Annotated in this window: 62 protein-coding genes, 1 tRNA gene and 1 pseudogene (1 of these 64 running past the window's edge); 40 read left to right on the top strand and 24 right to left on the bottom strand. The window is 59.4% G+C overall.

The window, feature by feature from the left end; genetic code table 11:
• The 21 genes from ACP7BZ_RS22325 to ACP7BZ_RS22225 all read left to right on the top strand — a co-directional run.
• Nucleotides 1-555 carry the 3' portion of a HEPN domain-containing protein gene (locus tag ACP7BZ_RS22325; RefSeq protein WP_426117297.1) on the top strand. 60 nt of this gene lie to the left of the window's left edge, so only the last 555 of its 615 coding nucleotides appear in the window; its start codon lies beyond the left edge, outside the window; its stop codon occupies nt 553-555.
• Nucleotides 556-1,180: 625 nt separating this feature from the next.
• Nucleotides 1,181-1,405, top strand: a complete 225-nt coding sequence (locus ACP7BZ_RS22320) for a hypothetical protein (RefSeq protein WP_426117295.1) — start codon at nt 1,181-1,183, stop codon at nt 1,403-1,405.
• 385 nt (nt 1,406-1,790) lie between these two features.
• Entirely contained in the window at nt 1,791-3,239 is a 1,449-nt protein-coding gene (locus ACP7BZ_RS22315) for an integrase arm-type DNA-binding domain-containing protein (RefSeq protein WP_426117293.1), read from the top strand.
• A 111-nt stretch (nt 3,240-3,350) separates the two neighbouring features.
• Nucleotides 3,351-4,544 carry a hypothetical protein gene (locus tag ACP7BZ_RS22310; protein ID WP_426117291.1) on the top strand — a complete coding sequence of 398 codons (1,194 nt, stop codon included), beginning with the start codon at nt 3,351-3,353 and terminating at the stop codon, nt 4,542-4,544.
• Nucleotides 4,545-4,683: 139 nt separating this feature from the next.
• On the top strand, nt 4,684-4,914 hold the full coding sequence (locus ACP7BZ_RS22305) for a hypothetical protein (protein WP_426117289.1): 231 nt from the start codon (nt 4,684-4,686) through the stop codon (nt 4,912-4,914).
• A complete protein-coding gene (locus ACP7BZ_RS22300; RefSeq protein ID WP_426117287.1) occupies nt 4,907-5,347 on the top strand; it encodes a hypothetical protein in 441 nt (146 codons plus the stop codon). The genes ACP7BZ_RS22305 and ACP7BZ_RS22300 overlap by 8 nt, the downstream gene beginning before the upstream one ends.
• Entirely contained in the window at nt 5,344-5,652 is a 309-nt protein-coding gene (locus ACP7BZ_RS22295; protein WP_426117282.1) for a hypothetical protein, read from the top strand. Before ACP7BZ_RS22300 ends, ACP7BZ_RS22295 begins: the two co-directional genes overlap by 4 nt.
• A 3-nt stretch (nt 5,653-5,655) precedes the next feature.
• Complete coding sequence (locus ACP7BZ_RS22290; protein ID WP_426117280.1) at nt 5,656-7,305, top strand: DEAD/DEAH box helicase; 1,650 nt, start codon at nt 5,656-5,658, stop codon at nt 7,303-7,305.
• Nucleotides 7,292-8,218: a DUF7146 domain-containing protein gene (locus ACP7BZ_RS22285; protein WP_426117278.1), complete on the top strand. Its 927-nt coding sequence runs from the start codon at nt 7,292-7,294 to the stop codon at nt 8,216-8,218. The genes ACP7BZ_RS22290 and ACP7BZ_RS22285 overlap by 14 nt, the downstream gene beginning before the upstream one ends.
• Entirely contained in the window at nt 8,205-8,444 is a 240-nt protein-coding gene (locus tag ACP7BZ_RS22280; protein ID WP_426117276.1) for a hypothetical protein, read from the top strand. The genes ACP7BZ_RS22285 and ACP7BZ_RS22280 overlap by 14 nt, the downstream gene beginning before the upstream one ends.
• The gene (locus tag ACP7BZ_RS22275) at nt 8,441-8,791 is read left to right on the top strand and encodes a hypothetical protein (protein ID WP_426117274.1); all 351 of its coding nucleotides are present in this window, start codon (nt 8,441-8,443) and stop codon (nt 8,789-8,791) included. Before ACP7BZ_RS22280 ends, ACP7BZ_RS22275 begins: the two co-directional genes overlap by 4 nt.
• Nucleotides 8,781-9,266, top strand: a complete 486-nt coding sequence (locus ACP7BZ_RS22270; RefSeq protein WP_426117272.1) for a helix-turn-helix domain-containing protein — start codon at nt 8,781-8,783, stop codon at nt 9,264-9,266. Before ACP7BZ_RS22275 ends, ACP7BZ_RS22270 begins: the two co-directional genes overlap by 11 nt.
• Entirely contained in the window at nt 9,263-9,832 is a 570-nt protein-coding gene (locus ACP7BZ_RS22265) for an aspartyl/asparaginyl beta-hydroxylase domain-containing protein (RefSeq protein WP_426117270.1), read from the top strand. Before ACP7BZ_RS22270 ends, ACP7BZ_RS22265 begins: the two co-directional genes overlap by 4 nt.
• The gene (locus ACP7BZ_RS22260; protein ID WP_426117268.1) at nt 9,829-10,284 is read left to right on the top strand and encodes a hypothetical protein; all 456 of its coding nucleotides are present in this window, start codon (nt 9,829-9,831) and stop codon (nt 10,282-10,284) included. Before ACP7BZ_RS22265 ends, ACP7BZ_RS22260 begins: the two co-directional genes overlap by 4 nt.
• 1 nt (nt 10,285) lies before the next feature.
• A complete protein-coding gene (locus ACP7BZ_RS22255; protein ID WP_426117266.1) occupies nt 10,286-11,119 on the top strand; it encodes a hypothetical protein in 834 nt (277 codons plus the stop codon).
• A 2-nt stretch (nt 11,120-11,121) separates the two neighbouring features.
• The gene (locus ACP7BZ_RS22250; protein ID WP_426117264.1) at nt 11,122-12,546 is read left to right on the top strand and encodes a hypothetical protein; all 1,425 of its coding nucleotides are present in this window, start codon (nt 11,122-11,124) and stop codon (nt 12,544-12,546) included.
• Nucleotides 12,546-14,639, top strand: a complete 2,094-nt coding sequence (locus tag ACP7BZ_RS22245) for a hypothetical protein (RefSeq protein ID WP_426117262.1) — start codon at nt 12,546-12,548, stop codon at nt 14,637-14,639. Before ACP7BZ_RS22250 ends, ACP7BZ_RS22245 begins: the two co-directional genes overlap by 1 nt.
• 289 nt (nt 14,640-14,928) lie before the next feature.
• Complete coding sequence (locus tag ACP7BZ_RS22240; protein WP_426117260.1) at nt 14,929-15,348, top strand: DUF5681 domain-containing protein; 420 nt, start codon at nt 14,929-14,931, stop codon at nt 15,346-15,348.
• A 162-nt stretch (nt 15,349-15,510) separates the two neighbouring features.
• Nucleotides 15,511-15,729, top strand: a complete 219-nt coding sequence (locus ACP7BZ_RS22235; protein WP_426117258.1) for a hypothetical protein — start codon at nt 15,511-15,513, stop codon at nt 15,727-15,729.
• A 443-nt stretch (nt 15,730-16,172) separates the two neighbouring features.
• Nucleotides 16,173-16,487, top strand: coding sequence for a hypothetical protein (locus tag ACP7BZ_RS22230; protein WP_426117256.1), 315 nt, complete (start codon nt 16,173-16,175; stop codon nt 16,485-16,487).
• Nucleotides 16,487-16,813, top strand: coding sequence for a hypothetical protein (locus ACP7BZ_RS22225; protein ID WP_426117255.1), 327 nt, complete (start codon nt 16,487-16,489; stop codon nt 16,811-16,813). The genes ACP7BZ_RS22230 and ACP7BZ_RS22225 overlap by 1 nt, the downstream gene beginning before the upstream one ends.
• A gap of 35 nt (nt 16,814-16,848) precedes the next feature.
• Here the strand turns inward: ACP7BZ_RS22225 and ACP7BZ_RS22220 are convergent, their stop codons facing one another.
• On the bottom strand, nt 16,849-17,457 hold the full coding sequence (locus tag ACP7BZ_RS22220) for a recombinase family protein (protein WP_426117253.1): 609 nt from the start codon (nt 17,455-17,457) through the stop codon (nt 16,849-16,851).
• 205 nt (nt 17,458-17,662) lie between these two features.
• Between ACP7BZ_RS22220 and ACP7BZ_RS22215 the strand changes: the two genes are divergently transcribed.
• Nucleotides 17,663-18,076: a hypothetical protein gene (locus ACP7BZ_RS22215; protein WP_426117251.1), complete on the top strand. Its 414-nt coding sequence runs from the start codon at nt 17,663-17,665 to the stop codon at nt 18,074-18,076.
• Between the two features lie 265 nt (nt 18,077-18,341).
• On the opposite strand, the gene ACP7BZ_RS22210 is transcribed toward ACP7BZ_RS22215, so the two are convergent.
• Nucleotides 18,342-18,698, bottom strand: a complete 357-nt coding sequence (locus tag ACP7BZ_RS22210) for a hypothetical protein (RefSeq protein WP_426117249.1) — start codon at nt 18,696-18,698, stop codon at nt 18,342-18,344.
• A 90-nt stretch (nt 18,699-18,788) separates the two neighbouring features.
• Here ACP7BZ_RS22210 and istA point away from each other — a divergent pair, with 90 nt between their 5' ends.
• Together istA and istB are read left to right on the top strand one after the other, a co-directional pair.
• On the top strand, nt 18,789-20,312 hold the full coding sequence (istA, locus tag ACP7BZ_RS22205; RefSeq protein ID WP_426117247.1) for an IS21 family transposase: 1,524 nt from the start codon (nt 18,789-18,791) through the stop codon (nt 20,310-20,312).
• Nucleotides 20,313-20,323: 11 nt separating this feature from the next.
• Nucleotides 20,324-21,091, top strand: a complete 768-nt coding sequence (gene istB / locus ACP7BZ_RS22200; RefSeq protein WP_426117245.1) for an IS21-like element helper ATPase IstB — start codon at nt 20,324-20,326, stop codon at nt 21,089-21,091.
• A 70-nt stretch (nt 21,092-21,161) separates the two neighbouring features.
• On the opposite strand, the gene ACP7BZ_RS22195 is transcribed toward istB, so the two are convergent.
• From ACP7BZ_RS22195 to ACP7BZ_RS22185, 3 genes are read right to left on the bottom strand one after another with little or no spacing between them, the layout of a single operon-like run.
• Entirely contained in the window at nt 21,162-21,614 is a 453-nt protein-coding gene (locus tag ACP7BZ_RS22195; RefSeq protein ID WP_426117243.1) for a hypothetical protein, read from the bottom strand.
• On the bottom strand, nt 21,599-22,333 hold the full coding sequence (locus tag ACP7BZ_RS22190) for a hypothetical protein (protein WP_426117241.1): 735 nt from the start codon (nt 22,331-22,333) through the stop codon (nt 21,599-21,601). The genes ACP7BZ_RS22195 and ACP7BZ_RS22190 overlap by 16 nt, the downstream gene beginning before the upstream one ends.
• On the bottom strand, nt 22,330-22,620 hold the full coding sequence (locus ACP7BZ_RS22185) for an Arc family DNA-binding protein (protein ID WP_426117239.1): 291 nt from the start codon (nt 22,618-22,620) through the stop codon (nt 22,330-22,332). Before ACP7BZ_RS22185 ends, ACP7BZ_RS22190 begins: the two co-directional genes overlap by 4 nt.
• A 74-nt stretch (nt 22,621-22,694) precedes the next feature.
• Between ACP7BZ_RS22185 and ACP7BZ_RS22180 the strand changes: the two genes are divergently transcribed.
• The 5 genes from ACP7BZ_RS22180 to ACP7BZ_RS22160 all read left to right on the top strand — a co-directional run bounded on the left by ACP7BZ_RS22180 (nt 22,695) and on the right by ACP7BZ_RS22160 (nt 25,535).
• On the top strand, nt 22,695-22,886 hold the full coding sequence (locus ACP7BZ_RS22180; RefSeq protein ID WP_426117237.1) for a hypothetical protein: 192 nt from the start codon (nt 22,695-22,697) through the stop codon (nt 22,884-22,886).
• 197 nt (nt 22,887-23,083) lie between these two features.
• Complete coding sequence (locus ACP7BZ_RS22175; RefSeq protein WP_426117235.1) at nt 23,084-23,380, top strand: hypothetical protein; 297 nt, start codon at nt 23,084-23,086, stop codon at nt 23,378-23,380.
• A complete protein-coding gene (locus ACP7BZ_RS22170; RefSeq protein ID WP_426117233.1) occupies nt 23,377-23,745 on the top strand; it encodes a hypothetical protein in 369 nt (122 codons plus the stop codon). Before ACP7BZ_RS22175 ends, ACP7BZ_RS22170 begins: the two co-directional genes overlap by 4 nt.
• 378 nt (nt 23,746-24,123) lie before the next feature.
• The gene (locus ACP7BZ_RS22165) at nt 24,124-24,432 is read left to right on the top strand and encodes a hypothetical protein (RefSeq protein ID WP_426117231.1); all 309 of its coding nucleotides are present in this window, start codon (nt 24,124-24,126) and stop codon (nt 24,430-24,432) included.
• On the top strand, nt 24,429-25,535 hold the full coding sequence (locus ACP7BZ_RS22160; protein ID WP_426117229.1) for an AAA family ATPase: 1,107 nt from the start codon (nt 24,429-24,431) through the stop codon (nt 25,533-25,535). The genes ACP7BZ_RS22165 and ACP7BZ_RS22160 overlap by 4 nt, the downstream gene beginning before the upstream one ends.
• Nucleotides 25,536-25,809: 274 nt before the next feature.
• On the opposite strand, the gene ACP7BZ_RS22155 is transcribed toward ACP7BZ_RS22160, so the two are convergent.
• The 4 genes from ACP7BZ_RS22155 to ACP7BZ_RS22140 all read right to left on the bottom strand — a co-directional run bounded on the left by ACP7BZ_RS22155 (nt 25,810) and on the right by ACP7BZ_RS22140 (nt 28,954).
• Nucleotides 25,810-26,055, bottom strand: a complete 246-nt coding sequence (locus tag ACP7BZ_RS22155) for a hypothetical protein (protein WP_426117227.1) — start codon at nt 26,053-26,055, stop codon at nt 25,810-25,812.
• Nucleotides 26,056-26,499: 444 nt separating this feature from the next.
• Nucleotides 26,500-26,898, bottom strand: a complete 399-nt coding sequence (locus tag ACP7BZ_RS22150; RefSeq protein WP_426117225.1) for a hypothetical protein — start codon at nt 26,896-26,898, stop codon at nt 26,500-26,502.
• Entirely contained in the window at nt 26,895-27,671 is a 777-nt protein-coding gene (locus ACP7BZ_RS22145; RefSeq protein WP_426117223.1) for a hypothetical protein, read from the bottom strand. Before ACP7BZ_RS22145 ends, ACP7BZ_RS22150 begins: the two co-directional genes overlap by 4 nt.
• Before the next feature lie 251 nt (nt 27,672-27,922).
• On the bottom strand, nt 27,923-28,954 hold the full coding sequence (locus tag ACP7BZ_RS22140) for a YncE family protein (protein WP_426117221.1): 1,032 nt from the start codon (nt 28,952-28,954) through the stop codon (nt 27,923-27,925).
• 67 nt (nt 28,955-29,021) lie between these two features.
• Here ACP7BZ_RS22140 and ACP7BZ_RS22135 point away from each other — a divergent pair.
• Nucleotides 29,022-29,432, top strand: a pseudogene (locus ACP7BZ_RS22135) (IS66 family transposase); the annotation flags it as partial.
• A gap of 1,457 nt (nt 29,433-30,889) precedes the next feature.
• Here the strand turns inward: ACP7BZ_RS22135 and ACP7BZ_RS22130 are convergent.
• The 6 genes from ACP7BZ_RS22130 to ACP7BZ_RS22105 all read right to left on the bottom strand — a co-directional run bounded on the left by ACP7BZ_RS22130 (nt 30,890) and on the right by ACP7BZ_RS22105 (nt 35,956).
• Entirely contained in the window at nt 30,890-32,851 is a 1,962-nt protein-coding gene (locus tag ACP7BZ_RS22130) for a hypothetical protein (RefSeq protein WP_426117219.1), read from the bottom strand.
• Between the two features lie 283 nt (nt 32,852-33,134).
• Nucleotides 33,135-33,359, bottom strand: coding sequence for a hypothetical protein (locus tag ACP7BZ_RS22125; RefSeq protein ID WP_426117217.1), 225 nt, complete (start codon nt 33,357-33,359; stop codon nt 33,135-33,137).
• 466 nt (nt 33,360-33,825) lie between these two features.
• Nucleotides 33,826-34,311 carry a hypothetical protein gene (locus tag ACP7BZ_RS22120; RefSeq protein WP_426117215.1) on the bottom strand — a complete coding sequence of 162 codons (486 nt, stop codon included), beginning with the start codon at nt 34,309-34,311 and terminating at the stop codon, nt 33,826-33,828.
• The gene (locus ACP7BZ_RS22115; protein WP_426117213.1) at nt 34,295-34,606 is read right to left on the bottom strand and encodes an STAS-like domain-containing protein; all 312 of its coding nucleotides are present in this window, start codon (nt 34,604-34,606) and stop codon (nt 34,295-34,297) included. Before ACP7BZ_RS22115 ends, ACP7BZ_RS22120 begins: the two co-directional genes overlap by 17 nt.
• Nucleotides 34,603-35,400 (bottom strand): hypothetical protein, encoded by a 798-nt coding sequence (locus ACP7BZ_RS22110; protein WP_426117211.1) that lies wholly within the window; start codon nt 35,398-35,400, stop codon nt 34,603-34,605. Before ACP7BZ_RS22110 ends, ACP7BZ_RS22115 begins: the two co-directional genes overlap by 4 nt.
• A gap of 480 nt (nt 35,401-35,880) precedes the next feature.
• Nucleotides 35,881-35,956, bottom strand: a tRNA-Phe gene (locus ACP7BZ_RS22105).
• 117 nt (nt 35,957-36,073) lie between these two features.
• Here ACP7BZ_RS22105 and ACP7BZ_RS22100 point away from each other — a divergent pair.
• From ACP7BZ_RS22100 to ACP7BZ_RS22075, 6 genes are all read left to right on the top strand, one after another.
• Nucleotides 36,074-37,294: an FAD-dependent monooxygenase gene (locus tag ACP7BZ_RS22100; protein WP_426117209.1), complete on the top strand. Its 1,221-nt coding sequence runs from the start codon at nt 36,074-36,076 to the stop codon at nt 37,292-37,294.
• Between the two features lie 43 nt (nt 37,295-37,337).
• The gene (locus ACP7BZ_RS22095; RefSeq protein ID WP_426117207.1) at nt 37,338-38,078 is read left to right on the top strand and encodes a DsbC family protein; all 741 of its coding nucleotides are present in this window, start codon (nt 37,338-37,340) and stop codon (nt 38,076-38,078) included.
• A gap of 177 nt (nt 38,079-38,255) precedes the next feature.
• Nucleotides 38,256-38,714, top strand: a complete 459-nt coding sequence (locus ACP7BZ_RS22090) for a (2Fe-2S)-binding protein (RefSeq protein ID WP_426117206.1) — start codon at nt 38,256-38,258, stop codon at nt 38,712-38,714.
• A gap of 11 nt (nt 38,715-38,725) precedes the next feature.
• Nucleotides 38,726-40,960: a molybdopterin cofactor-binding domain-containing protein gene (locus ACP7BZ_RS22085; RefSeq protein ID WP_426117204.1), complete on the top strand. Its 2,235-nt coding sequence runs from the start codon at nt 38,726-38,728 to the stop codon at nt 40,958-40,960.
• Nucleotides 40,961-41,554 (top strand): nucleotidyltransferase family protein, encoded by a 594-nt coding sequence (locus ACP7BZ_RS22080; RefSeq protein WP_426117202.1) that lies wholly within the window; start codon nt 40,961-40,963, stop codon nt 41,552-41,554.
• 85 nt (nt 41,555-41,639) lie between these two features.
• A complete protein-coding gene (locus tag ACP7BZ_RS22075) occupies nt 41,640-43,466 on the top strand; it encodes a M61 family metallopeptidase (protein ID WP_426117200.1) in 1,827 nt (608 codons plus the stop codon).
• Nucleotides 43,467-43,536: 70 nt separating this feature from the next.
• Here ACP7BZ_RS22075 and ACP7BZ_RS22070 read toward each other — a convergent pair whose 3' ends face one another.
• From ACP7BZ_RS22070 to rpe, 8 genes are all read right to left on the bottom strand, one after another.
• Nucleotides 43,537-44,073 (bottom strand): energy transducer TonB family protein, encoded by a 537-nt coding sequence (locus ACP7BZ_RS22070; RefSeq protein WP_426117198.1) that lies wholly within the window; start codon nt 44,071-44,073, stop codon nt 43,537-43,539.
• A 2-nt stretch (nt 44,074-44,075) separates the two neighbouring features.
• Nucleotides 44,076-44,876: an indole-3-glycerol phosphate synthase TrpC gene (trpC, locus tag ACP7BZ_RS22065; protein WP_426117196.1), complete on the bottom strand. Its 801-nt coding sequence runs from the start codon at nt 44,874-44,876 to the stop codon at nt 44,076-44,078.
• Between the two features lie 9 nt (nt 44,877-44,885).
• The gene (locus ACP7BZ_RS22060) at nt 44,886-45,527 is read right to left on the bottom strand and encodes a LysE family translocator (RefSeq protein ID WP_426117194.1); all 642 of its coding nucleotides are present in this window, start codon (nt 45,525-45,527) and stop codon (nt 44,886-44,888) included.
• A gap of 15 nt (nt 45,528-45,542) precedes the next feature.
• Nucleotides 45,543-46,577 (bottom strand): anthranilate phosphoribosyltransferase, encoded by a 1,035-nt coding sequence (trpD, locus tag ACP7BZ_RS22055; protein WP_426117192.1) that lies wholly within the window; start codon nt 46,575-46,577, stop codon nt 45,543-45,545.
• A gap of 11 nt (nt 46,578-46,588) precedes the next feature.
• Complete coding sequence (locus ACP7BZ_RS22050) at nt 46,589-47,155, bottom strand: anthranilate synthase component II (protein WP_426117190.1); 567 nt, start codon at nt 47,153-47,155, stop codon at nt 46,589-46,591.
• Nucleotides 47,156-47,157: 2 nt separating this feature from the next.
• On the bottom strand, nt 47,158-48,654 hold the full coding sequence (trpE, locus tag ACP7BZ_RS22045) for an anthranilate synthase component I (protein WP_426117188.1): 1,497 nt from the start codon (nt 48,652-48,654) through the stop codon (nt 47,158-47,160).
• A gap of 198 nt (nt 48,655-48,852) precedes the next feature.
• Nucleotides 48,853-49,551 (bottom strand): phosphoglycolate phosphatase, encoded by a 699-nt coding sequence (locus ACP7BZ_RS22040; protein ID WP_426117186.1) that lies wholly within the window; start codon nt 49,549-49,551, stop codon nt 48,853-48,855.
• Nucleotides 49,551-50,222 (bottom strand): ribulose-phosphate 3-epimerase, encoded by a 672-nt coding sequence (gene rpe / locus ACP7BZ_RS22035; RefSeq protein ID WP_426117184.1) that lies wholly within the window; start codon nt 50,220-50,222, stop codon nt 49,551-49,553. The genes ACP7BZ_RS22040 and rpe overlap by 1 nt, the downstream gene beginning before the upstream one ends.
• A 159-nt stretch (nt 50,223-50,381) precedes the next feature.
• Between rpe and apaG the strand changes: the two genes are divergently transcribed.
• Nucleotides 50,382-50,756: a Co2+/Mg2+ efflux protein ApaG gene (gene apaG, locus ACP7BZ_RS22030; protein WP_426117182.1), complete on the top strand. Its 375-nt coding sequence runs from the start codon at nt 50,382-50,384 to the stop codon at nt 50,754-50,756.
• A gap of 15 nt (nt 50,757-50,771) precedes the next feature.
• On the opposite strand, the gene ACP7BZ_RS22025 is transcribed toward apaG, so the two are convergent.
• Nucleotides 50,772-50,900, bottom strand: coding sequence for a hypothetical protein (locus ACP7BZ_RS22025; protein ID WP_426117180.1), 129 nt, complete (start codon nt 50,898-50,900; stop codon nt 50,772-50,774).
• An 11-nt stretch (nt 50,901-50,911) separates the two neighbouring features.
• Here ACP7BZ_RS22025 and mltA point away from each other — a divergent pair, with 11 nt between their 5' ends.
• The 3 genes from mltA to ACP7BZ_RS22010 are packed head-to-tail and all read left to right on the top strand — an operon-like array spanning nt 50,912 to nt 54,524.
• Nucleotides 50,912-52,135, top strand: a complete 1,224-nt coding sequence (gene mltA / locus ACP7BZ_RS22020) for a murein transglycosylase A (RefSeq protein WP_426117178.1) — start codon at nt 50,912-50,914, stop codon at nt 52,133-52,135.
• 23 nt (nt 52,136-52,158) lie between these two features.
• The gene (locus tag ACP7BZ_RS22015; protein ID WP_426117176.1) at nt 52,159-52,935 is read left to right on the top strand and encodes an enoyl-CoA hydratase; all 777 of its coding nucleotides are present in this window, start codon (nt 52,159-52,161) and stop codon (nt 52,933-52,935) included.
• Nucleotides 52,935-54,524, top strand: coding sequence for a phospholipase D family protein (locus ACP7BZ_RS22010; protein ID WP_426117174.1), 1,590 nt, complete (start codon nt 52,935-52,937; stop codon nt 54,522-54,524). Before ACP7BZ_RS22015 ends, ACP7BZ_RS22010 begins: the two co-directional genes overlap by 1 nt.
• Nucleotides 54,525-54,851: the final 327 nt, after the last annotated feature.

The following is a 54,851-nucleotide window of genomic DNA, read 5'->3' as shown; positions in this document are numbered from 1 at the left end:
GTTGCGCAAACCGAGCGCGAAGTGATTGGAACCGAGCTCGTTAATTCAATTATTACAAGTAATGTAAATTTCTTTGCGAAATCTTTTTTGATTTCCGCTTGTGCTCACTTGGAAATGTGCATTAAGGATATCGTCTTTGAGGTGGCGAAAGACATCGATTCTAGATTGTCGTCAGTCTCGGTCCCATCCTCTATTGTCGAATGGCGATACAATCAAAAAAAGAAAGGCGAACAAGCTATTTATAAAAATAATTTCTGTTCCATTGGGATGACGAAAAAAGAAATCGATGACTTGGTCTCCGGAAACGTATTCAAGACAAAAGAGGCTCTGGCGATAGTGGGCGTTGAGTTGGGGGTAGATAAGGCAAAATGGGAGACGTGGAAAGAATTAATACAAAATATTGTTACTCGAAGAAATAACATCGTGCATCATAATGATGATGCGTCAGATTTATCGCTTGGTGATATAAGGAAATATATTAAGTCTATATTAAGCTATATCGATTATATAATCTTTGCGTGTAATTCTCAAAACGCCAGCAGTGCTGTAGATTAGATTATTTGTTTAAATTGGACTCATATATGTTCATTGCCTGATCGGGATTCTTAAATTGGCGCCAATTTGATCGAGTGCTGATCAAGGTTTCAGAGGTGCATCTGCTTTTTCAGCGCAGGATCGTGATTTCTTTGCTAACACCGTCAGATTAGTGAAACTTATTGCGCTGGATAACCCCTTCCTAGTGAAGTGTAATAGCTCCGCCGCTTGCGTGAGCCAGCCATGTTGTTGCATTTGGTGCTGGATTGGCTCAACCATGATCTTGCCATCACCGCGCCGGCCGAGACGATCGCGAAAAACCAAATAGCCTTAGCGTCTAGAATACTGCTGTTCTCGGCCAGCTCGAGAAACTAATGTAGCGACACTGGTAATGTAATTGACAATCCAGCGTGTCTGGCCAATTTGTGGATTCTCTGTCGTGCTAGGGCTTTGGACATCAAATACGTTGCGCAGTACGATCTTTCCATTAGTGCGCGTAGTGGACTCGACGCCGCTCCGTTGTTCCGATGTGATCGTCCAGCGCTTCGACCACCACTTGTCATTTAAGATTGCAAAGTGATCAGTTTTCCAGGTCTGTCGCGTTGCATGCTCTTGTTTGGCAATCAAGCTGATCTGGGACTTCATCATGTCCACCTTCGGCTACCCGGATGGCCGAAATTTCACCGAGTCGCAGAATGGCCGGTCAGGTTTGAACGGTGCCCCTAACTCGGTATGTGGCGGCGCAACCATTCCAAAACGGGATGCGAATCTTACCTCGGGACGTTTTTTTCACGCTCGTTGCGATCTTGGTCGCCACCGCTGGGCACTTTTCAAGCACAACCAAAAGCCCGCAAACCCGCATGAATCCTAGAAGTTGCCTCGCGCGCGCTCGCGAGACCATCAGAGAATATGGCCAACAGAGAGGCCAGGATACGGGCGAAAACTGCATGCAAGGGGAGGGTACGCCCGCGAGGCCAGGCCCGCACACCGCGTCACCACCGGGGAGATGGGACGAAAAAAAACCAACCGAGAACGGTTGGTCTTTGTATTCTTGGTGGCCCGGGGCGGAATCGAACCACCGACACAAGGATTTTTAATCCTCGCAAATGCGCGAAATTCGGCGTTGATCCATATTCATTCAGATTGAGGAAGTCAATGGAATCAAAGACTTGAAAATAAGTACACATGTATTTGTATTGATGCGGGTTGCTTGATATACTCCCAATCAGCTTACATGGCGGTTACATGGCATTGACTTGATTGGATTTGGTGTGCCAAGAGTAAAACTCACAGCTGGACGGATCGCTGACTTTCAATGCGAAACGGGCAAGTCGCAGTCCTTCCTTTGGGACGCTGTCGAGCCCGGTCTTGGTCTGCGCGTGACTTCGACCGGTAGCAAGGCCTACATTTTTCAGTCGAAGCTTGCGGGCAAGACCATCCGCACGACGATTGGCGACCCGCGCACATGGTCATTGGAATCGGCGCGGGATAATGCCGGGCGTCCGATCGGCAAGGGCGCCCGCGAAGAGGCAAACCGCCTACAACACCTCATCAATGAAGGTCGTGACCCACGGATCGTACGGGCAGACGGGCTGGCCGCCGAGCAGGAGGCGCGCGACCATCAAGAAGCCGAGCGAACGGCGGAAAAGGTTCGCCAGGTTCGGGAGTCAGTGACTGTCGGCGAACTGTGGCCTATCTATGTTGCGGATCGGACGCTGGACTGGTCCGAACTGCACTTGCGCGATCATGAGCGCATGATTCAAGAAGGCGGCGCGGCCCGGGCCCGCAGCAAGAAGAAAATCGAAGCTGGCCCGCTTGCCGAGCTGGCGGACTGCCGCCTGGGTGACCTCACCGTCGAGCGGATCGACAAGTGGGCAAAGGGAGAGGCAATCCGGCGCCCGACAAGTGCGCGGCTTGCTCTGCGCCTCTTGCGCGCGTTCCTGCACTGGTGCGGCCGGCACAAAGATTACGCGGGCATCTGCGACGCCTCCATCACGAAGAGCAAGCGCGCGAAGCAGGCACTAGGCAAGTCGAAGCCGAAAAAGTACGATCTCCTCCAGCGGGAACAGTTGTCGGCATGGTTTGCCGAAGTGTTAAAAATTCGGAGCCCGGTCGTATCGACCTACCTGCAGGTGCTTTTGCTGATTGGCGCGCGCCGGGAGGAGCTGGCCGCCCTGCAGTTCGCCGACGTTGATTTCACTTGGAAAAGCATCAAGTTGCACGACAAAGTCGAGGATGACCGGCTCATCCCATTGACGCCTTATGTCGAGCGCTTGCTTCTCAATCTGAAGCGGCTGAACGAGACGCCACCCACCAAACGCGTTCAGCGTCGCCAGGCGGCGGCAGGGATAGTCTGGGAGCCGTCGCCATGGGTCTTTAGCAGCCCGAAAGCCGCGTCTGGCCGTTTAACCGAGCCGAGCATCGCGCACCGCAAGGCGTGTGAGGCAGCGGGGATTAAGCTCTCGCTGCATGGATTACGCCGGAGCTTTGCCACCCTCAGCCTGTGGACGCTGGCACCTGGTGGGGTAGCGGCGCAAATACAGGGCCACGCCGCCCAAGGTGTACGCGAGGAGAATTACATCTTCCGTTCGCTCGACCTGCTGCGAATGGGGCATGAAATGATCGAAAGCTACATCCTTGAGCAGGCCGGCATCACCGGCGCTGCGGTGCCAACAGGGCTGCGCCTAGTCGCCGCGACCGCCTGACGAAAGCACAAAGTTTAAAGCGCCAGTCTAGTTTTAGCGGACGAAAAGCCGGACACCTTCACCGGCCTGACTGGCGCCCCAACAAAAATGAAGGCGCTTGAAGGAGCGCGCATGAACTCGAAATTTCCAGGCCCCTGTGACGTTAAAAAGTGGGGGAGAACAGAATTATGGGACATTTTTGAGGCCGCACATGTCCTTGTCGATATCGAGCCCAGCACTGATCCTGACCCGTATTTTGAGCTGAAGGCAGACGAGTTATATAAGCAACTTGCGATGTCGATCGCGATGGGATACCCACAGATTGCCCAACAAATCGGCGAACGTCATCTCTTCCTGCCCTTACAAATGGTCGACTGGGCGCTGAAAAAGGGACATCCGGTTTCCGGGGCCCTTCAAGCCGAGATATACAGGACGGCGCGCGAAAATATTGATCGGCTCACCGCTGAGAAGGCTCTACGTGCGGCATTGCCATCTCCTTCCGCTCACAACGGTGAACCAACAACTGCGGATGTCGATAAATTATCCGACGATCAATGGGCCGACCCAGCGTACATGTCGTCGTATAAGCGGGCATGGAAGCTCTATGATGAGCTAGCCGAATGGAGCGTTATGAAACACGGCGGCGATCCATTTCGAGCTATCGCAATCAAGAAGCGGATAAACTCGATCAATGACGAGCTTGCGCGGTTGAATTGTCCGAGCGCTAACGCCTCGACGCAGGCAGACCTGCAACCACTGCGCCCCGCACCGCTGCCATTAACCTTGGAAGACGCGCTGCGCCAAAATGAAGAGCAAAAAAAACAAGCTAAGAAACTGGCTGCGGAAATGGCTCCAGAGATGGAAAAACGCCGTTCGCTCCAAGTTAGGCTAGATTCATTGCCGCAGGACGAGCGCCGCCGTGTGCTTGATGCTGCCGGGATGGGCCATGCGTCCGCCGTTCCTGCTCCAATTGAGCCTTTGCATGGCTCAGGCTCTTACGCACATACGAGGCATGAATTGCCGTTGGTGGTGCCACAGGCCGGTGAGCAGGTGCTGGCGTCAAAAGCGGCGCCTTTCGATAAAAATAGGTCCGGTGACAGGGCTGCGGCGGCGGCAAAAAGACAAAATGCGGATGTGACGCGCGAACGAGGCGCGAGACGGCGAATCATCGAAAATTGGGACGCTATCGAGCTTGAATATTGGCCAAAAATTGACGCACGAATTGTCCTTCGTGTCCTGGCCCGGGATAAGGGAGAGGATCAGCCGGAACTTAAGACGGTACAAAACCATCTTTCAAGCTTAAGAACAGAAGGATTGATTCCCTGATTTCTTCCCGGGAAATTCCCGGGAGTTTCCTACTTTCCCGCAGCTGACTTCTAGGGACATTCCGTACATAAAGTTCGTATCGCCAGCGCTTCACTGCGAATCAATCGCAGTGGCGCTATCTCTACGGAGGCGATACGAAATGCAAGTTACTTCGAACATCCCACCAGCACTTGCCGCAATCTCGGCAGGTCGCGACCATATCAATACGTCTGAATTTGCCCGTGCCACTGATCGCGCCGGCCAGACAATCCGCAAGAATTATTGCTACACCGGCCACTGCTTTGGTATTCGGCCGATCAAATTCGGAAACCGGCTGTTGTGGCCCGTTGCGCAAATCGCCGCCTTGTTGAGCGGAGGCGCAAGTGCCTAATATCAAAAAACAAAACGCCCCGGAGGGCGTCTGTGTCGATCAGGCTGGCGGGCTGGGATCGGTTGGTAAAACAAAAATATTCGACTGCGGCATGCAGAGTATCACGGCGGTCTGCCGAGAGCTAGCGGCAAATGGTGTAGGCCTCCAGAATGCAGCAGGCAGCACTCAACTTGATACCTTGCCCCGCGCGCTCCAATACCGCGGCGCACGTGGACTCAATACATACGAAGGCACTGCAGCAGGCTATTTGCGCCTGGCGACCCGAGTCAAAGAGCTTAAAGAAAGCTGGGACATCTACGCAGTGAAGGAGGATGTCGTCGGTCCTGATGGACTGCTGCACAAGGGCGTCGCCCGCTACGTTCTGCTGGGCCGTCGCCAAGATATCAACAAGCTGCCTGCCGCCCAAGCCCAACTTTCGTTGGGGGCAGTATGACGACTGCGCTCCTCTCAATCAAAAATTGGTCGACATTCCAGCATTACGGCCGGCGCAATCCGCCTTGGATCAAGCTTCACCGCGCAATCCTCGATGACTACGCGTTTTGCTCATTGCCAGACGTTGCAAAGGGTCACCTGATTCTGATGTGGCTGTATGCGAGTCAGAACAACGGCACCGTCCCGCACGATGTCCCGTTTCTTGAGCGGAAGCTGTCCATTTCCGATCTCAACCTAGAAGTGTTGATCGATGGCGGCTTTCTCGTGCCGCCCGGCGCCGCTAGCGTCAAGCTTGCAAGGGGCTAGCAGATGAACAACATATCAACTGCTAGCAACCTGCTAGCGCCGTGCTATCCATTGACGTGCAGCCCAGAAGAGTACGCTAGCCGCTTACTTGCACCTCAGAAGAGAAGAGTTAACCCCGAAAACCCGCCCAGCCATAGCGATCCGGTTTCGAGCGTCCTGACTCTTCGACCTTACCAATCTACCGCGGTCCAAAACCTACGCCATTCCTTGGCTGGGGGTGTGGTGCGTGAAATGCTCTGTAGCCCGACCGGCTCCGGGAAAACGGAAATCGGCATGGCCTTGGTTCACGGTGCCCGAGCGAAGCACAAACGCGTGCTCTTTCTCTGCAACCGCGTGCACCTGGTCGAGCAGACATCGCGCCGATTCTCGAAGGCCGGCATCGCACATGGAATCATCCAGGGGGACAACACCACCCGTGTGTACGAAAGCGTGCTGGTAGCCAGCATCCAGACAATCGCCCGTCGCGGCTTGCCGGACGTGGATCTGATTATTATCGATGAGGCCCACACAGTCGCCGGCTCGCGTGAATACCGTGCTGTTATTGCCGCGGCGAAGGGCGTGCCGGTGATCGGCCTTTCTGCCACACCGTACGCAAGAGGGCTGGGAAAGCACTACGAGGAGCTGGGCGGCGCGCTTTTCGAGCACATGACGGTCGCTGCCACGATTCCGGAATTGATTGCCGCTGGCTACTTGGTGGACGTGGACGTGTACGCGCCTAGCGAGCCGGACATGTCAGGTATCAAGCAGGCCCGCAACGCCTTCGGAGATCTTGACTACACCGATGCCGACGTGGGCCGCGCCGCTGACAAGCCGGAGCTGGTGGGCGACATCGTGACGCACTGGCTTCGCCTGGCCGCCGGCACGCCGACTGTTTGCTTCGCGGCGAACATCGCCCACAGCAAGCACATTGTTGAGCGCTTCCAGGCGGCGGGCGTCAGCGCGGAGCACGTTGACTGCTACACCGACGCGGAGGAGCGCCGTGCGGTTCTGGCTCGCGTCGAGGCCGGGGAGACCATGGTTATTTCCAATGTGGGCATCCTCGCTGAGGGCTGGGACTTTCCGGCTTGCCGCACGCTGATCCTGGCGCGGCCTACTCGTTCGCTTATTCGCTATATCCAGATGGCCGGGCGGGTGCTTCGCCCACATGCAAGCAAAGAGCGGGCACTGATCCTTGATCATTCTGGCTCGGTGGTTCGCCTCGGCTTTCCCACGGATGAATTTCCGCTAGAGCTGGACGACGGCTCGCCCCGCGAAGCCAAGGGCGCGCAGGTGGAGCGGGAGAAGCCATTGCCGAAGGCGTGCCAGTCATGCAGCTACGTCAAGGTGGTGCACAAGTGTCCGGTATGCGGTTTTGCGCCGGAAAAGCGTTCCAGCGTCGAGGTTCGAGCAGGCGAGCTGGTGCCGCTCAAGAAAAAGCCGAAAGCGCAGAAGATGGGCAAGCAGGAGTTTTACTCCGAACTGCTGTTCGTCGCGAACCGCCAGAGCTATTCCGCAGGCTGGGTCTCGCACAAGTACCGCGATTACTTCGGCGTGTGGCCGCGCAATCTCGACCGCACTCCTGCGCCTGCCGTGTCCGGCGAGGTCGAGCGTTTTCTTACGCACCTGAACATCAAGAATGCAAAATCGCGGGAGGTTAGCCATGCAGGCCGCTAAATCTCGCACAGCCGATGAGGCTATCGGTCGCTGGCCAGGCATCCTTGCGACATTGGGCATCGATCAAAGCTTTTTGCAGAACAAACACGGTCCGTGTCCGATCTGCGCCGGAAAGGATCGATATCGCTTCGATGATCGCCGGGGACGTGGAACCTTCATTTGCTCGCACTGCGGCGCCGGTGACGGTTTTCGACTCTTGCAGGAAGTGCTTGGAATCTCGTTCAGCGAAGCAGCAAAGCAGATCGACCGAATCGTAGGCACGGTCCCTGTCGGTCCGGTGGCCCCGGTAAGGACTGACGCCAGTAAGGTCAGCGTGCTTAAGCAGGTGTGGGCAAATAGCCAGGCAGTAGCGCATGGCGATCCGGTGTGGCAATACCTCAATCGGCGGGTGGGAATCGACAAGGTACCGTCTTCGCTTCGATACCATCCATCTTTGCGCTACACGGATGAGGACGGCAAGCAATTGGGCTGTTTTCCAGCGATGCTGGCCAAAATCCAGTATCCGGATGGCACCGGCGCATCAATTCATCGCACGTACCTGACGGATATCGGAACGAAAGCTGCCGTGCCTCAGCCGAAGAAGATTATGGCTGGCAAACCGCTTAATTCGGGCGCTGTGAGGCTTTCGGAGGTCAGCCCAGCACTCGGTATAGCCGAGGGCATCGAAACGGCGCTAGCAGCCTCTATTCGCTTCGGCGTGCCATTCTGGGCCGCGACCAACGCGACTCTGCTCGAATCATGGGTTCCACCGCTCGGCGTGGAGCGGGTATTGATCGCAGGGGACAACGATGCGAGCTTTACCGGCCACGCAGCCGCCTATGCTCTCGCGCGCCGCTTGGTGCAAAAGGGGCTAGCTGTCGAAGTCCACATTCCCGAGCGGGTCGGAAAGGACTGGGCAGATGAAAGTCTCTAAGCAATTTCTACGCGACTTCGCTTATGTGGCCAACCTGTACGGGTGGAATGCTGCCGACATCGAGGAGGCAAAGGCGCAGACCAGGGCCAGCCCTGCCGAACTGGGTGCCTACTGGGTTCGGCTGGCTGCTGCGCACCGCGCTGGTTACCAGCAGGCGAAAGACAACAATTTCATGCGTCTGGAGTGCTGGGAGCGCGCCCACAGCGCACGCGGGGTGGCCGCATGAACCCGGAGTTCATCGCGGACCTTGTGGCGCAGCTAGAGTCAATCGACGCCGACGCCGCCGTAAAAAAACAAATTCGCTATCGCCTTTACAAGGTCGGCGCTATGCACGGGGTGCGCCCACTGCGACAGATGGAAAGGGTCGATTTCGCATCGCATCTGCTCGAATTGGCGGTTTCTGTATCGACTATCCGTGATCGGTTGATGGCGACCTTCAAGGTAGGCGATAGCCAGGCCTACCGCGACGTGCAGAAAGCACTCAATCTGCGCCATTTGACGCCCTTAAATGGGACGCCGAGGGCCGAAAATGGTTCTATTGAAAAGCGGTTGGGGGTTTTGTATGACAAATAATGACAGGGCGGAGCTGACGACATCAGCGCGAGCGAAAATCGCGGCGGGCGGTCTGATGACCTTGCAAGAGGTCGCAGCGCTGCTTGATGTGGCTGAGTCGACGGTTCACAGCCTCCCGCTGCCAAGCATCCGCCTCGGGCGCAGCCTTCGGTTTGATCCGCAGGACGTTTGCCGCCTCATCGAGATTTGCCGCGAGCCAGTAGTCGAGCCAGGGCAAGCGGCGGCGAAGTTCATTTATTTCGGTAAGCGGTTTTCGTCAGACCAGACAGAAGGCCATTTCGGTGCCTACACCTGCTTAACGACAGAATTAGGCGTTGAGTTGCAGGCCGTTCAAACAGCGTTAGACCGTGGTGAACGTGTTGAGATTCGCCAGCCAGCCGCTTACGAAATTGTCGCCATGGAGCAGATGTTGGCCTTGTACCGGAGTGTTGGCGGCCCCGCGCTACTTGCGCAACTGAAAGCGCAGCAAGCATGAAAAACTTCCAGCAAATCGCCGCCAACATGGACGTTTTACCACTGCTGCTGGCAATCAAACGGCGCCCGCAACTGTGGAAAGAGGACACCTACTTGCGCGACTACCCGCAAGGCCCGTTCAAGCAGATTGAATCGATCATGTTGCGATTCCCTCAAAAGTCCGTTCACGAGACCGAGGCGGAGCTGCAAAACCATCTCAGCACGTACGACCAGCAGGAAAGCGTCGACTATCCGGCTTACGCCGTGTTACCGGAAGCGCGACCGCTCGTGATGGGCCTGATGGCGCGCGTCGATGGCGAACGCCTTGGCCGGGTCATGATCAACAAGATCGCTCCGGGCGGAGTCATTTTCCCTCATGTCGACACCAAGAGCCACACCGACTATTACAGCCGCTTCCATGTTGTCCTGCAAAGCCAGCCAGGCGTGCAGTTTCGCGCTGGCAACGAGCAAATTTACATGCCGACTGGCTCCATTTGGTGGTTTGACAACGCACAGGAGCACGAGGTCATCAACAACAGCGCCGACGACCGCATTCACATGATTGTCGACATTAAGGTTTCCATATGATTACCTGCCACGTCGAATCATTCGAACAGCAACTGGAAGAGCTGCAAGTCCTGCTGCCGGAGCATTACAAGGAACTGGCACTCAATCAAGAGCAAGTGCCGCTCTCTCCTCAGTACCACGTGTATATCGAGCGCGAGCGCCAGGGCGGCCTGATCTTCGTTACCTTGCGCGACGCGGGCGTTCTGGTCGGCTACTTCATTGGCTTCATTGCGCCAGGCCTGCATTACAGCACTTGCCTAACCTGCACGATGGACATCTTCTATGTGCGCCAGGACAAGCGCACAGGCAGCGCAGGCATTCGTATGTTCCGTTTCGTAGAAAACGAATTGCGGCGGCGCGGCGTGCAGCGCTGGTTCATGGGTTCAAAGGTGAAGGCAGACGCTTCGGCACTGTTCAAGCGCATAGGCGCGGCTCCAGTGGAAACTTACTACAGCAAATGGCTAGGGGATTGAAATGAAACTACGTGGCGAGAAGAAGCAAGACGCTTTGCTTGATGGGCAGTTCAAGCTGTGCGGCGTGGCGGCAGCAATAGTGGGCAGCGCCATTGTCGGTGGTGTTGTCGCATCAAGTTCCACAAGCAAGGCTGTTGGTGCGCAGACAGATGCCAGCAACCGGGCCGATTCGCTAACTCGGGAACAGATGGCGACGCAGCAGCGTCTTGCCGAGCAGGCCCGTATGGATGCGACGCCATATCGTGAGGCCGGATATTCCGCGCTGAACAAGCTTGCGGCCGCTCCCGACTTTACGGGCGCGAGTGTAGGGAGCGATCCCGGTTACCAGTTCGGCCTCGATGAAGGCATGAAAGGGTTGACCAACTCAGCCGCTGCTCGTGGCAACCTCCTGTCCGGCGCCGCCCTCAAGGCCTCGACCAGGTACGCGCAGGACTATGCCGGTACCAAGTTCAACGACGCCTTTAATCGCGATGCGACGAACAAGAACCGTCTCGCCTCTCTGGCTGGGATTGGCCAAGTGGCCACTGCAAATAGCGGTGCGAACACGATGCAGCTTGGCGGCCAACTCGGTCAGGCAAGCCAGTCGATGGCGCAGAGCGCGCTTGGCGTAGGCAACGCCCGGGCGTCCGGCTACATCGGTAATGGCAACGCCCTGGTCGGCGCGCTCAACCAGGGCGTGAGCGCTTGGAAGACCTACAACGGCGGCGAGCAAACCGACTACAACGCGCTACGAAATGGCGCAAGCAGCTACAGCAGCCCTTCTGAATATAGCTACGAACCGACCGCCATTCAGCAAAATACCGGCGCACTTCAAAACATGGATTGGTGGAAATAATTATGGCTCTGGACCTCTCAATGTATAACGCCCTTTTGCAAAGGCCAAAATCGGTTGCCGATTACGACGCCGAAGCGATGACAAATCAGTCAAACGCTCTTGCGAATCAGACAAACGCGCTCGGTCTCCAGCAGGGCCGCATGAAGATGGACGAGTACCAGCGCAGTGTCACCGATGGCAACAAGCTGCGCCAGGTCGTGGCCGGCTTTGGCGAAGACCAGACTGCCAACTACAATTCCCTGCTCCGCGCCGGCCGGCTGGATGAGGCGCAGAAATACCAGAAGGGAAATGCCGAATCGCTGGCGAAGACGGCCGATATCGGCAAGACGAAGGAGGAGACCGCCAAGATGCAGAAGGAATCGGCGGCCCATCAGTTCGAGATCGCTGGCCAGCTCGCATCCGCCTGGGCCACTAATCCCGGCGTCACGAAGGCGCAGATTCAGGCTGGCTTGGCCGCCGCTTCGCACAGTGGCGTCATCTCGCCAGAAATCACGCAAGCAAAAATGACGGAGCTGGAAAGCATGGCGGACAATCCGCAAGCGCTCAACGGCTGGGCCAAAGGCACCTTGCAACAGGTGATGAAGGCGAAGGACTCGATGAGCTACATCGCTCCTGATGCCAACAATGTTGCCAACAACGACCGTATAAAGGCGGACAAGGCGGCCGAGCGCGCCGTGCAGATGCGCGGACAGAACATCAGCGCAGACACCGCAGGTAAACGCCTCGCTTTCGACAAGGAACAGGCGACCGCGGAAAACGCGCCGGACACCACTACGCAAAAAGAAAAGGAACTGTGGCTGCATACGTACACCGCGAATAATGGCCAGATGCCGCGTAGCGCACCGCCGTCTGTGCGGAAGTATATCGGGACATGGGCGGCAGAAATGGGCATTACACCAGCCGATCTCTCATCGGGTGCCGCAAAGGCCAAGTTTGATCAGGCCATGGCAGTCACCGCTGGCCATCGTGGCGGCGCAATGGCGAGCGTCGAGGCGACCATGCCGGCGCTGGTGGAGAATGCGCAGGACCTGTCACACAAGCTTGGCCAGGGGAAATTTGTGCCGCTCAATAAACTGGCACAGATGTCCAATGACAGCATCAGTGACCCGACCTTGGCGGCATTCAAAGTGGCGCACATGGCAGTTGTTTCCGAATATCAGCAGGTCATCAGCCGCGGCGGGACCAATGTAACTGCCTTGAATGAGGCTATGCATGTGCTGAATGGGGCGCGCAGTGTCGAGGCGTACGACGCTGCGATGAACATGGTTAAGAAGGAAGTCGCGATCAACGTCGCAGGCGCTAAGGCTGTGCGCGCTGGCGTTGGGTCCGACAACCATGGCGCCGCACCGGCCGCCGTCCCGCCTAAGGCACCTGCCGGCTTCGATCCTGCTGCAATCGCAGCCGAACTCAAAAAGCGGGGGCACTGATGGACTATTCACAGTTTTCTACAGACGACTTGAAAGCCATGCAGGCTGGCGATATCTCCAAGGTTTCCAGTGCTGGCCTGAAAGCCATGCAGGCGCAGGCGCATATGGCGCCTCCGGCTAAAGAAGAGCCTGGCATGCTAGCATCGCTCGCCGCCGGCGCCGGTAAAGGCCTCGGCAGTATGGCGCTGGGCGCCCAACGCCTTTACGGGAAAGTGCTGGAGACGGCAGACGACATCATGCCCGGCAAGCTCACGCCAACAATGTCTGACGTGGTGGCCGGCCGGAAGCCTCGTAACTCGCTGAGCGATATCGCCCATTGGCTTGGCAGCGACGCCGATGCCGGTAAGGCAAAACTGGAAGCGGAGAACGCGCCCTATAAAGCAGCAAATCCGCTCACTAACGCGACCGGCGAGGTGGGCGGCTCGATTGTTGCTACGCTTCCAGTAGGGGCGGCGATACCGAACGCCCTGCGCGCCGCTGCGGGTGCGCGTGCCGTCGTTGGTGTCGTGCCTCGTGCGGCTCAAGCGGCCGGCGTGGGGGCGATCTACGGCGGAGTCACTGGCACAGCCGGTTCGAATGCCGATACCCTCGGCGGAATGCTCGCGGATGGCGCGAAAGGTGCTGGGACTGGTGCCTTACTTGGTGGCGGTGCTATGCCGGTCACGTCTGTTATCGGCGCAGTGGGTGGCAATGTTATGCAGCGCGTGTCCAAAACGAGTGCTGTTGAGTACGCCAAGCAGAAGGTCGCCGAGGCGCTCGCGCGCGATGCGAGAGGTACCTTGGCGACTAGCGGGGCAACAAATCCACTTGCTCAGGTCTCAGCGCGCTTTAACAGGCTTGGTGAGGAGGCGACCCTCACTGACGCCGCTGGACGCAACACAAACCAATTGCTTGACACCTTGGCCACGTTGCCGGGTCGCACGAAGGATGCGGCGTACAATTTGCTCCGCCAGCGCACTGCCGGCGTGGGCGATCGCATGCGATCCGCGGCCGAAAGTGCACTCGATACGAACGGCCAGCGCTTGCCGACGACGGTGGAATCGCTCATCACAAGGCGCCAGACTGATTCGGGGCCACTGTATGCGAAAGTTCGTCAAACGGTGATCCAGCCTACGCAGGCATTGGCCGATACGTTGGAGGCCGCCGACAATCTCGGAATGGTCGAGCTTGGCCGCAAGATAGCCACCGCCCGCCAACTGCCATTCACCCTAGATTCTCAGCAAAACACCCGTTGGAACATGGGCGACCTGGACCACGTTAAACAGGGCATCGACCAAGCATTGACCAGTCGTGCCGCTCAACATGCGGACGGCACTCTGACGCCGTTGGGAGCGTCTTTCCTGACGTTGAAAAACAGTCTGGTCAAGGAACTGGATGCCGCCACCACAAACCAACAAACGGGCGTCTCGTTATACCGCCAGGCCCGTGATGCGTTTTCAAACCCGTCGAAGCTAATCGATGCTGCTAACGCCGGCAAACTCGCTGTCAACCGCGATGAAGCCAGCATCCTGAGCAATATGCGCGGCATGAGCGACAACGAGACGCAGGCTTTTCGCATTGGTGCGTTTGAAGGCCTCCGCGCGAAGCTGGGCACCCAAGGCGGCCAGACGAACATCATGAACATGTGGAAGGAGCCAGCAACCCAAGAAAAGCTGAAGGCCATATTCGGGGACGAGCGTTCGTACCGCGAGTTTGCGGTGGCCGTCGCCAAGGAGGCGCAGCTCAAACGTTTGCAAAACGTCGGCTCCGGATCACAGACGGCCGCGCGGGCGGCGGGTATGGGTGACCTCGACATGTCCGCTCTAACTGATGCAGGCGGCGCTCTGGCCGCAGCGAAATCCGGCAATGCCCTCTCCGCGCTTGTTTATGGGAAAAATGCCTGGAACCGCGTAGCGACTCCTCAGTCGGTGCGGGACCAGATGGGAAACATGCTTCTATCTAAAGGGGTGGATGGGTCGCGTAACTTAAACAGTCTCGGGGAGCTTGTCCAAGTGATAAACAATCGGAACATGCTTTTGTCGACGAACGTCGGCCAGCTGGGCGGCCAGATCGGCGGGCAGCTTTTAACGCCCATGCCCACCCGGATCAAATAAGGTTCTGACCACATCAAAAGCGCACCAGACAATAGTGCGCTCCTTTTTAAGGACATCAATGTACAGAAATACGCTAATGCCGTTACCGCTCCAGATCGTTACCGGCAACTTGGGCGTGGATCGCTCTAACCTGTCGCACAACGTGGCCCCGCGCTCGGTTGTGGTTTACGCCGCCCAGCGCGCTAGTCTGATCGCAAGGATGATGAATGTTGGGTCAGAGTGCTTTGAGACCATTAACGGCGCACTGGATGCTCGCAACCAATGACGCTGAAATAACAGGAAAAAAACAGTGCCAAAAAAAGACCAAACTAGCGGTTGGAAGCCCGGTCAGTCCGGCAATCCTAACGGGCGGCCGCCAGGCACTTCCGAGGTGGGGCGCCTCCGTGCCGCAATCTCCGAGCACCTTCCCGAAATTATCGCGCAGCTCGTTAATAAAGCGCGAGGAGGCGATACGCAGGCTGCTCGGCTTTTGCTTGAGCGGGTACTGCCGCCAGTGAAAGCGGTCGAGGCAACCGTCACCCTTGAATTGACTCCCCGCGCTTCATTGACCGAACAGGGAGAATCGATTGTTCGCGCCGTCGCTGTCGGCCTGCTCGCGCCAGGGCAAGCCGGGGCATTGCTCGCTGGTTTGGGTAGTATCGCGCGCTTGAAGGAGGTCGACGAACTCACCAAGCGGCTGGAAGCGCTGGAAGCGGCCGCAGGCAAATGAATATTCTCGCGAGGATTACAAACTTGGAAGCCAATCGAAGTTTGGATGCGAAAGCGAGCCTCGCCCCCGACCTCTGGCCACTGATCGGAAGTCGGCATACGCACGAAGATTTCATCGGGATGCTGGCTCGCGAGGTAGAGTCAGACCTGAAAGGAGGCACCGATGGCCACGCTTAAATCTAGGTTGGAGCATTTGGAGGCGAAAACTCCGAGTGATGATGGCACGTTCTGCCTGGTGCTACATGGTGACACCTATAGTGCGCGGGCAAAGACTGCAGCAACCGCCGCATACTTGGCGGAGCATGGTCGCGCGGCGGTCAATTTCTTCGATGTGGTATTCGTTTCGCCTAAGTCAGCGGAGAGCGCGAAATGTCTAGCCTGAAGTCACGCATCCAACTGCTTGAAGGCGCAGGAGCGCTTTTAGGGCCGACAATGATCTACATTGGCGATACTCCGGAGGAGGAAGCAAGTGCCCGAGCGACGGCATCCAAGGTGAAGGCCGTTGTGATTTTCGTTTCACCGCTGGACTGCGCACTGTGAGCATCTACGGCTTGAAAGCCCGCGTAGAGCAGCTTGAGGCGAAGGCGGAGCCCGGTTGCAAGCTGCCGGCAGTCCGAATTGTTCAGGACGGAGACTTGACGCAAGAGCAGCGCGCTACTCTTGTGGAAACGGAAATGACCGGGCAGCTAGTGATCATTCGGCAAATTATCCGACACACGTTTATGCACTGAAGGCGATGCCACCTTGGGCAATCGTGCGACCTACCAAAGGTAAGCAATTTCATTGTGTTAATCTTGTAGCATTGGAAATATTTGGAGTTAAATGATGTTAAATTTAATCGTGATTTGCGCCACCTTCGCCGCCCTGACCGGATGCGCTACATCCCTCACTGGAGCTGCTGAAAAAGTTCAGATCGTCACTGCGGCGCAAAAAGAAAAATGCAAGACGGTCAAGTTGGTGACCTTCAACCAGCGCATTGGCTCTGATAAGCCTGGTAACGCTATGAAGTCGGCTTTAAACGAAGCCGCTGCCGCTGGCGGAAATGCTTTCTACGTAGTGTCGAGCTCGTCGGATTGGGCGGAAGGCGCATCCGTCGTTGGTGAGGCGTTGCAATGCGCTGCGGTGGCTGAGGGGCTGTAATGCGCCCTCAATCTGATATCGATGATGAGGCCGAGTCTGAACGTCAACTAGACCGAGTTGCTGCCAGCTGCAAGGCCGGCGCGGACATTGTTGAAGCAATTAGGCAATCTCGGAAAGCATGTGAGGCAGCGGGGTTGAATGCCACTTTTGCAGAGGATGGAGTTGCCTATTTTTCGCCGTGGCAAACGGCAAAAACAATTCGACATGCTCGGGAGGACGCGGCGGCAACGCTCATGGTTCAACTTGCGGTTTTGCGGAGGCTAGACAGGTTGCGCAATCTGGCTTGGGTTGCTATTGCTTTGCTTGCTTACCTGATATTGCGGTAAGGCGTGCCGGCATGGCGTGACCATGGCGGGCCCTGTTAGGCGGCTTGAGCCTTCGCAAACCGCATGACGGTAGCGCGCGATAGTTTGTGTTGGCGGGCGAGTGCGCTGATCGATGCGCCTGCAGCGTGCGCCCCGGCGATCGCGCGCCGATCGGCGTCGCTGGTCAACGTCGGGCGGCCCAGGCTCTTACCCTCGGCTTTGGCCCGGGCCAGCCCGGCCTGCGTTCGCTCTACCAGCAAATCGCGCTCCATCTCAGCCACGGCCGCAAGCATCGTCAGCATCAGCTTGCCTGCGGACGAAGTGAGGTCGAGCTTGCCCAGCTGTAGAACGACGACCTCGATGCGGCGGGCGGCCAGCATCTTGATTGTGGCGCCGATGTCCTGCGCGTCACGGCCGAGACGGTCAAGCTTGGAAACCACCAGCGTCTCGCCGTCGCGTATCTTGTCAAGCAACACGCCGAACTGGGCCCGCTGTAACGCGGGTACCTTGCCGCTCACGCCTTCATCAGCAAACCAGTACGACACGTCGTAGCCGGCGCGCTCTAGCTCCAACCGCTGGTTTTCGCTTTGCTGCTCTTTCGTACTGACCCGGCCGTATCCGAAAATTGCCATTTCGCTCTCCGCTTTTCGTTGATCGCTGTTCATTAACGTAGATACTGCATATGAACATGTTCAAAAATAAAAAGGATATTTTATGAACAGTCTGCGACCTAGCTCTGACGGGGTGTTCAAATACGGTCGATTTTGAACAAAGCGATTACATCCGCGCACCACGCCGCTTGCGCATCAGATCAGCAAATGGGAGACTTCAATCATTTGCTAATAGTTAAGTTTTCCACGAGGGATGGATATGGACTGGATTTCGACGGTTATAGGCTTTGTGGTCGGTACCGCAACAGGCGCGGCGGGGACCTACTACGCAGATAAATATACCGATGAGCGACGCGCGAGAGATCAAACTAAGGCGGAAGATCTTGTCTGGTCTGAAGCGTTCAATAAGTTCCCCGGTCTGATGAACGAAATGCGCGCTGATGTGCAGAACCCTGCGTTTCCCAACGTAAGAGAGTTCTTTGTAAAACACAGCGGCACAACGGTGAACAACGATGCGGCGCGATTTCAATACTTCACTGATGTACACGGCGACATCGGGCAAGCAGTTGCCTATTTTGAGGAGGTCGGCTACATTGAGGACATAACGCCAGGCAATTGCCCGATGTACCGGATGCGCCTTGATTTCGTAGAACGTTTGAAAGCGATGCCATAAATAATTCGCCCGACCCTTCATCACCTGCGCTGCCTCGACGCGCGGTTCGGCCGTCGAGCGACTGTAGCGATGCCGACTCGATCATCGAGCGTTAGCTTATCGACCTGATCAGCGACTTCGGGCGCTGGATGGCTCGGCATAGAAAACGTGAGGATTGCAGCCGGGCTGGAGCCTCGTCGCTCGTCGCTGCAATGCGCGTCTATTTTATGTGGGAGTACGGGGACGAGGTACCGTCGCCTCGAGGATAGTTGTCCGACCACTTTCATTAGTCGCCGACGTATTCAGCATAGGGCGCGACCCACCATTGCCGCCCTATTTTCTTCGGCTGCGGATGAATGCGCCCATCGTGAACTGGGTATTCCGGACGAACGTGACCAGTCATTCCGGCATCGTGACCAGTCATTCCATTTGAACGTGACCGTCCATTCCGGACGAACGTGACCGATTTCGGGCATCTTCCGGAATCAGTGGTCACGATGCCGGAATCACTGGTCACGATACCGGAATCAGTGGTCACGATGCCGGAATCACTGGTCACGATACCGGAATCAGTGGTCACGATGCCGGAATCACTGGTCACGATACCGGAATCAGTGGTCACGATGCCGGAATCAGTGGTCACGATGCCGGAATGACGTCGTATAGCGCAGTAATGGTGTTACGCATTTTGCAACTGAACGGGTACGCTCCCAGTTTTTTGACTGGAACCAGCGTGCCCGCACCAAGGATCAATATGCGTAAAATCAAGGACGTATTACGGCTCAAGCTTGACGCCAAACTGTCGCATCAGCAGATCGCCGATGCGCTGGGCCTGTCGAAGGGCGTGGTTACGAAGTACGGCGGCTTGGCCGCCGCAGCGGGCCTGGACTGGCCTGCCGTGCAAGGCATGGACGGAGCGGCGCTGGAGCGGCGCCTGCTGGTACGCTCACAGAAGGTGCGCGACTATGTGCAACCGGACTATGCTCGCGTGCACCAGGAACTGCGCCGCAAGGGCATGACGTTGATGCTGCTGTGGGAGGAGCACCGCGCCGACCACGCGCACTGCCAGACCTACGCGTACTCGCAGTATTGCGACAACTACCGGCGCTTTGCCAAGCAGCTCAAGCGCTCGATGCGCCAGATCCACCGCGCCGGAGAGAAGCTATTCATTGATTACGCTGGCCCCACCATCGCCCTCACCGACGGCGGCCGTGCCCACATCTTCGTGGCGGCACTGGGCGCCTCGAGCTACACCTTCGCGTACGCCACGCCTTCCGAGACGATGGCTGACTGGCTCGGGTCGACGGTGCGTGCGCTGGCCTTCTACGACGGCGTGACGCAGCTCATCGTGCCCGACAACCCGAAGGCGATGATCGCCGACGCCAACCGCTACGAGCCACGCGGCAACGACACCGTGCTCGACTTCGCCCGCCACTACGGCACCTCGATCCTGCCGGCGCGGCCGTATCATCCGCAGGACAAGGCCAAGGCCGAATCGGCGGTGCAGATCGTCGAGCGCTGGATCATGGCGCGCCTGCGTCACCAGCAGTTCGCCAGCGTGCACGAGGTGAACGTGGCGATGGCGCCGTTGCTGGCGCGCCTGAACGACAAGCCGTTCCAGAAGCTGCCCGGCAGCCGCGCCAGCACCTTCGCCGATATCGACGCACCGGCCTTGCTGCCGCTGCCGCTGCAGCGCTACGAGATGGCCCGCTTCAAGACCGTCAAAGTCCACATCGACTACCACGTCGACGTCGAACGTCATCGCTACAGCGTGCCGCAAGCCCTGGTCGGCCTGATGCTCGAAGCGCGCATCACGACGGCGGTCGTCGAGCTGCTCCATCGGGGCCAGCGCGTGGCCAGCCATGCCCGGGACCTGCGGGTCGGCGGCTTCACCACCACGGCCGCGCATATGCCGGCGGCGCATCGCGCCCACATGGAATGGACACCAACCCGGTTGATCCACTGGGGCGAGAGCATCGGTCCCGCAACGGCCGAAGCGGTGACGCGGCTGATGGCGGAGAACCGGCACCCGGAGCACGGCTACCGCGCCTGCCTTGGCCTGCTCTCGCTGGCCAAACGCTACGGCAAGGTGCGACTGGAGGCGGCCTGCATGCTGGCCCTGCAGATCGGCGCCTGCCAGTACCGTCACGTGCGCGACATCCTCACCAACAACCGCGACCAGAGCGCACCGGTCACTGCCGGTGAATGGGTCAGCCCCGAGCACGCCCACCTGCGTGGCCCCGGCTACTACCAATAAGGAATGACAAGATGATGATGCACACCACCCTGGCGCAGCTGCGCACCCTGAAACTGGACGGCCTGGCGGCCGGTCTTGAAGAACAACTGGCGCAACCAGGCATGGGAGCGATGAGCTTCGAAGAACGCATCGCGCTGCTGATCGACCGCGAGGTCCACGCCCGCAACGACCGCAAGCTGCTACGGCTGCTCAAGAACGCCCACCTGAAATACGGGCAGGCGGCGATTGAGGACATCGATGCGCGCGCAGGGCGCGGCATCGACCGCCGCGAAGTGATGAGCCTGGCCTTGGGCGACTGGGTCAGCGCCGGCCACAGCGTGCTGGTGACGGGGCCGACCGGTGCAGGCAAGTCCTGGCTGGCCTGCGCGCTGGCGCAGTACGCCTGTCGGCGTGGATACTCGGCGATTTACCAGCGCGTACCCCGTCTGCAGGAAGAACTGCGCATCCGCCACGGCAGCGGGGCCTTCGGCAAATGGCTGCTGCAACTGGCCAAGACCGATGTGCTGGTCCTCGACGACTGGGGCATGGGCGCCATCGACAGCATGACGCGCTCGGATTCACTGGAGATCATCGACGACCGTGCCGGCAGCAAGGCCACCATCATCACCAGCCAGCTGCCGGTCGAACACTGGCATGCGTGGATCGGCGACGCCACCATCGCCGACGCGATCCTGGACCGCATCATGCAGCGCAACCACCGCTTCACGCTGACCGGCGACTCGCTGCGTGCCGAGCGGCCTAAAACCGTCAACAAGGAGAAAAACAGCGACCCATCGTGACCGCAGGGATTAGAATTTGAACGCGTAACACCATCTCACGCGCAGCGGTCACGTTCCCCGGAATGACTGGTCACGTTCGCCGGAATACGCAGTGAACCCAGCGCAAAAGTGTGTTGTTGTGCGGTACATGCTCCCCAAAAACCATCGTCGCCCACACAGAAACCGGTACGTAACGTGGCGCGATCCCATCATGCTCTGTGTTCTTCGGTGGCGCCACGGCCGCCTTCGGTTTTGGTGCGCGAACTGGTGACACCGCGCGCGCCTCCCATTGAACAAGGGACTCTCGAGGGCGAACATCGAACGTCAGTGTTGATGTACCCTCAAAAAATGGCAGCTCAGGTTGCGGCGGTGCTTTGCCGGCACGAATGGCGGCCCAGTGGCCGGCCTCCGGCAATGGCACATGAAGCGCCTTACAGATATCCCGCAGCTTGGCGCTCGTGATGCCCCAGTCGCGTGCTAGATTGCCTATCGGGGTCTCCCATACGTTTTCGAAAAGCCTCTCGCGACTCAGACGAAGTGGCATATCTTGCTCCCTTTGCTGCTGGACGCCTGCGGTTCTGTGATCAAAACGCGGCCCGCGCCGGGTTGTGAATCGAAGTCCCAGCCCCATTGCGACGACACCAAATGAGTTCGAATGCTCTCTGCCAATCGCCGGCCTGGCTGCGGTATAAACCTGCTGCCAATTTTAACTTTCCTGTCGAACAATGATTTCTGACGATGGTAGGTCTGAGCCGCCACCACCATCCTTTTCGAAAGTGTGGCGTCGGTTATCCATAGGTGGTCGCATATTCGCTCACGGTCTTGCCGAAAACGAGCAAATGTATGCAGGTAGGCCGCTGCCTGCGAGTAGCTTTCTGTAAGTGCTTTCGCGCGCGCTTGCTCATCCTCGCGATCAAGCAGTTGGACTAACGGATCGGCGCCCAGTGGCGCGGCTAGTCTGTCGATTAGCCGCAGCGAACCGTCGTCGCTCTCAGTTCCTTGGTCGACCTGGACCGCACCCAAAAAATGGCGGTCCCTTCTTATGACCTTGAGCACGTACAAGCGTCCAATGATTAGCTGCTGATCGTCGACAACAGAGAAATCAACCGGCCATCCGCGTTTCCTTCCAATCTCGCTGGCAATGATCCATGCCTCACCATGAAGGTCCCCAACAGTCTCAACTTTCGCAGCGTAGGCGATGCGGCGAAAGCTGCTCGCCTCCGCGATCAAAAAGGTATCGAAGGGACTTGAAGGACGGCTCAAGCCTTGTGCTTTTTAGCTGGTGCCGATTGCTTGATGCCCGCTGCCGTCGCCACATCCGGCGTTACGACGATTTGCACTGTACTCCCCAGTCGCTTTAGAGCGGCCGGCACAAGAACGTGGGTGGGAATCGCTGCCAGATCTGACTCCGCATCCAACATCGCAGTGAGCATCACTACGATTTCCGCATTCGCGCTTCGACTGTTGGAGGCGGCGCGCTGTTCTATTCGTGCCCGAAGTTCATCGGGCATCCGGAGCGGAAAACTGTTGGGCTGCTTGGGCGAGTTCATGGCTAGGCAGTATGTGATTCTTTTTGACGCTTTGCAAAGAATCAATTTGACATCTACATTAGATAGATGTCAAAATGAATCGTCAGAAATTGTTTTGGGCTAAGACCATGACTAAAAAATCACAGCAGTGCACGACGCCGTTACGGATACCGGAAAACTTGAAAGAGTGGGCCAAGCGCGAAGCTAAGGCGCAAGGAGAGCGAAGTTTAAACGCGTGGATCAATGCGATGCTAGAGCAGCGTCGAGCCGACCAAATCAGCGCCTAAGCTAAATCAAATGAACACTAATTTGGCGAAACGCCAGGAGGCTGCACGCGCATATAAAGCATGAATCAGACGTGACAAGGGGCAGCTTGCCGGCCGCCCCTTTGTCTTACCAACCGGCCTAGCGGAACTAGGGGTTGTGACCAGGAATGCTGAAGACATCCTTGGTCGCTTTGGATCAGTGCAACTTGGAGAAACACATGAACGCAACAAACAATATCAGCGTTACAAACGCGAGTCAACAAAATATTACGGTAACGACGCCGCACGGGACGTTACATATTAAGAGCGCTCTAGACGCAGAAGACCACGCCATGATGAAGGCCACCGAATTGCATGCATTCTTGGCACTGGTGAGCGGTGAAGGGCAAGCGGACTTCATGAGCATGAACGAGGAACTCAAAAATAGCCTGCTGTGGGCCGCGCGCCGTTCTGCCGGTGAGCTGTGCGAGGTGCTGGCGCAAGTGCGTTTTGCAGAGGCAGGGGTGTCCAAATGAGCGCCAGGCAGCGTAACGCGGCATTTCAGGCATTCTCGTGGTTGCCGCACGATCTCCGGAACGACAACGCGGCAGTTTTTGCTGTGCGGATCAAAGATCTGGGGGCCGGCGTGCAAACGTGCCTCCAATTGATCGAGACTAGCGAGCTGGAACGAGAGCATATTCGTTTCGATGGCCCGCCAGCGGAGGGCGACGCCGCCGACGTTCCGCTGCTGTCCGTTACGGACACCTCCATACTGCTGCGCCTGGCCATCACTATCGCTGGAGTTATTAGCGAACAAGCCGAGCAGTTCTGCCAAGCGTCGGAAGATCGCCTTGTGAAAGCGCGCTCGGCAGCCACCAGCACAGGAGTCGACCATGAGTGATTGCGATCCTACCGGCGAACCAAGTAGCCACGTGGTGCGGCCTGCTCGATGGGCTGGAGACAACGGCGCGATTTCACAAATTGACTGCCTCATGTCGCTTGCATTCTTCCCTGGCCGCGCGCCGCGCAGCAATGCATACCGAGAAGGATGCCGAGCGGCACTTGAATACCGCCTCCTCGGTCGACGAATGCCGCCAAGTTACCGCGCTGGATGCTGCGAAGCCGATGCATGGTTTGCCGGTGCCGAAGAGGGGCACGCGATCTGGCGACGGAAGTGTGAAGTTGGCGCTCCGTGCGGCGAGCAATCGTCCTGCTCGCAGGTGTCCTCATGACTCGCGCCCATAGCGCGGCGTTGTCGATTCGGCCGCGCGCAGGGGCGATGCAGCCACTGTTCGACCTAATTGCCGCCGATATGCAGCCCATCCGCCGTGAGGTGTGGCTAGGGCTGGGTTTCTGCCCACCAAAGCGTTGCGCCATTGCTATCGACCCGCACGCGTTACCCGGTAAGCAGGATTGCAGGGCCGTGGCGGGTCTTGATGTACTGCTCTGTTATCACGGTGACTCGACGCGCTACGGCGTTCTGCGCGACCTGTGCGCGTCCTTGCTGCTGGCAGGACCGCGCCGGCTACTGGTGATAGATATCGACCACGGGCGCCTGGCTTTCTTGAAACTTTGGAGTGGCGCATGAGCATCAGCAATCCCATAATTCTATTCGCGTCGGAGAAGGCAGCGCCGGATCTGATCGCGGCCAGGACGGCAAGCCGGGCCATGCTCGAAGACACGCGCACCGTTAAGATCCGATGCGGCGCCGACATTAAGCCCCAAGCCATCGATTGGCTGTGGCCGGGGTGGCTGCCTGCCGGGAAACTGACAATCTTGGCAGGTGCCGCCGGCACGGGCAAGACGACGCTTGCGCTGGGCCTAGGCGCCGTCATCACCACCGGTGGCCGGTGGCCAGATGGCTCATCCAGCACGAAGAAGGGCAACGTGCTGGTCTGGTCATCGGAGGACGTGGCGGATGACACGCTGGTGCCGCGCCTGATCGCGTCCGGTGCCGACCTGACGCGCTGCCATTTCATCGAAGGCATCGTTCAGCATGGCGAGAGCGTCCCATTCGACCCTTCCCAAGACATACCCGAGTTGCACCGCGCTGTGGAGCGGATCGGCGGAGCTGCCCTGCTCATCATTGACCCGATCGTGTCGGCCGTCGCTGGCGACATGCACCGGGCCAACGATGTGCGGCGCGGCCTGCAGGCAGTGGTGGAGTTCGCGGAGGCTCACAGCTGCGCCGTGATCGGCATCACGCACTTTGCCAAGGGCGGTGCCGGCAAGGCGCCACAGGACCGCGTAATCGGCTCCCAGGCGTTCGGCGCCCTCGCGCGTATGGTATTGGTCACAGCGAAGGAAGAGGGCAGCACGCGTCGGGTGTTGGCCCGAGCAAAATCAAACATCGCGCCAGACGATGGCGGCGTGGCGTATTCGCTCGACCTGGTGACGATTGATGGCGGTATCGCAGCGACGCGCGCGGTGTGGGACGGGGTGATCGAAGGCACTGCACGCGAAATTCTGGGCGATGTCGAGCACGACGACAGCGAAGAAGCCGGCGAGAAACAGGATGCTGAACGGTTCTTGCGCGGTCTGCTTGACGAAGGACCGGTGCCGACTCGTCAAATTAAGGCAGATGCGGACGGTGCTGGCTACGCTTGGGCGACGGTCCGTCGAGCTCAAAAGGCGCTCGGAATTACGGCGGTCAAGGGGGGCATGAAAGAAGGCTGGACGTGGCAGTTGTAGGTCGGCGGCGCCCGAAGGTGCTCAAAAAACGCGAAGGTGCTCATGAAAATAACGTGAGCACCTTCGTGAAAAGTGAGCGCCTTCGTCGATGCGACAGCGCTTAAGGAGCAATTGCGAAAATCTAAGATTGAGCGGAGTGATGCCGAAGACCGCCATACAAATTAAGTGGCGGTCTACGGAAAAAGTGGCGGTCTTCGCGTAGACCTTTGCGGCATGGCTACTTATGCCGAGCTTCAAAACATAAATTAAGGGCCTAAGCAGATAGAAAATTTGGCTACGCTGCTGCGGTGCCAAGAGGAATCTCGTCGATGATCATGTCGATATATAGTCGCGCTCTTTCAGCTGCCTCCGCTTCGGCCACAATGAAATCAGCATGTGGCTTGGTGGAGCCATGTTGGAGGGTCCCTAGCTTCCCTCCAACTCGGAAGTGCGCTTTCCACAGCATCGATTTGCTGTCGCGCCGCCTGGTCACATCGAGTTGGTAGCCTCTGTATATGCAGCCATTTTCTTCATTGTTCATAAAACCTTCACCGTAATTAAAGTGATGCGATCGCATGAGGTGCTGACCGAGGTCTGAGGCTGTCGGCGACCAGCGCAAGAAACGAGGCGTACGATGCGGGCCGTTACTTTAATTCCCTTGCGATTCATCAACAGCCTTAGCAGCGGCGCTAGACACGGTATTTTTGACGCCGATCGCCAATTAGCGCTAGCAATTCCGAAATTTGCAATCCACTCGCTTCGTGAAGGCGTATCAGGAACGCGGCATTGACACGTGCGTGACCGCTACGCATTTTACTTAGCAGCGGACCGTTCACGTTCAGGAAGCGACCCAATTCGGCGTCATTTTTTAGAACAAGCCGGATTTTGACGGCATCTAGCAATTTGGACGGGCTGTAAGTGGGCGCTGCTTGTATATCTAAGGGAGAACGAACGTCCATAACGCGCCCAGTAAAATTCGTCGACGTTAAAGTATAACCATAGATGAGTCGACGAAAGTGCCGTGCGCGACAAATAAATTTTTGGCTTGGTTGTCAATCGACAAGGAAAGTTCATTTACGATAATTCTGTTGTCGACGGCTCGCTTACGCGTGAAGCTGCCGATGGCAAAATTGAGAGCGTCTCCGCCAATCGCCGCAAAGATCAGCAAAGGTGCGAGGAACGGCGCTGACAGGGTTCCTTGGGCGGCCAGAGCGCCTGAGACAAACAGTAGCGAGTCGCCCGGCAGAAAAGGCAATACCACTACTCCGGTCTCGACGAAAATTACGGTGAACAGCACGGCATAGATCAGGTAGCCATGGACCGCCGTTAATGCTGCCAAGTGAGTGTCCAGGTGCGGCACCCAATCGATCGCAGTGTGCATCATGTATTTCGCACCTCGATGCGCTCGGCGCGCTGTCGCACGAACACGATGCATCCAACAATAAACAGCGCCAGACAGGCACTGGCGGAGTACCTGCTCATCGCCAGCCCTCCGTTTGCTACGGGCTTGTCAAGAAAGTCACCTACGGCGGCCCCTAGCGGCCTGGTCAGAATGAATGCGGCCCAAAACAGCGCCGTGCGCGACGCTCTCGTCCAAAAATACAGTGTCGCGATGACCGCAAGGCCCGCGGCAAACACAAGTGCGCTACCTTGATAGCCCAGTCCCAGGCCCTTCCCTGGATCAGCGAACCAGTCGCCCAGAGCGGTACCCAGTGTCTGCGAGAACATGATGGTCATCCAGTAAAACACTTCGGCCTTGCCGCTGTCGATGCGGTTGATTGAAACCGAGCCGAGCGAGCGATACCACCACAGCAGCGAGCCGGCCAGCATCGCGGCGAGCAGGGTGGCGCCACCCGCGTAGCCGATGCCGAGCGAGCGGTCGAAAAAATCGGCTAGAGTGGTACCCGCTGTGGTAGTGGCGACTATCACGAACCAGAACAGGGGCGCATGGAATTTGTCGGCCTTGATTTGTGCGGCCACGGCCCCGATAAATATGGCCATGAAAATGGCGGTGCCGACAAGGTAGCCCAGGCTCATCGACATGGTGACGGCATCGCCGGCCGTCTCGCCCAACGTAGTGGCAACTATTTTAATCACCCAAAATAACAGAGTTAGCTCAGGTACTTTGCCTAAGATTGTGCGGGTTTCAGACTGCATACAATTCTCCAATCGGGGGAAAAGGTAATTTAGCCAACAAAGCTGGCCCTTGCCACGTTGCATGACCAAGTTAACGAAGATTTAATCCACGGAAGTACTTGCCCACGTTGTAAATATGAAGGCGGGAATTGCCCAGTTTTTGTGACGCCAGAAGTAGGCACGGTAACGCCTGAGCGCGACCGTCGCTGACTTCTAGGCAAATTCATGCGAGCATATGCCAAAAAATTGACCGTGCTAAGCGCTTCGTCGACCTATTCCGTTGCAATCGTCAGCAAAGTAAAAGTATCGGGTTTGAGCTGGGCGCGGCCTTTGACTGGGGGGGCATCAGATGCCTCCGCCGAGACAACGAACAGTTGGTGTGACTCAGCATCGAGCGCCATCGTGCGTCCCCGCGACATGGTTGGAACAGTTTGAAGCACGTTGAACGGCGCCACACCGTCGATGACAGTAAGGGTGCCATCGCCGTTCGACGCGAATGCGCGCTGCTTCGCAGGGTCGTAAGCTGTAGCATCATTTCCTTTGCCGATCGTTGGCGCGGCTAGGACTTTTCCCGTGCGGCCGTCTATCACAGCCATCTTGGCGTTGTGGCAGCCTGCAAAAAGTCGGTCGGTCGCCGCATCAATTGCGAGGCCGGCTGGCTCATCACATGAAGCGCCGATGTCGTACTGATGGATCACTGTCAGCGCCACGGTGTCGATCACCGCAATCGCGTTCTTATCCTCGAGCGCTATGAACAATTGTCCTTTCCCATTCACCACCGCTGTCTCTGGGCCGCCGGCCAGGGTGATAGCCTTGATCACTTTATTGGTAGAAGTATCGATCACGCTCAAAGTGTTACCCTTGCCATTGGCAGCAAATACGCGCTTACTGGCAGGGTCATAAACGATCGAATCTGGCTTACCGCCAACCGCTATAGTGGCCAGTGGTGCCAGAGTGGTGAGATCGAATACCGTAACCGTGTCGGCGCCGCCGTTGCTGGTGTAGCCCCTATTAATTTCAGCGGCAACGGCTACTCCATGGACCCCAGCTGTGTTCTGAATAGTGCCAATGACGGATTTAGTACCAACATCAAATACATCGACGTGGTCGCCCCGGGTCAGGAATACATGGTGGCGCGCGCTATCGACTGCAAGATAATCCCAGCGCACCGGGCCGCTCAAGACCTGGCGCGCCACCACTTGGTAGCCGCTGTCCGCGGCCGCCGCAAGCTGCGGCAGCGCAAGTGCGGACGCAAGCAGCGAAACAGCCACGCTGGAAGAAAAAAATCGTGCACGCAAAGTCATTGTCAGGCTCCTGATGGACATGGTTGAGGGGGTAAGCAAGCGCTCCATTATGGCATCGGGTAGAGGCAAGCGGACGCATGCACGCCCACTGCTTGACCACCTCGCGCAATGGCTGCGCGCCTCGCTTGAAAAGCTCTCGCGCAAATCCGACACGTCGGCCGCCATCCTGTGCGCCCTGAACCTGTGGCTGGCGCTGACACGCTATTGCAATAACGGCGCCATCGAGATCGACAACTCGGCCGCCGAACGGGCGCTGCGTGGCATCGCCATCGGCCGGCGCAACTACTTGTTCGCTGGCGCCGACAGCGGCGGAGAGCGTGCTGCCGGCATCTACTCGTTGATCGGCACGGCCAAGCTGAATGGGATCGACCCCGAGGCATGGTTGCGCCATGTGCTCACGCAAATTACCGATCACCCCGTCAACCGCGTTGACGAGCTCCTGCCCTGGAATTACCCGCAGCAGAATAAGCCTGCCTGATCAACACATCGCTTCCCAGCGGTGGCATGCCATCATCAATAAAATCGGTGTTGATCAAGACGGCGGTGGCATGACGCTTACGAAGAGACAGGCGTTGTCATCGAAAGAGATAAGAACGACGAGGGTAAGTTGGACGTGAGTTTTGCTTGACGCCGGCCTTTGAAGAAACCATGAAGAAACCGAAGAAATCACTTAAATTTCTGTGGTTTCTTCGGTTGCTTGACGGTTTCTTCGAGTACGGAGATTTCGGCTGAGTCATGGAGGGAGTACATGAAATAATGCGCTTCCTTTGGGGTGTGCTAGTGAGGGGGGATTGATTGCGACTTTTGGTTAGGTGTGTAAGGATAGTTTCCATATGTAACGATGCCTTACATGCGAGCACAGGGCCGCTTTTATATTTACTTGTAGTACGGGCGACTTTGAACTAATCTGTTCCGACGCTGTTCGTTGTTCAGATGTGTTCGGAGAAGCCTATGCCTGATGCCTTGGGATACTCGGATATTGAGGTCCAAATCCGCACCTTAAATATCGTCGACAGTGCATTCCCCCGTATCGCCTCGCAACTCCGACTATGCATTGACGATGCATACGAGAGACGAACTATCACTCTTCATCAATGGCGAATTTTGATGGAAGAGACCGCTCTACTGCAGGCTCGCCATTCCATGCAGCGTCCAGACGGATGGCGTTGGTTTCCTACCATCAGTCGCAGCTGGGGGAATGCAGGAAATGAATAGAGCACTGCGGCGTCAAAGCAAATGTCGCTTGTCTAAAAATTTCGAAAACGAGAAAATTTACCGGCGCGACCCGATTATCACGTCGACAAACTCTTTAGCCGTTCGTAACGCGTTGTCTGCCGCGTCTTGCTCCGACGCGTGTGGTCCGCTTAAGGCCGCCGATGCAACTCCGAAGCTCAGCAACCATATGTCGTAGTGACCTAGCCAAAGCCCGGGCACTCTTGACGTGGTGGCCCAAATATCGATATCGAAATCTTGATATTTGTGTTTTTTGAGTACCATAACTTACCTCATGGTCAGGGGTTTCATGTACCGTAGTTCGCTTGCCACTATATTGCTGATGCTGGAGAAACAGATGGTTGCGGCGAAGCTGTGACGATCGTCGTCACACCGCTTGACTTATACTAACAATTAGTAATATAGAAAAAGTGATGTTTGGGGGCTTACAAAGATATCAGGTTTAGCAATGAGTCTGATCGAACCGAAATGACTAGTAAAAATTGGTTACAGTGACCAATTTTACTGACTGCTCATCAACCTATTTTCATCGCAGTAACCTAAGCCCATGCTGCGCTACGGCTGATCCATCCTGCGCGTGCTAGCCAGCTGAAACCTGCTATCTCGCTCGATGATGGGGCTGTTCGCATCGGTGCGGGCGCGCACAGTGCTCGGCTGGACGTCCAGGTGCCACAGGTACCAAGCATCGTAGGCGGAAAACACTTATCTCAGCGAGTCAACGAAGAGCTGAATGTCCCGATGCAGCACCAGCAGCCCCTCGTCTACCGTCAGGTGCGAATACTCTCGAAGCACCGTGTCCAGCTTGTCGTGCAAGAGCTTTGCCACGGTGGGATAGTCGCCAGGGTGCCGCTTCAGGTGGTCCGTGGCGATGATGTGGCGAACCGCGTGGCCACAGAACCCCGGCGTGTCTGGAATGTACTGGCGTGTGAGGACGCGCATCCGGCGAGACATGGCTTCAGCCGTCCACATCCCTGACTTCTGCGTGTCGTAGTCGCCGTCGTTACGCTTGCCTCGGTTTGGTCCCAAGACGAACGGTAGAAAGAAATAATCGCAGGTTGCTGCGCCAATCGCGCCCGGTCTGGCCTCGGCGAGATAGCGGGCAATCCAACGGCCAACGGACCGCTCTACAGCCACGTCGTAATCGTTGCCGGCCGCGCCCTTTTCGTTTTTGAAGTCTGCCGAGGTGAAGCGAAGCCGCCAGTCTCCCTGACTGGTCTGGTACAGGTTGCCCTTGTTGTTCGGAAGGTACCGGATTAGCGCGAAGTGGCTCATTCGCAGCGGATTGCTGACTATCATTTTGAGAAACAACACATCGCGCAGCCACACCACATGGTCACGCTCGTGGACCAGTGGTGGCGGGTTGGACTCGACTGCCTGGACGAACTTGAGCATTTCCCGCAAAGGTGACGAGCTGGCCAGAATATTGGCGATCGGCTCGCGCGGGTCCCGGCTTTTCCAAATCCTCTCTCTGCCTCGAATCGCCTTCACGCGGTCATGCACTTTCAAATGGGTCGCCGCGCACAGCTCACGCCAGCGCGCCGCCTGCGCCTCGCACCCAAGAGCTGCATAGTCGTGACCGAGCAGGGCCGCCTGGTCGCGCAGCGTGCCTGCGAGTGCCGGCCGCGCCCAGAGAAACCCTGTCTTGGGCCGCAGCATGCACTTGATATCGTCGAGGAATTTCGGAATGCCGTTGTGTATCTTGCCGCCAGCTCGCGCTGTCAGCCACCGCACGAAGTCCATAAGATATGGAAAGTGGACGAGCCAGCCCAAGGTGTCGATGGTTTCCGCCTTTAGTCCCTTGCCGACTGGTGCGGGCAGACACAGAAATCCAAGATAGGCCGAAAAGCCGGTCCAGTTCGCTGCTGCGGTCGCACATATCAGGCCGCTCGAGGCGACCATGGGCTTCGAGATGCGACAGCCCGTCTCTGCCGCCGGCTTGATCCGCCACGTGTTCAGCCTTGCGCCGCCTTCGCGGTAGCCGTCCGTCTTGAAGTCAATGAGGTCGAGCCATTGGCTATGCAGTTGGCCGGCCAGCGGGATTGCATACGGGCCTAGCGTCTGCTTTTCTTTCGTGCGCTTCATTCCCCACGCCGTCTGTTGGCTGCCGGACTCCTTTACCGTCCTGGCGTAGCGAGAGTATCGTCGGCCCGGCAGGCGGTGCAGGAGCGTGCCTTGGGGGACCTGCAGGGCCGTTTCCAGCAAGCCGATGGACGGCGCGCTGTAAGCCCCTGGCAAGCCCTCTAGCGTCAGCCATGAGCGAACGGAGGCCGCCGCCACACCGGACGACCTGGATAGCTCCGTCACGGTCATTCCGCTCGACATAACCAGCGCAGCCAGTGCGCTCTTAAAGTCGGCCGGTAGAGTATCGACATGGCGACATTCGTCAAAATATCGGCGCCAGGTTAACAGCCGCTCCGCTTGGTCGCGCGCGGTTCGAGGCGACAACTTTGCAATCAGGTGGTCTTGGTGCTGGACGAAACAGGTGTCGAACCTGATAGACATCTCGTCGCCGACAAGCGTCGCGTCGCTGAGACTAAGCCGCTTCATCCACCCATTCAAAGCGGAGGCGAGATTCATAACCTGCTGACGAGAGACGCCCTTGGCTGCTTGGGTGGTGGAGGCATGTTCTTTTAGCCGGCCGTACGTGATTGCGAAACCGTTCATTTTCTTCGTCCGATACGATTGCTACGTTGGGTAGATAACGGGCGCCTTAGCGCCGGAATAACGGGAATACAGTGGCGCCCCGGGCGTGAGAGCGGTTTTGGCCTCAAACCGCGTGCCTTACTTGGTTAATGAAGTCGGGCACGGCTGCCGTTAGCTCCATCGAGGCAGTGGCTGCGCGCCAGCCCTGCCAATCCACGCCGTGTGGTGCCCTGCATTGCTTGTATAGCGATGTGCTCACAAAGCAGCCTGGGTGTCGCCCCCAAGCTTCTCCGCGCCGCTTTTGCTACAGCCCGCAGGTCAGCAGCGCCGCGACATCGGCAACGGGCCATTGCAGGCGGTTGCCGAACTTAATCGGGCGGATGCCGTAGCACTGGCCAGTGAGGCAGTAGTTTTTGCGTATCGTTTGAGCTGCCCGGTTGGTGGCTCGGGCAAATTCGGCAGTCTGGATGTGGTCGCGGCCTGCTGCGATTGCGGCCAGGGCTGAGGGGAGGGAGGGTGCCGATTGCATCGCTATGCGTCCTTGTAGGGTTGCGGTTGCTGCGAAATGCCGCAGCAAGACGCATAGCGAGTCGATTTATATGTTTTGAAAAATAGTTCGCGCACATGCCAGGCGCGTTCGGCTTCTCAGGTGCAATGGCCGCTATCTAACGCGGCGCCCCGTCTACGGTCGCAGGGATGCATGCCAGCCCAATGGCGTGCCGTAGAGAACCATGGGCGACAGCACGGGCTGCCGAGCTCCGCATGGCATGAGGCCGGCAAGCAGCGCAGGCAGATAAGGCGCACTCATCAATCGCTTAGAAGGAGGGCGCCCGGACGCTGGCTACAAAGTCGCAGCATGTGTAAATGTGACGCCTAAGACTGAAGCGCTTAGTTTTCGGAAGTGGCGGGGGCTTTGAGCTAACGCGCCGGTGGTCGGCCGGCGCCGCTTGACAGCTCAGCAGCTGGCTACGTGAGCAGCACAATTCGCTGATCAGTTATAGGTTGAAATATGGGAATTTTGAAGGGTAGCGGACTCGATATTGGCTTTCCATCTCGTCCTCCATGTCTTGCGAGGCCGAGAAAACATCCTGCAGAATGTCGCTGCTCTGAGACTGCTGGACGAACTCGGACAGGTCGAAGTTCTTCAACGTAATCGAGCGGCGTAGACGAATAATGTAGGGAACAAGATTGTCGACCTTGAAAATCTGGACGCGATTCATCGAGCGTTCAAGGATCTGAATTTTTGCATCGATGTCGCCAGCCGTTGCGGCTTGATATTGCGCTCCGCAGTGGAACGTGCGGGCGTCTTGCTCGAGCTTGTAGAGCTGCTCAAAAAGTTTATCTATCTGCGACCGGGCTTCTTTGCGTCGTTCGCGTGCTTCGCTTAGAAGATGAGTTAAGAACCACCCGGTCGCTGCCACAAGGGCTGCGACGATCCAGGGAATACTTGCGCCCCAACCCGGCTCAGCCGGGCTGGGCATTGTTGATGTACTCGTCGATCTCAGCCTTCAGGCTCTTATTGGTTGCATGAATTTCAAGCTTACGCTTGATGGCGTCCTTCAGGAAGCCGAGCCTCACTAGACCTCCAAATGCCTCTTCCAAAAACGAAGAGCCATACCCTCGCGCGCCATCCATATCGACGACAATTTTCTCCTCTTTCGAGAGGGCAGGCGCAAGAAATTTTGTTCGAAAATGTTCTCCGCTGTACGGCCCGTCTTTCGTGAATCGACCCGCCGGGTAGCGCGAGAAATCTTGAGCAATATTGATAGTAATCATACAAGCTCCTTGTCGTGCAAGGGTATTCGCCAAAAAATTAGAGTCCCAAGTATACTATCACTGTACGTCCCAGTCTCCGTATCGCCTCCGTGACGAGCAGTGTAGACACCTCGATTGCTGCAAACGTGAACGAACGCGGACGGTATACCGCTAACAACACGAACTATCTGGCCCAGCCCTTTGCCCCGGTGATCCTGTTGAGTCCGCGAAACACTATCTTCGACCGCATAACGAATTACGTCGGCATCACGGGTTTTGCCCATCGCCAAAATCCTGCTCCACACAGCGGCGCGTTTCATCGGCAAAGTTCGAGGGATGCCTGCCCCTAAGTCGCAGAAGACGATCACCAAGTTCCCATGCTGCTGCTGAGAGAACATCCACCATTCCTTCATCGGTTCGACGTCCAGACCATCTTCCCTGGTTTGGTCGTACGCATGGTTGAGAACGTTGGTCATTGCTTCTGTTATCCCAGTATAGAGCTTGTCCTTCAGAAGATCAGCTATATCACCATCATATTCTTGAAGTACATCCTCGTATTTTTCACCCAACACCTGCGTGCCATGTGCGGTCTTCCAGTTCACTACGTCGTCATCAACCGGCGTAATCGCTGTAGTGCAACCTACCAACTTCAAGACGCCTATCTGCGAAAGTACCTGAGCTACTTTATTGTTATGGGGGAGGATGCAGCTAATTTCAACCTCGCCTTTGACATGGCGCAACAGACGTTTAAGTTCGGCCAAGAACAGCAGAGTTCCCTCAGCATGCATCTTTTCAGTTGTGGAAAAGTCCAGCACCGTTCGCCTTCGCTCCTCGCCAATTCGACGGCGTAGCAAAAACAGGGACCGAAGGAAGTTCCCTCTAACCGCCGGATGGAGTCCGAAAACTTTTGGGGCGCGCCAAGCTTCGCCGCGATCTGCTGGAATCTCGACATATCGCGGTGCCGACGGCTCTACGAAAATTGATCGAGAACTACGTTTCGGCTTCGAAGCCCGCGACCGCCTGTCGAGGTAAATTTTGCGCTTGTGCGTTAGAAGTTTGATATGGGCACCTTGCTGTCGGTGACCTGATCCGTTGCGCTAGGTACGGCCAGTTGCGAACTGTAGGCCACCAAGGTCAACGCGTACACGTGGCCCGACTTTTCTCATTAGGCTATCCAATAGCCGGAATTTTCAGATTTCGGTTACACAGAGCTTACATATGGATGCTGGCTTCGACGAAAACAAAAAAGGGTTACAAGCCGCAGCGTGTAACCCTTTGATATTAAAGCTAATTCTTGGTGGCCCGGGGCGGAATCGAACCACCGACACAAGGATTTTCAATCCTCTGCTCTACCGACTGAGCTACCAGGCCAAGAGGCATGATTATAGACAGCAGCAACCCACTTTGCAAGTCCGTCTGACAACTTCATATAAAAAACCGCAGAGCATCCAAAAAAACCGTGGTCTTTCAAGCCGCTATAATGGATTCATGAACAGCCAAACCTCCAGCGCCGTACGGCGCGACACCGATATTTGCATCGTTGGCAATGGCGCGATTGCCAAGACCACCGCTCTCGGACTGGCGCAAGCCGGTCACCGCGTGACCCTGCTGATCCCGCCAAAGCCGGCCGCCGCCGCCGCCCACGCGATCGGCGAGCAACCGTGGGATGTGCGGGTGTATGCGCTCAACCTCACTGCCCATACGCTGCTGTCATCCCTCAAAGTGTGGGGCGCGCTCGATGCCGCACGGGTGACGCCGGTCGAGTCGATGGTGGTCAATGGCGACGGCCAAAAGCCGGGCGACCTGGTGTTCGATGCTTTCGGTGCCCATGTCGGCGCGCTGGCGTGGATCGTCGAAGACAGCAATTTGAACCAGGCACTCGATGCGGCGCTGCGCTTTGCGCCCCATATCGAGATCGTGCAGGGCCGGGCGACGGCGCTGGCGGTCAGCGCTGACAGCGCCCGCGTCAGCCTCGACGATGGCACGGTGATCGCCTGCCAGCTGATCGTCGGCGCCGATGGCGGCCAGTCGTGGGTGCGCGGTCAATGCGATATCGGCCTCGATTACCGCCCTTATCACCAGCGCGCCGTGGTCACCAATTTCAGCTGCGAGCTGCCACATCACGGCGCCGCCATGCAATGGTTCACCGGCCAGGAGGGCATCGTCGCCCTGCTGCCGCTGCCGGGCAACCGGGTCTCGCTGGTGTGGTCGGCGCCCGATGCGCTGGCCGCCACCTTGATGGCTGAAACCCTCAGCGAAATGGCGGTGCGCCTGGGCACCCTGTGCGAAGGCCGCCTGGGCGCGCTGCGCCCGCTGGTGCCGGAACTGGTCAAGGATGTTCCGCTGGCGCTGATCCGCCCGCATGCCATGGTGGCGCCACGGGTGGCGCTGGTGGGCGACGCCGCCCATGTGGTCCATCCGATGGCTGGCCACGGCATGAACCTGGGCTTTGCCGATGTGGCGCAACTGCTCGCCACCCTCGGCGCGCGCGAGGCGCACCGCGGCCTTGGCGACGAACGCGTGCTGGCCCGCTATGCGCGCGCCCGCCACGAAGATGTGCTGCTCATGCAGGTGGCCACCGATGGTCTGGCGCGCCTGTTCGGCGCCGATGTCGAGCCGCTGCGCGCGGCGCGCAATTTGGGGCTAAACTTGCTGAATAAATTGCCCATGGTTAAGCGCCGGATGATGGCGCATGCGATGGGCAGGTAAGTCTTTGCCGCACCTGTGTTTTTAGAATCAATTTGGAGAAGTAATGCGTATATTGAATCTGGCGTCGCGCGCCGTCGTCACCATCGCCGCGTCGGTGCTGGCCTTGGGCTGCAGCGCCGCCGCCGATCCGGCGGTCGAAGCGAATATCAAAAAAGTGGTCGAGCCACGGCTGGGGCCGGGTGTCAAAATTGACTCGGTCAAAGAGACCCCGTATGGCGGCCTGTACGAAGTGCGCGCTGCCGGCGACATCTTATATACCGATAAAAAGGGCGAATACCTGATCATCGGCCATGTCTACAACGCCAAGACGGCCGAAGACCTGACCAAGCTGCGCGTCGACGAAATCAACAAGGTCAAGTTTTCCGAGCTGCCTTTCGAGATGGCCTTAAAAACCGTCAAGGGTGACGGCAAGCGCGTCATCGCCGTATTCGAAGACCCCAATTGCGGCTACTGCAAGCGCTTCCGCCAGACCACCCTGAAGGAAATCGACAACGTCACCGTCTACACCTTCCTGTACAACATCCTGTCGGAAGATTCGACGGTCAAGTCGAAGAACATCTGGTGCTCGGCCGACCGCAACAAGGCCTGGGATGAGTGGATGGTCAATGGCAAGGCCGCGCCGGCGGCGCCCGCCAACTGCACCACGCCGAACGAAAAGGTGTTCGCGCTGGGCCAAAAGCTGCGCATTTCGGGCACGCCATCGATCTTCTTTGCCGACGGCAGCCGCATTCCGGGCGCGGCCGACAGCAAGGCGCTGGAAGCGAAGTTCGCCACCATCAAGTAATTGGCGGCTTTGCAGCACACGGCCATCCTGGAAATCGATGGCCGCAATCGCCGGCAACGGCCGCTCGCTTGAGCGGCCGTTGCCGGTTGGTCGCAGCACCCGGCGGACCACGCGCACGCGTGGCCGCCAGCAGTACCCCATAAAAACGTCCGCATCACCAAAACGAAGGGAAGTCCCATGGTCCAATTGAACATCAACGGTCGCGACATGCAGATCGAGGCCGATCCATCCACGCCCATCCTGTGGGCGCTGCGCGATAATCTGAACATGACCGGCACCAAATTCGGCTGCGGCGCTGCCCTGTGCGGCGCCTGCACGGTGCACCTCGATGGCGTCGCCATCCGCTCGTGCATCACGCCGATCGCCGCCGCCAGCGGCAAGAAAATCACCACCATCGAAGCGATGGAGAGCGACAAGGTCGGCAAGGCGGTGCAGGATGCCTGGGTCAAGCTCGACGTGCCGCAATGCGGTTACTGCCAGAGTGGCCAGGTGATGAGTGCGACGGCGCTGCTGCGCACGAATAAGTCGCCCAGCGACGCCGATATCGATAGCGCCATGAGCGGCAATATCTGCCGCTGCGGCACCTATCAACGGATTCGCGCCGCCATCAAGGACGCCGCCAAGACCCTGGCCTGAAGGAGAGACACATGAAAAAAGAATGGATCACGGACAGCACCCCGGCGCCGGTCGCCGCTGCTGCAGTCAATAGCGATAACGGCCTGTCGCGCCGCGGTTTTCTGAAAGCGGGCGCGCTGGCCGGTGGTGGCCTGGTGCTGGGATTTATGATTCCTGGCGCCGGCCGCTTCGCCAACGCCGCCGACGCTCCCAAGCCGGTCTATGCCCCCAACGCTTTCCTGCGCATCGCCCCGGATAACACGGTGACGGTGGTGGTCAACCGCCTCGAATTCGGCCAGGGCGTCAACACCTCGCTGCCGATGCTGATCGCCGAAGACCTCGATTGCGACTGGTCGCAGATGCGCAGCGAGCTGGCGCCGTCGGGTGACATCTACAAGGACCCGGTGTTTGGCATGCAGATCACCGGCGGCTCGGGCACCATCGCCCACTCGTATATCCAGTACCGCGAAATCGGCGCCAAGGCGCGCATGATGCTCATCTCCGCTGCCGCCGAGCGCTGGAAGGTGACGCCGGCCCAGTGCCGCACTGCCAAAGGCTTCGTCATGGGACCCAACGCCCAGAAGGCCAGCTACGGCGAGCTGGCCGACGCCGCCATGCAGCAGCCCTTGCCACAGACAGTCGCGCTGAAACCGTCGAAAGAATTCAAACTGATCGGCAAGCCGACCCGCCGCATGGATGCGCGCGCCAAGTCGAACGGCAAGCAGCAGTTCGGCATCGACTTCATGCCACCGAATACCAAGGTGGCGGTGGTGGCGCGCCCGCCTGTATTTGGCGCCAAAGTGGCCAAGTTCGACGCCAGTGCCGCACGCGCCATCAAGGGCGTCGTCGAAGTGCTCGAAGTGCCGCTCGACCGCGGTGCCCGCGGCATCGCCGTCATCGCCGATGGCTACTGGCCTGCCAAAACGGGGCGCGACGCCCTGGTCATCGATTGGGATGCCGGCAGCCTCGAAAAAGTCAGCAGCACCGCGCAGCTGGCAGCATTTACGGCGCTGGCCAAAACAGCTGGCGCGGTCGTCAAGACCAGCGACATCTCGCAGCTGGCGGCAGCGCCGAAGAAAATCGCCGCTGTCTACGAATTTCCCTACCTGGCGCATGCGCCGATGGAGCCACTGAACTGCGTGGTCGACCTGACTGCGACTGCCTGCACCATCTGGACCGGTACCCAGTTCCCCGGCGGTGACCAGGCCGCAGCGGCGGCTGCCGCGGGCTTGAAAATCGACCAGGTCACCGTCCACACCATGATGGCGGGCGGCGGCTTTGGCCGGCGCGGCGTGCCGGCGGCCGATTATGTGACCGAGGCAGTCAATGTGGCCAAGGCGTACCGGGCGGCTGGGAAATCCGGTCCCATCAAGGTGGTCTGGAGCCGCGAAGACGACATCCGCGGCGGCTACTACCGGCCGTCGCACGTGCACCGTGCCGATATCGGCATCGGCGCCGATGGCAAGATCGTCGCCTGGGACCACAGCATCGTCGGCCAGTCGATCATGACCGGCACCATGTTTGAAGGCTTCGGGGTGAAAAACGGCGTCGACAGCACCATGGTGGAAGGCATGGGTGAGCCGTATGCGGTGCCGATGAATCTGACGGCGCACATCGTCAAGACCAATGTGCCAGTGCTGTGGTGGCGTTCGGTGGGCTCGACCCACACCGCCTTCGTCATGGAGACCCTGATCGATGAGGCGGCGCATGCGGCCGGCGTCGACCCGGTCGCCTACCGCAAGGCGCTGATCGATCCCAAGCACGCACGTCACTTGGCCGCGCTCGACCTGGCGGTGGCCAAATCGGGCTATGGCAAGCGCAAGCTGGCCAAGGGCCGCGCCTGGGGTGTGGCCATGCACGAGTCGTTTAACACCGTGGTCGCCTACGTGGTGGAAGCATCGGTGAGCAACGGCGTGCCGACCCTGCACAACGTGTTCGCCGGCGTGCACTGCAACCTGGCGGTCAATCCGCTGACCATCGAGGCGCAGGTGCAGGGCGCCGTGCTGATGGCAGTCGGTACCACCTTGCCTGGTGCGGCCATCACCCTCAAGGATGGCGTCGTCGAACAGCAAAACTTTGGCGATTACACGGTGGCGCGCATGACCGACATGCCGAAGGTCGAGGTGTTCACGGTGGCGTCCAACGACGCCCCCACCGGCATGGGTGAACCGGGCCTGCCACCGCTGGCGCCGGCGTTTGCCAACGCCATCTTCAAGCTGACCGGCAAACGTTTGCGTAAGCTGCCGTTCGACCTGGCCAGCGCCTAAATGGCAGCGCGCCCGCAGCCGGTCGGCATTTTGCTGGCGGCCGGTCGCGGGCGCCGCTTCGATCCGTCCGGCCAGCGCAACAAGCTGCTGCAGATTCTCCCCGCCAGCGGCGAGCCAGTGCTGGCCGCCAGCGCCCGTCATCTCACATCAGTACTGCAGCGGGTGGTGGCGGTGGTGCGCCCGGGCGACGACGATCTCGCCGCACTGCTGCGCGCCGCCGCTTGCGAAGTGGTGGTGTGCAGCGCTGCCGACGATGGCATGGCAGCCTCGCTCGGCGCTGCGCTGCAGGCGTCCATCGCTGGGGTGCTGCCGGCGCAGTCGTGGATCGTGGCGCTGGGCGACATGCCCGACGTCGCCCCCGCCACTGTCGCGGCGCTCGCTGATGTCATGGCCGGCGGCGCGGCGCTGGCAGCGCCGGTGTATCAGGGCCGGCGTGGCAATCCGGCCGCCTTTGCCGCGTCGCTGCTGCCGGAGTTACTGGCCCTGCGTGGCGACGCCGGCGCGCGCAGCCTGTTCGAACGCCATCCGTGGACGGCAGTCGTTGTCATGGATGCCGGCGTGCTGCGCGATATCGATGTGCCGGGCGATCTGTAGTCGCTAGTGTGGCCAGGGACGCACGCTGCACGGGCCAGGCGCCGATTCCGCTACACTAGCGTCTCTTACCGCGACCATCGACCCCATGAAAAAGCCTTCCGCCAAAAAGCTGCCAGCCATCCGCTACACCATCGTCCCCAAGGACCTGGCCAGCCACCTGTTTGACGTCAGCGTCACCGTCGAGCAGCCGTCGGCCGATGGCCAGGTGTTTGCGCTGCCGGCGTGGATCCCGGGCAGTTACATGATCCGCGAATTTTCCCGCAATATCGTGCAAATCCGCGCCGAGTCGCAGGGCAAGCAGGTGGGGCTGGTCAAGCTCGACAAGCATTCCTGGCGCGCGGCACCGGTCGATGGTCCCCTCAGCCTGCACTATGAGGTGTATGCGTGGGACCTGTCGGTGCGCGCCGCCCACCTTGACCAGACCCACGGCTTTTTTAATGGTACCTCGGTGTTCCTGCGTGCGCTCGGCCACGAATCGCTGCCGCAGGTGCTCGATATCGTGCGCAGCAGCGAGCCGGCCGCCAAGCGCTGGCGGGTGGCCACCGCCTTGCCTGAACTGGCCGCCAAACGCTATGGCTTCGGCACCTATATCGCTGCCGATTACGATGAGCTGATCGATCATCCGGTTGAAATGGGCGACTTTGCGCTGGCCAGCTTCAAGGCCCACGGCGTGGCACACGACATCGTCATCAGCGGCCATGTGCCCAACCTTGATATGGCGCGTCTGCAGGCTGACCTGCAGGCGATCTGCGAAACCCAGATCGCCTTCTTCGAGCCGAAAACCAGGCAGGCGCCGATGGCGCGCTACGTCTTCCTGACCCTGGCCGTGGGCGACGGCTACGGTGGCCTCGAGCACCGCGCCTCGACGGCGCTGATCTGCGCGCGCGCCGACCTGCCGGTGGTCAGCACGCCGCGGCAGCTGGCCGCTGGCGACGGCTATCTAAAATTTCTCGGCCTGTGCAGCCATGAGTATTTTCATACCTGGAACGTCAAGCGCATCAAGCCCGCGGCCTTCGCGCCGTACGACCTGCAAAACGAAACCTACACGTCGCTGCTGTGGTTGTTCGAGGGCTTTACCAGTTATTACGATGACCTGCTGCTGGTGCGGGCCGGCTTGATCGACGAGGCGACCTATCTGACGCTGCAGGCAAAGACCATCAGCAGCGTGCTGCGTGGCAGTGGACGGACCAAGCAGAGCGTGGCCGCATCGAGCTTCGACGCCTGGGGCAAATACTACCGGCAGGATGAAAACGCGCCGAATGCCATCGTCAGTTACTACACCAAGGGTTCGCTGGTGGCGCTGGCCTTTGACCTGACCATCCGCGCCAAGACCGAGGGCAAAAAATCGCTCGACGATGTCATGCTGGCCCTGTGGCAGCGCGTTGGCCGCGATTTTTATGATGGCGCCAAGCCTGGTCCGCGTGGCATCAGCGCAGCCGCAGTCGAGGCCCTGTTCGACGACGCCACCGGTCTGCGCCTCAAGCCCCTGTTCAACCGCTACGTGCGCGGCACCGACGAGCTGCCGCTGGCCAAACTGTATGCACCGTTTGGCATTCGCCTGCTCGACGAGCGCAAGTCGAATAAACCGTCGTTCGATGCGGCGATCGGCCGCGATGGCGCCGACAGCAAGCTGGCGCAAGTGCACGAAGGGGGCGCCGCCCACCTGGCCGGACTGTCGGCGGGTGACATCCTGGTGGCCGTCGACGGCTTGCGGGTGGGCGGCACGGCAGCGAGCCTCGAGGGCTTGCTGGCGCGCTACCAGGTGGGCCAAAGCGTGCAGGTGCACGCCTTTCGGCGCGACGAACTGATGGCGTTTGAGGTATTGCTGCAGGGCGAGCGGATCGCTGCAATCAGCCTCGATGTCGTCGATGGCGGCAAAAAGCGCCGCGGGCCGGCACGCCCGAGCGCATGAGCACTGGAGCACTGGAGCACAAATACGCGTCAGCGCATCAGCGCAAGCGTGTCACGCGCTGCCGTCCGCCCTACTGGACCGGCGCCAGCGTGCGCAACTGGAAACGGTAATCGGCGTTGAACAAAAACGTTTCCATGTACGTCAGCGAGTGTGCCGGGCCGTGTGCCAGGTTATACGGCATCGGCAGGTAGCCGGTGCGGCGCATCGACGCCAGCGCCACTTTCGATGCTTCTTCGTCGCGCGAGCGCAGCACACTGGCCTGGGTCAGCTTGCCATTCTGGTCGACCGTGATGCGCATGACGACAACGGCTGGCAGCATCGGTGGCAGCGCGCCACTGAACGTATGGTCGGCGTTCTGGCGCACGATCTGACGGGCGGCGTCGGCTTTGTAGACATCGATATTGTCGAAGGCGGCGCGCTGGTGGGATAGGGGAGAGCGTGTTTCGGCGGTGGCGTAGCCAGGCGGGCTGCCCGCATGGGGCCTGATACTGTCGCCTGCTGGCGCTACTGTCGGGGAATGCCCGCATGCCGTGAGGAGGGCCGCCAGGCTGCTTGCTACAAGTACTGCTACAACTGCAACGCCCGAACGGGCGCCATTGCTGTTCATGATTATTCGAATAAATTCGCCAGTTGAACACCAGGGTCTGGCGCGCGCATAAACGCTTCGCCGACCAAAAATGCATGCACGTTTGCGTCGCGCATGCGCCTCACATCGTCTGCATTCATGATACCTGACTCTGTAACTACCAGTTTGTTTTTGTTGATGTTCGGCAACAACACCAGGGTATTCTCAAGCGACACCTCGAAAGTGCGCAGGTTGCGGTTGTTGATACCCAGTAGTGGTGTTTGCAACTTGAGGGCGGCATGCAATTCGACCTCGTCATGTACTTCGACCAGCACATCCATCCCAAGTTCCATCGCACATGCTTCCAGTTCGTGCATCAAGCCGTGATCGAGGGCGGCGACGATCAGCAGGATGGCATCGGCACCCATCGCGCGCGCCTCGTACACCTGGTACATATCGACCATGAAATCCTTGCGCAGCACGGGCAAGTCGCAGGCCGCACGTGCCTGTTGCAGGTAGGCGGGCGCACCCTGGAAAAAATGCTTGTCAGTTAATACCGACAGGCACGAAGCGCCATGGCGCGCATAGCTTTCGGCAATTGCGGCGGGCTGAAAATCGGCGCGCAGCACGCCCTTCGACGGTGACGCTTTTTTGATTTCGGCGATGACGGCGGCGCGGCCGGCAGCGATGGTGCGACGCATACTCGCTTCGAAACCGCGCAGATCGGCGCGCAGGCCGGCGTCGCGCTCGACGTCGCTGCGCAGGCTCTCGAGGCTGCGGTATTTGCGTGCGGCGGCCACTTCATCGGCTTTGACGGCGAGGATTTTGTTCAGGATATCGGACATGGTGGGGACTCAAGAATTTTTGGAAAGGGCCAGCTTGACGCCAAGCCAGATGAAGACGCAACCGGTCAGGCGATTGAGCCAGCGCACCAGCCCGGGGGCCAGTTCGATGCTGGCGCTGGCGCGCGCGGTCAGCCATGCCAGAGCGTTACACCACAGCATGCCGTTGAAATTGAAGATGCAGCCGAGGACGATAAAGGACAGCGCTTTATGGGGCGCCGCCGCATCGATAAACTGCGGCACGAAGGCGAGAAAAAACAGCGCCACCTTGGGGTTGAGCAGATTGGTCAAAAAACCCTGGGCGAACACCCGGGGCCAGGGCAGGGGCGGCGCCTTGACGGCGACCTTGCTCGCCGCCGCCGCCGCAGACTTGCTGCGCAATAGTGTCCAGGCCAGGAACAGGATGTAGGCCGCGCCGATGTACTTGACGACGGCAAACGCCATCGGCGAGGTTTGCAGCAACGCCGACAAGCCCAGCGCCGCGGCCAACACGTGCACGAAGACGCCGGCGCCGATGCCCATGGCTGCCACGCAGCCGGCCCGTGCACCCTGGGCGGCGCTGCGGGTCATGATCAGCAGCGAGTCGGGGCCCGGCATCAGGTTTAACAGCAAGCCCGAGACAACAAACAAACCAAGGTCGTGGATGCCGAGCATGGGACCGCCGTTTTCTTAGTGTTTGCCGAGGCGCCGCGTCACTTCGACGAACTGCGCCAGCTTGGCGCGCGCGGCGCCCGATTCGATGGCTGCGCGCGCTTTGATCAAGCCGTCTTCGATCGAGCCGGCCACGCCGGCTGCATACAGCGCGGTGCCGGCATTGAGGGCGACGATGTCGAAGGCGGGACCCGGTTCGCCGTTCAGCGCTTCCATCATCTTCGCCTTGGAGGCGGCGGCATCGGCCACTTTCAGGTTGCGGCTGGCGATCATCGGCAAACCAAAATCCTCGGGGTGAATTTCGTACTCGCGGATCTCGCCGTTGACCAGTTCACCGACCATGGTGGCGGCGCCCAGCGACACTTCATCCATGTTGTCGCGGCCGTACACCACCACCGCGTGCTGTGCGCCGAGCCGTTGCAGCACGCGCACCTGGATGCCGACCAGGTCGGCGTGAAATACCCCCATCAGGATGTTTGGGGCGCCGGCCGGGTTGGTCAGCGGACCTAAAATATTAAAAATCGTGCGCACGCCGAGTTCCTTGCGCACCGGCGCCGCATGCTTCATCGCCGCGTGGTGATTGGGGGCGAACATAAAGCCGATGCCGGTCTGGGCGATCGACTGGGCAATCTGTTCGGGCGTCAGGTTGATGTCGGCGCCCAGCGCTTCGATGACGTCGGCGCTGCCGGACGACGACGACACGCTGCGCCCGCCGTGCTTGGCCACGCGCGCACCGGCGGCGGCGGCGACGAACATCGCGGTCGTCGAAATATTGAAGGTGTGGGCGCCATCGCCACCGGTGCCGACGATGTCGAGCAGATTGCTGGTGTCAGCCATCGGCACCTTGGTGGAAAATTCGCGCATTACCTGGGCGGCAGCGGCGATCTCGCCGATGGTTTCCTTTTTGACGCGCAGGCCCATGGTGAGGGCGGCGATCATGGTGGGCGAGACCTGGCCCGACATGATCTGGCGGAACAGGTGCAGCATCTCGTCGTGAAAAATCTCGCGGTGCTCGATACAGCGCAGCAGCGCTTCTTGTGGCGTAATCGTCATGGTGGCGTTCTTCACGTGCGGTCTAAAAAATTCTGCAGCAGCTGGTGGCCGTGCTCGGACAGAATCGATTCGGGGTGAAATTGCACGCCTTCGATGGCAAATTCCTTGTGGCGCACACCCATGATTTCGCCGTCGTCGGTCCACGCCGTCACTTCCAGGCAGTCCGGCAACGACGCGCGATCGATGGCCAGCGAGTGGTAGCGGATCACGGTGAAAGGGCTGGGCAAATTTTTAAACACGCCGACCCCCGTGTGGGCGATCTGCGAAGTCTTGCCATGCATGACCTGCTTGGCGCGAATCACATTGCCGCCGAACGCGGCGCCAATCGCCTGGTGGCCCAGGCACACGCCGAGGATTGGCAGCTTGCCCTGGAACTGGCGCAAAATATCGATCGATATGCCCGCCTGCGCCGGCGTTTTCGGGCCCGGCGAAATGCAGATGCGCTCAGGCGCCAGCGCGGCAATCTCCTCGATGGTGATGTCGTCGTTGCGCACGGTGCGCACTTCTTCACCGAGCTCGCCGAAATACTGCACCAGGTTGTAGGTGAAGGAATCGTAGTTGTCGATCATTAGCAGCATGTTTACAGCTCCCCATCCAGGCCGTCTTGCACTTGTTCGGCTGCCCGCAGCACGGCGCGCGCCTTGTTTTCCGTCTCCTGCCATTCCATTTCGGGAATCGAGTCGGCGACGATGCCGGCGGCGGCCTGCACGTACAGCATGCCATCCTTGATCACGCCGGTGCGAATGGCAATCGCCACATCCATCTCGCCACCGAAGCTGAGATAGCCGCAGGCGCCGCCATAGATGCCGCGCTTGGTCAGTTCGAGTTCGTCGATCACTTCCATCGCCCGTACCTTGGGGGCGCCGGTCAGGGTACCGGCCGGGAAGGTGGCGCGCAGCACGTCGAGGTTCGACATGCCTTCTTTCAGGGTGCCTTCGACGTTCGAGACGATGTGCTGGACGTGCGAGTATTTTTCCACCACCAGGCGCTCGGTGACCTTGACGCTGCCGGTCTGCGAAATGCGCCCGAGGTCATTGCGCGCCAGGTCGATCAGCATCACGTGTTCGGCGATTTCTTTCGGGTCGGCCAGCAGCTCCCGCGACAGTTCGGCGTCGCGCTCGGGCGTGTTGCCACGCGGGCGGGTGCCGGCGATGGGACGCAGCGTGACTTTTTTGCTGCCGTCGGGCGCCGTCTCGTTGCGCACCAAAATCTCTGGCGAGGCGCCGACGATCTGCATGTCGCCGAAATTGTAATAGTACATATACGGCGAGGGATTCAGGGAGCGCAGCGCGCGGTACAGCGTCAGCGGCGAATCGACGTACGGCTTGCGGATGCGCTGGCCGATCTGCACCTGCATCAGGTCACCGGCCATCACGTATTCGTGGGCGCGGGCGACCGCCTTCAGATAATCTTCCTTGTTGAAGTCGCGGATCGCCTCGGTGCGTACCGAGCTCGAAGTCACCGGTGCATCGACGCCGCGCCGCAACATCATGCGCAGGTCTTTCAGGCGCTGGCGCGCTTTCGAGTAGGCTTCCGGCTCGGTGGTATTGGCGTACACGATCAGATACAGCTTGCCGGACAGGTTGTCGATCACGGCCAGTTCTTCGGTCACCATCAGCTGGATGTCGGGCAGACCCAGGTCGTCGCGCGGGGCGCCGGCCGCCAGCTTCTTTTCGATGTGGCGCACGGTGTCGTAGCCAAAATAGCCGGCCAGGCCGCCGCAAAAGCGCGGCAGGCCGGGGCGCAGGGCCACCTTGAAGCGCGCCTGGAACTGCTCGATAAAATCGAGCGGGTTACCCTCGTGGGTTTCGATGACGACGCCGTTCTTGACGATCTCGGTGCGGCTGCCGACACTGCGCAGCACCGTGTGCGCCGGCAGGCCGATGAAAGAGTAACGGCCAAAACGCTCGCCGCCGACCACCGATTCGAGCAGGAAGGTGTTTTTGCCGGTGTGCTGGGTCTGCGCCAGTTTCAGGTACAGGGTGAGCGGCGTTTCAAGGTCGGCAAACGCTTCCGAGATGAGGGGAATGCGGTTGTAGCCCTGGTTGGCGAGGGATTTGAATTCGAGTTCGGTCATGCTTGTTCTCCGTACCACTGGCAGCAGCGGTGGGTTATCAAAAAACCTGGCGGCGCGCAGGGGCAGCCGTCAGCAATCGGGTTGGGTTATTGACCCAGTGGGTGGTTGGCCCAGGATTGCCAGCGTCGCCAAAGCCAGGCCTCAAGGGCGCCGGTTTGGTTGACAGTGTGTTTTTTGGTGAAAAACATGAATGTTGGTTCAGTTGGCGGTGCGGTTGTGCGAGCTAATCAGGGTCGCCGCTTCCAGCAGCGAATCCACTATACCATCGGAATCGGCTTCGTGTATAGATCGGCCATGGTTGTAACCGTAGGGGACTGCCAGCACCCAGCAACCGGCCGCGCGCGCCGCTTCGGCATCGTTCGACGAGTCGCCGATGGCCACCACTTCGCCCGGCGCCAGGTCGAAATCGGCACACACCTGCAGCATCGGCATGGGATCGGGCTTTTTGCGGGGCAGGCATTCGCCGCCGTACACAATCTCGAAATACGGCGCCAGCCCGGTTTTTTCGAGCAGGGGACGGGCAAAGGCGATCGGCTTGTTGGTCACGCAGGCCATCCGCAAATCCATCGCCTGCAGCGCTGCCAGGCCTTCGATTACGCCGTCATACAGGGTCGCATGGTCGCCATTGATGGCCAGGTAATGGCGCTGGTAGGCGGCCATCGCCGCATCGAAATGGCGGGCGACGCCGGCAGCGTCGAAGTCGAACGCCAGCACGCCGGCGATCAGATTGGCGGAACCTTTGCCCACCAGGTCTTTCACCTGGACGGCGCTGATCGGCGCGAGCTGCAGGTCGGCGCGCATGCGGTTGATCGCCACGTGAAAATCGGGCACGGTGTCGAGCATCGTGCCGTCGAGATCAATGATGACCGCGCGGATCACCCCGTGCCCTTGTCGCATCAGCGCTCGACCCTGGCCAGTTCGGCGCGCATGGCGTCGATCACCTGTTTGTAGTCGGGCTGGCCGAAGATGGCTGAGCCGGCGACAAAGGTGTCGGCGCCTGCTTCAGCGGCGGCACGGATATTGTCGACCTTGATGCCACCGTCGACTTCGAGCCGGATGTCGCGGCCCGATTCCTTGATCATGCGGCGCGCGATGGTCAGCTTTTTGAGCGCTTCGGCGATGAAGGACTGGCCGCCAAAGCCGGGGTTGACTGACATGATGAGGATCATGTCGATCTTGTCCATCACGTGATTGAGGTAGTGCATGGGCGTGCCCGGGTTGAACACCAGCCCGGCCTTGCAGCCGCTGTCACGGATCAGCTGGAGGGTGCGGTCGATGTGGTCCGACGCTTCCGGGTGAAAGGTGATGATGTTAGCACCGGCCTTGGCGAAGTCGGGAATGATGCGGTCGACCGGCTTGACCATCAGGTGAACGTCGATCGGCACCTGCACGTGCGGGCGGATGGCCTGGCACACCAGCGGGCCGATGGTCAGGTTCGGCACGTAATGGTTGTCCATGACGTCGAAGTGGATGATGTCGGCGCCAGCGGCGACGACATTGCGCACTTCGTCGCCGAGACGGGCGAAATCGGCGGACAGGATGCTGGGGGCGATCTGAAAAGTGGTCATGTCGGGCGCGGAATGCTCAGTGAGGGTGGACTAGGGAAGGCGCTATTTTACGCTCTCAGGCCAAACGGGCGCGCCGGAAACGGCGTTTTGGCCGCCGATGTATGATGAAGGGCTGGGCTGCTGCCCTCTTCAAACTACCGTGCACCTAGAGGAATACCGATGGCCGCTTACGAACTTTCCGTCTCTGTGAAGACCCAATACCTGCCCGAGCAATCGGAGCCGGCGCGCGACCATTATGTGTTCGCTTACACCATCACCATCAAAAACACCGGCACCGTCGCCTCCCAGCTGATCTCGCGCCACTGGGTGATCGTCGACGCCAACAATGGCAAGCAGGAAGTGCGCGGCCTGGGCGTGGTCGGCCACCAGCCGCTGCTGCAGCCGGGCGAACAGTTCGAATACAGCAGTGGCACGCAGATGGCCACGCCGCAGGGCTCGATGCTGGGCGAGTACTTTTGCGTCGCCGAAGATGGCCACCGCTTCGAGGCGGCCATTCCCGAGTTCGTGCTGTCGCTGCCGCGTACCCTGCATTAAGCGCAAGGACAGTAATTAGGCGCCGGGCGGTGCGCCGTGGTCCTCATCGTCTTTATCGGTCCTGGGTGGCAGATACATCGTCCACCAGACGATAAACACGAGCAGGAACAGCGCCACGCCTGCCTCCGCAATCAATAGCCACATAGTCGATCCTCATGAATGACATCCGTCGCAGTGTACCGGTATTGCGCAGCCTGGCCAGCGGCCTGGCCCTATTTATTCTCGCCGGCTGTCAGACGGCGCCACCGGCACCGCGCCCGCCGGTGGTGTTGCCGGCGCCAATCGGCCCGCTCGGCGTGCAGCCGCCAGCGGCAGCCACGCCGCTGATGACGCCGACCACCTTCGCTGCGCTGCCGGGCTGGCAGCAGGACGACCTGGGCGCCGCGTGGCCGGCGTTTCTCGCTTCCTGCAAGGCGGTCGCCAGCAAGCCGGCGTGGGCCGAGGTGTGCGCCGCGGCCATCACCATCGATGGCCGCGATGGCGCCGCCGTGCGGACTTTTTTTGAAACCCGCTTTGTCCCCAACCTCATCCGCGCCGCTGATGGCGCCGATACTGGCCTGATCACCGGCTATTACGAGCCGATGCTCAATGGCGCGCGCCGCCGCGGCGGCGCTTATCAGACGCCCTTATACCGTGTGCCGGACGACCTGTTGACGATCGAACTGGGCGCGGTCTACCCGGAATTAAAGGGCATGCGCCTGCGCGGGCGCCTGGTCGGCAACAAGGTGGTCCCCTACAGCACCCGCGCCGAGATCGAGCGCGCCGCCATCGCCGGCAAGGAGCTGCTGTGGGTCGATGATCCGGTCGAGGCATTTTTTCTGGAAGTGCAGGGCTCCGGCCGCGTGCAGCTCAATGACACCGGTGACACCGTGCGGGTCGCCTACGCCGATCAGAACGGCCATCCGTACAAGGCGATCGGCCGCTGGCTGGTTGAACAGGGCGAAATGCCGGCAAAAGACGTTTCGGCGCAAAGAATCAAGGCGTGGATCGTCGCCCATCCGCAGCGGCGCCAGGAACTGTTCAATGCCAATCCCAGCTACATCTTCTTCAAGGAAGAGCGCCTGCCTGATCCTGCCATTGGCCCCAAGGGTGCGCTCGGGGTGGCGCTCACCGCCGGCCGCTCGGTCGCGGTCGATGCGCAACTGCTGCCGTTGGGCGCGCCCGTGTGGCTGGCCACCACCCGTGCCGGCAGCGATGAGCCCATGCAGCGCTTGATGATGGCGCAAGATACGGGTGGCGCCATCCGCGGCGCCGTGCGCGCCGATTTTTTCTACGGCTTTGGCAAAGCTGCCGCTGACAGCGCGGGCCTGATGAAGCAGCGCGGACAGCTGTGGGTGTTGCTGCCGCTAAGCCAGGCAGCTACGCTACAATCGCGCTGACACCACACCAAGGAGTAGCACGCATGGACTATACCGACCTGCTGATCGAGACCCACGGCCGCGTCGCCGTCATTCGTTTGAATCGTCCGAAGGCGCTCAATGCCCTCAACGACAACATGATGAACGAGCTCGGACACGCCTTGTATAAATTCGACGCCGACAAGGACATCGGCTGCATCGTCCTCACCGGCAGCGAAAAAGCCTTCGCCGCCGGCGCCGACATCGCTGCCATGGCCGAGTACACCTACGCCGACACCTATCCCGACAATTACATCGGCCGCAACTGGGAGCACATCCTCAACGTGCGCAAACCGGTGATTGGCGCAGTGGCCGGTTTTTGCCTGGGCGGCGGCTGCGAACTGGCGATGATGTGCGACTTTCTGATCGCTGCCGATACGGCCCGGTTCGGCCAGCCGGAAATCAAGGTGGGCGTCACGCCCGGCGCCGGCGGCACCCAGCGCCTGCCGCGCACCATCGGCAAGGCCAAGGCCATGGATCTGCTGCTAACGGCGCGCATGATCGACGCCGCTGAAGCCGAGCGCACCGGCCTGGTCGCGCGCGTGGTTGGCGCCGACAAGCTGATGGAAGAGGCGATCGCCGCTGCGACCGTGATCGCATCGATGTCGGTCAGTGTTGCCATGGCGATCAAGGACAGCGTCAACCGCGCCTTTGAAACCACCTTGACGGAAGGGGTGCGCTACGAGCGGCGCTACTTCCACGCCGCCTTCGGCACGCCAGCCCAAAAAGAGGGGATGTCGGCGTTCCTCGCCAAGCGTCCCGCCGACTTCAAGGGTCTTTGATGGCGGCAGCGGCGGCGCGGGCAGCGTGCCAGGCGGTCGCCGCTGCTGCTGTTGTCAGCATTGCGCTGCTGCTGTCGGCCTGCGCCAGTCTGCCGACGCCGCTGGCGAGCCAGATGCCGGCGGTGCTGGCCGCTGGCGAAACAAGCGACACCGCGATCGCGCGCGCCATTGCGCCAGTGGCGGCCACTCACCCGGGACAGTCCGGCATCTACCTGCTGCGCGATGGCCGCGAGGCCTTTGCCGCGCGCGCCGTGCTGGCCAGCGCTGCCGAGCGCAGTCTCGATGTGCAGTACTACATCTGGGACGACGATATCACTGGAACCCTGCTATTTAATGCTCTCGAAGCGGCCGCCGCCCGCGGTGTGCGGGTACGCCTGCTCCTCGACGATAACAATACCAAGGGCATCGAAGCCCGTCTGGCCCTGCTCGATGCTCACCCGCGCATCGAGGTGCGCCTGTTTAACCCGTTTATGGTGCGTAGCGTGCGCGCGCTTGGCTATCTGACCGATTTTGCGCGCCTGAATCGGCGCATGCACAATAAATCGTTCACTGTCGACGGCGCCGCCACCATCGTTGGTGGCCGCAATATCGGCGACGCTTATTTTGGCGCCGCCGGCGAGGTGCTGTTCGCCGACCTCGATGTCCTCGCTGTCGGTCCGGTGGTCAGCGATGTCGAACAGGATTTTGATTTGTACTGGAACAGCGGCTCCTCGTACGCGCTGACGCAGATCGTGCCGGCTTCAAGCGCCGACAGCGCTGCCCAAGTTAAGCGCGCCGCCACGGTGCAACTGGCTTCGCCTCAGGCGCTGGCGTATATCAGCGCCATCCGCGATTCAGCGTTCATCGCCGATCTGCGCGGGCGCCGCCTGCCATTCGAATGGGCGCGCACGCGGCTGGTCAGCGACAACCCGGCCAAGGGTCTCGGTCAGGTGGTGGCCAGTACCCGCATGATGCCGCAGCTGCGTGAACTGGTCGGCGCGCCGAGCCGCCAGTTTGATCTGGTGTCGCCGTATTTCGTGCCAGGAGCGGATGGCACCAGTGCCTTTGTCAGCCTGGCGAACAAGGGCGTCGATGTGCGCGTGCTGACCAATTCGCTGGCAGCGACCGATGTCGCGGCCGTCCACGCCGGCTATGCCAGGCGACGCAAGGCGCTGCTCGAAGGTGGCGTGCACTTGTACGAACTGCGCCGCGCGTGGTCGGATCAGGCGCAGCACGAGCAGTCGCGCGGTGGTCCTCGCAGTGGCCCGTTTGGCAGTTCCGCCTCGAGTCTGCACGCCAAGACCTTTGCCATCGATGGTGAGCAGCTGTTCATCGGCTCCTTCAACTTCGACCCCCGCTCGAATTTGCTTAACACGGAAATGGGTGTGATCATCGACAGTCCCAAGCTGGCGCAGCAACTGTCCACCGGCATGGCGACGGGACTGCCTGACCGCGCCTATGAAGTGCAGCTGACTAAAGAGGGCAGCCTGGTCTGGATCGAGCACAAGGATGGCGTCGTGCTGCGCCACACCGACGAGCCGGACGCCAGCCTCTGGCGCAAGCTGCAGGTGCGGCTGCTGTCCTGGCTGCCCATCGAATGGCTGCTCTGAAATAGTCCTTGCGCCGCTACCGCCGCCTTGCTATAGTTCGCCTCCCTGCAAAACGGGGCGCGAATGGAAGCGTCAGGCGCAGCTGGAAAGTCAGCAGCGGCAAACGAAAAAACCAGCGTGACAGAACCGGCGAAATGATTTATAATTTTGCTCCTCTGCTGATGAACACAACGCTTCATCAAGCTGCAGAGAATGCTCCACAGAATATGTTCTTTAACAATTAACAGTCGATAAGTGTGGGCGTTTGATGAAAGTGCCAGTGACTTCGGTCACTGCATACTTAAATTATCAAATGTTCACAAAGAAGAAAAATAGGCGCTATGAAAA

Origin of the sequence: Massilia sp. PWRC2, from assembly GCF_049896725.1 — a bacterium.
Classification (GTDB): Bacteria; Pseudomonadota; Gammaproteobacteria; order Burkholderiales; family Burkholderiaceae_D; genus JAFCUW01.
This window is presented reverse-complemented; position numbering and strand designations above follow the sequence as displayed.

Coding starts and splice junctions, on each gene's coding strand:
- ACP7BZ_RS22320 (WP_426117295.1), top strand. CDS start 1,181: ATGTCCACCTTCGGCTACCCGGATGGCCGAAATTTCACCGAGTCGCAG.
- ACP7BZ_RS22310 (WP_426117291.1), top strand. CDS start 3,351: ATGAACTCGAAATTTCCAGGCCCCTGTGACGTTAAAAAGTGGGGGAGA.
- ACP7BZ_RS22305 (WP_426117289.1), top strand. CDS start 4,684: ATGCAAGTTACTTCGAACATCCCACCAGCACTTGCCGCAATCTCGGCA.
- ACP7BZ_RS22295 (WP_426117282.1), top strand. CDS start 5,344: ATGACGACTGCGCTCCTCTCAATCAAAAATTGGTCGACATTCCAGCAT.
- ACP7BZ_RS22290 (WP_426117280.1), top strand. CDS start 5,656: ATGAACAACATATCAACTGCTAGCAACCTGCTAGCGCCGTGCTATCCA.
- ACP7BZ_RS22285 (WP_426117278.1), top strand. CDS start 7,292: ATGCAGGCCGCTAAATCTCGCACAGCCGATGAGGCTATCGGTCGCTGG.
- ACP7BZ_RS22280 (WP_426117276.1), top strand. CDS start 8,205: ATGAAAGTCTCTAAGCAATTTCTACGCGACTTCGCTTATGTGGCCAAC.
- ACP7BZ_RS22275 (WP_426117274.1), top strand. CDS start 8,441: ATGAACCCGGAGTTCATCGCGGACCTTGTGGCGCAGCTAGAGTCAATC.
- ACP7BZ_RS22270 (WP_426117272.1), top strand. CDS start 8,781: ATGACAAATAATGACAGGGCGGAGCTGACGACATCAGCGCGAGCGAAA.
- ACP7BZ_RS22265 (WP_426117270.1), top strand. CDS start 9,263: ATGAAAAACTTCCAGCAAATCGCCGCCAACATGGACGTTTTACCACTG.
- ACP7BZ_RS22260 (WP_426117268.1), top strand. CDS start 9,829: ATGATTACCTGCCACGTCGAATCATTCGAACAGCAACTGGAAGAGCTG.
- ACP7BZ_RS22255 (WP_426117266.1), top strand. CDS start 10,286: ATGAAACTACGTGGCGAGAAGAAGCAAGACGCTTTGCTTGATGGGCAG.
- ACP7BZ_RS22250 (WP_426117264.1), top strand. CDS start 11,122: ATGGCTCTGGACCTCTCAATGTATAACGCCCTTTTGCAAAGGCCAAAA.
- ACP7BZ_RS22245 (WP_426117262.1), top strand. CDS start 12,546: ATGGACTATTCACAGTTTTCTACAGACGACTTGAAAGCCATGCAGGCT.
- ACP7BZ_RS22235 (WP_426117258.1), top strand. CDS start 15,511: ATGGCCACGCTTAAATCTAGGTTGGAGCATTTGGAGGCGAAAACTCCG.
- ACP7BZ_RS22230 (WP_426117256.1), top strand. CDS start 16,173: ATGTTAAATTTAATCGTGATTTGCGCCACCTTCGCCGCCCTGACCGGA.
- ACP7BZ_RS22225 (WP_426117255.1), top strand. CDS start 16,487: ATGCGCCCTCAATCTGATATCGATGATGAGGCCGAGTCTGAACGTCAA.
- ACP7BZ_RS22220 (WP_426117253.1), bottom strand. CDS start 17,457: ATGAACAGCGATCAACGAAAAGCGGAGAGCGAAATGGCAATTTTCGGA.
- ACP7BZ_RS22215 (WP_426117251.1), top strand. CDS start 17,663: ATGGACTGGATTTCGACGGTTATAGGCTTTGTGGTCGGTACCGCAACA.
- istB (WP_426117245.1), top strand. CDS start 20,324: ATGATGATGCACACCACCCTGGCGCAGCTGCGCACCCTGAAACTGGAC.
- ACP7BZ_RS22195 (WP_426117243.1), bottom strand. CDS start 21,614: ATGCCACTTCGTCTGAGTCGCGAGAGGCTTTTCGAAAACGTATGGGAG.
- ACP7BZ_RS22185 (WP_426117239.1), bottom strand. CDS start 22,620: ATGAACTCGCCCAAGCAGCCCAACAGTTTTCCGCTCCGGATGCCCGAT.
- ACP7BZ_RS22180 (WP_426117237.1), top strand. CDS start 22,695: ATGAATCGTCAGAAATTGTTTTGGGCTAAGACCATGACTAAAAAATCA.
- ACP7BZ_RS22175 (WP_426117235.1), top strand. CDS start 23,084: ATGAACGCAACAAACAATATCAGCGTTACAAACGCGAGTCAACAAAAT.
- ACP7BZ_RS22170 (WP_426117233.1), top strand. CDS start 23,377: ATGAGCGCCAGGCAGCGTAACGCGGCATTTCAGGCATTCTCGTGGTTG.
- ACP7BZ_RS22165 (WP_426117231.1), top strand. CDS start 24,124: ATGCAGCCACTGTTCGACCTAATTGCCGCCGATATGCAGCCCATCCGC.
- ACP7BZ_RS22160 (WP_426117229.1), top strand. CDS start 24,429: ATGAGCATCAGCAATCCCATAATTCTATTCGCGTCGGAGAAGGCAGCG.
- ACP7BZ_RS22155 (WP_426117227.1), bottom strand. CDS start 26,055: ATGAACAATGAAGAAAATGGCTGCATATACAGAGGCTACCAACTCGAT.
- ACP7BZ_RS22150 (WP_426117225.1), bottom strand. CDS start 26,898: ATGATGCACACTGCGATCGATTGGGTGCCGCACCTGGACACTCACTTG.
- ACP7BZ_RS22145 (WP_426117223.1), bottom strand. CDS start 27,671: ATGCAGTCTGAAACCCGCACAATCTTAGGCAAAGTACCTGAGCTAACT.
- ACP7BZ_RS22140 (WP_426117221.1), bottom strand. CDS start 28,954: ATGACTTTGCGTGCACGATTTTTTTCTTCCAGCGTGGCTGTTTCGCTG.
- ACP7BZ_RS22130 (WP_426117219.1), bottom strand. CDS start 32,851: ATGAACGGTTTCGCAATCACGTACGGCCGGCTAAAAGAACATGCCTCC.
- ACP7BZ_RS22125 (WP_426117217.1), bottom strand. CDS start 33,359: ATGCAATCGGCACCCTCCCTCCCCTCAGCCCTGGCCGCAATCGCAGCA.
- ACP7BZ_RS22120 (WP_426117215.1), bottom strand. CDS start 34,311: ATGCCCAGCCCGGCTGAGCCGGGTTGGGGCGCAAGTATTCCCTGGATC.
- ACP7BZ_RS22115 (WP_426117213.1), bottom strand. CDS start 34,606: ATGATTACTATCAATATTGCTCAAGATTTCTCGCGCTACCCGGCGGGT.
- ACP7BZ_RS22100 (WP_426117209.1), top strand. CDS start 36,074: ATGAACAGCCAAACCTCCAGCGCCGTACGGCGCGACACCGATATTTGC.
- ACP7BZ_RS22095 (WP_426117207.1), top strand. CDS start 37,338: ATGCGTATATTGAATCTGGCGTCGCGCGCCGTCGTCACCATCGCCGCG.
- ACP7BZ_RS22090 (WP_426117206.1), top strand. CDS start 38,256: ATGGTCCAATTGAACATCAACGGTCGCGACATGCAGATCGAGGCCGAT.
- ACP7BZ_RS22085 (WP_426117204.1), top strand. CDS start 38,726: ATGAAAAAAGAATGGATCACGGACAGCACCCCGGCGCCGGTCGCCGCT.
- ACP7BZ_RS22080 (WP_426117202.1), top strand. CDS start 40,961: ATGGCAGCGCGCCCGCAGCCGGTCGGCATTTTGCTGGCGGCCGGTCGC.
- ACP7BZ_RS22075 (WP_426117200.1), top strand. CDS start 41,640: ATGAAAAAGCCTTCCGCCAAAAAGCTGCCAGCCATCCGCTACACCATC.
- ACP7BZ_RS22070 (WP_426117198.1), bottom strand. CDS start 44,073: ATGAACAGCAATGGCGCCCGTTCGGGCGTTGCAGTTGTAGCAGTACTT.
- trpC (WP_426117196.1), bottom strand. CDS start 44,876: ATGTCCGATATCCTGAACAAAATCCTCGCCGTCAAAGCCGATGAAGTG.
- ACP7BZ_RS22060 (WP_426117194.1), bottom strand. CDS start 45,527: ATGCTCGGCATCCACGACCTTGGTTTGTTTGTTGTCTCGGGCTTGCTG.
- trpD (WP_426117192.1), bottom strand. CDS start 46,577: ATGACGATTACGCCACAAGAAGCGCTGCTGCGCTGTATCGAGCACCGC.
- ACP7BZ_RS22050 (WP_426117190.1), bottom strand. CDS start 47,155: ATGCTGCTAATGATCGACAACTACGATTCCTTCACCTACAACCTGGTG.
- trpE (WP_426117188.1), bottom strand. CDS start 48,654: ATGACCGAACTCGAATTCAAATCCCTCGCCAACCAGGGCTACAACCGC.
- ACP7BZ_RS22040 (WP_426117186.1), bottom strand. CDS start 49,551: ATGCGACAAGGGCACGGGGTGATCCGCGCGGTCATCATTGATCTCGAC.
- rpe (WP_426117184.1), bottom strand. CDS start 50,222: ATGACCACTTTTCAGATCGCCCCCAGCATCCTGTCCGCCGATTTCGCC.
- apaG (WP_426117182.1), top strand. CDS start 50,382: ATGGCCGCTTACGAACTTTCCGTCTCTGTGAAGACCCAATACCTGCCC.
- ACP7BZ_RS22025 (WP_426117180.1), bottom strand. CDS start 50,900: ATGTGGCTATTGATTGCGGAGGCAGGCGTGGCGCTGTTCCTGCTCGTG.
- mltA (WP_426117178.1), top strand. CDS start 50,912: ATGAATGACATCCGTCGCAGTGTACCGGTATTGCGCAGCCTGGCCAGC.
- ACP7BZ_RS22015 (WP_426117176.1), top strand. CDS start 52,159: ATGGACTATACCGACCTGCTGATCGAGACCCACGGCCGCGTCGCCGTC.
- ACP7BZ_RS22010 (WP_426117174.1), top strand. CDS start 52,935: ATGGCGGCAGCGGCGGCGCGGGCAGCGTGCCAGGCGGTCGCCGCTGCT.